The organism is Pseudomonas sp. yb_2 (genome assembly GCF_043103905.1).
In the GTDB taxonomy this organism is placed as follows: domain Bacteria; phylum Pseudomonadota; class Gammaproteobacteria; order Pseudomonadales; family Pseudomonadaceae; genus Aquipseudomonas; species Aquipseudomonas alloputida.
Genome location: NZ_JBICKH010000052.1, coordinates 113,201 through 169,157, shown reverse-complemented (window position 1 = coordinate 169,157; position 55,957 = coordinate 113,201). Strand labels below are relative to the sequence as shown.

General features: G+C 58.3%; 54 protein-coding genes and 1 pseudogene (2 of these 55 cut by a window edge). 22 read left to right on the top strand and 33 right to left on the bottom strand.

What is annotated here, in order from left to right:
• The 3 genes from gmtY to ACF8FB_RS12730 form a co-directional block, all read right to left on the bottom strand.
• Positions 1–1,321: the 5' portion of a gamma-mobile-trio recombinase GmtY gene (gene gmtY, locus ACF8FB_RS12740; protein WP_392511431.1), read on the bottom strand. It extends 38 nt beyond the left edge of the window; the window shows 1,321 of its 1,359 coding nt (coding positions 1–1,321); its start codon is at positions 1,319–1,321; the stop codon falls past the left edge of the window.
• 168 nt (positions 1,322–1,489) lie between these two features.
• On the bottom strand, positions 1,490–2,878 hold the full coding sequence (locus ACF8FB_RS12735; RefSeq protein ID WP_392511430.1) for a DEAD/DEAH box helicase: 1,389 nt from the start codon (positions 2,876–2,878) through the stop codon (positions 1,490–1,492).
• Positions 2,875–3,444, bottom strand: a complete 570-nt coding sequence (locus ACF8FB_RS12730) for a hypothetical protein (protein ID WP_392511428.1) — start codon at positions 3,442–3,444, stop codon at positions 2,875–2,877. Before ACF8FB_RS12730 ends, ACF8FB_RS12735 begins: the two co-directional genes overlap by 4 nt.
• 102 nt (positions 3,445–3,546) lie before the next feature.
• Here ACF8FB_RS12730 and ACF8FB_RS12725 point away from each other — a divergent pair, with 102 nt between their 5' ends.
• Both ACF8FB_RS12725 and ACF8FB_RS12720 read left to right on the top strand, forming a co-directional pair.
• Entirely contained in the window at positions 3,547–3,768 is a 222-nt protein-coding gene (locus ACF8FB_RS12725) for a helix-turn-helix domain-containing protein (protein ID WP_392511427.1), read from the top strand.
• Between the two features lie 176 nt (positions 3,769–3,944).
• Positions 3,945–4,211 (top strand): antitoxin Xre/MbcA/ParS toxin-binding domain-containing protein, encoded by a 267-nt coding sequence (locus ACF8FB_RS12720; RefSeq protein ID WP_213660376.1) that lies wholly within the window; start codon positions 3,945–3,947, stop codon positions 4,209–4,211.
• 557 nt (positions 4,212–4,768) lie between these two features.
• Here the strand turns inward: ACF8FB_RS12720 and ACF8FB_RS12715 are convergent.
• Positions 4,769–5,374: a hypothetical protein gene (locus tag ACF8FB_RS12715; protein ID WP_392511426.1), complete on the bottom strand. Its 606-nt coding sequence runs from the start codon at positions 5,372–5,374 to the stop codon at positions 4,769–4,771.
• A gap of 625 nt (positions 5,375–5,999) precedes the next feature.
• Positions 6,000–6,557, bottom strand: coding sequence for a hypothetical protein (locus ACF8FB_RS12710; RefSeq protein ID WP_392511425.1), 558 nt, complete (start codon positions 6,555–6,557; stop codon positions 6,000–6,002).
• 191 nt (positions 6,558–6,748) lie between these two features.
• On the opposite strand from ACF8FB_RS12710, the gene ACF8FB_RS12705 reads away from it, so the two are divergent.
• A complete protein-coding gene (locus ACF8FB_RS12705) occupies positions 6,749–7,153 on the top strand; it encodes a hypothetical protein (protein WP_213660379.1) in 405 nt (134 codons plus the stop codon).
• A gap of 154 nt (positions 7,154–7,307) precedes the next feature.
• On the opposite strand, the gene ACF8FB_RS12700 is transcribed toward ACF8FB_RS12705, so the two are convergent.
• The 6 genes from ACF8FB_RS12700 to ACF8FB_RS12675 form a co-directional block, all read right to left on the bottom strand.
• The gene (locus ACF8FB_RS12700; RefSeq protein ID WP_392511423.1) at positions 7,308–8,213 is read right to left on the bottom strand and encodes a hypothetical protein; all 906 of its coding nucleotides are present in this window, start codon (positions 8,211–8,213) and stop codon (positions 7,308–7,310) included.
• Between the two features lie 68 nt (positions 8,214–8,281).
• Positions 8,282–9,067 carry a DUF2971 domain-containing protein gene (locus ACF8FB_RS12695; protein ID WP_392511422.1) on the bottom strand — a complete coding sequence of 262 codons (786 nt, stop codon included), beginning with the start codon at positions 9,065–9,067 and terminating at the stop codon, positions 8,282–8,284.
• A gap of 122 nt (positions 9,068–9,189) precedes the next feature.
• Positions 9,190–10,005, bottom strand: coding sequence for a hypothetical protein (locus ACF8FB_RS12690; RefSeq protein WP_392511421.1), 816 nt, complete (start codon positions 10,003–10,005; stop codon positions 9,190–9,192).
• Positions 10,006–10,083: 78 nt separating this feature from the next.
• The gene (locus ACF8FB_RS12685) at positions 10,084–12,369 is read right to left on the bottom strand and encodes a helicase C-terminal domain-containing protein (protein WP_392511420.1); all 2,286 of its coding nucleotides are present in this window, start codon (positions 12,367–12,369) and stop codon (positions 10,084–10,086) included.
• Positions 12,332–12,604: a DEAD/DEAH box helicase family protein gene (locus tag ACF8FB_RS12680; RefSeq protein ID WP_392511419.1), complete on the bottom strand. Its 273-nt coding sequence runs from the start codon at positions 12,602–12,604 to the stop codon at positions 12,332–12,334. Before ACF8FB_RS12680 ends, ACF8FB_RS12685 begins: the two co-directional genes overlap by 38 nt.
• A 598-nt stretch (positions 12,605–13,202) precedes the next feature.
• A complete protein-coding gene (locus tag ACF8FB_RS12675; RefSeq protein WP_392511418.1) occupies positions 13,203–13,466 on the bottom strand; it encodes a hypothetical protein in 264 nt (87 codons plus the stop codon).
• A 298-nt stretch (positions 13,467–13,764) separates the two neighbouring features.
• Between ACF8FB_RS12675 and ACF8FB_RS12670 the strand changes: the two genes are divergently transcribed.
• On the top strand, positions 13,765–14,841 hold the full coding sequence (locus tag ACF8FB_RS12670) for an ArsO family NAD(P)H-dependent flavin-containing monooxygenase (protein ID WP_392511417.1): 1,077 nt from the start codon (positions 13,765–13,767) through the stop codon (positions 14,839–14,841).
• 23 nt (positions 14,842–14,864) lie between these two features.
• Here ACF8FB_RS12670 and arsJ read toward each other — a convergent pair whose 3' ends face one another.
• From arsJ to ACF8FB_RS12615, 11 genes are all read right to left on the bottom strand, one after another.
• Positions 14,865–16,097 (bottom strand): organoarsenical effux MFS transporter ArsJ, encoded by a 1,233-nt coding sequence (arsJ, locus tag ACF8FB_RS12665; RefSeq protein WP_392511416.1) that lies wholly within the window; start codon positions 16,095–16,097, stop codon positions 14,865–14,867.
• Positions 16,098–16,106: 9 nt separating this feature from the next.
• Positions 16,107–17,111, bottom strand: a complete 1,005-nt coding sequence (locus tag ACF8FB_RS12660) for an ArsJ-associated glyceraldehyde-3-phosphate dehydrogenase (protein WP_392511415.1) — start codon at positions 17,109–17,111, stop codon at positions 16,107–16,109.
• Between the two features lie 32 nt (positions 17,112–17,143).
• A complete protein-coding gene (locus tag ACF8FB_RS12655; RefSeq protein ID WP_392511414.1) occupies positions 17,144–17,647 on the bottom strand; it encodes a cyclin-dependent kinase inhibitor 3 family protein in 504 nt (167 codons plus the stop codon).
• A gap of 12 nt (positions 17,648–17,659) precedes the next feature.
• Positions 17,660–18,376: an arsenical resistance protein ArsH gene (gene arsH / locus ACF8FB_RS12650; RefSeq protein WP_392511413.1), complete on the bottom strand. Its 717-nt coding sequence runs from the start codon at positions 18,374–18,376 to the stop codon at positions 17,660–17,662.
• 3 nt (positions 18,377–18,379) lie between these two features.
• Positions 18,380–19,441, bottom strand: coding sequence for an ACR3 family arsenite efflux transporter (arsB, locus tag ACF8FB_RS12645; RefSeq protein WP_392511412.1), 1,062 nt, complete (start codon positions 19,439–19,441; stop codon positions 18,380–18,382).
• An 18-nt stretch (positions 19,442–19,459) separates the two neighbouring features.
• Complete coding sequence (locus tag ACF8FB_RS12640; RefSeq protein WP_392511411.1) at positions 19,460–19,930, bottom strand: arsenate reductase ArsC; 471 nt, start codon at positions 19,928–19,930, stop codon at positions 19,460–19,462.
• A gap of 19 nt (positions 19,931–19,949) precedes the next feature.
• Positions 19,950–20,306: a metalloregulator ArsR/SmtB family transcription factor gene (locus tag ACF8FB_RS12635; protein WP_392511410.1), complete on the bottom strand. Its 357-nt coding sequence runs from the start codon at positions 20,304–20,306 to the stop codon at positions 19,950–19,952.
• Positions 20,307–20,314: 8 nt separating this feature from the next.
• On the bottom strand, positions 20,315–20,728 hold the full coding sequence (locus ACF8FB_RS12630; protein ID WP_392511409.1) for an arsenate reductase ArsC: 414 nt from the start codon (positions 20,726–20,728) through the stop codon (positions 20,315–20,317).
• 195 nt (positions 20,729–20,923) lie between these two features.
• Positions 20,924–22,285, bottom strand: a complete 1,362-nt coding sequence (locus ACF8FB_RS12625) for an NAD(P)-binding domain-containing protein (protein ID WP_392511408.1) — start codon at positions 22,283–22,285, stop codon at positions 20,924–20,926.
• Complete coding sequence (locus ACF8FB_RS12620) at positions 22,282–22,797, bottom strand: arsinothricin resistance N-acetyltransferase ArsN1 family A (RefSeq protein WP_392511407.1); 516 nt, start codon at positions 22,795–22,797, stop codon at positions 22,282–22,284. The genes ACF8FB_RS12625 and ACF8FB_RS12620 overlap by 4 nt, the downstream gene beginning before the upstream one ends.
• Before the next feature lie 53 nt (positions 22,798–22,850).
• Entirely contained in the window at positions 22,851–23,348 is a 498-nt protein-coding gene (locus tag ACF8FB_RS12615; protein ID WP_392511406.1) for a MarR family winged helix-turn-helix transcriptional regulator, read from the bottom strand.
• A gap of 39 nt (positions 23,349–23,387) precedes the next feature.
• Here ACF8FB_RS12615 and ACF8FB_RS12610 point away from each other — a divergent pair, with 39 nt between their 5' ends.
• Entirely contained in the window at positions 23,388–24,680 is a 1,293-nt protein-coding gene (locus ACF8FB_RS12610) for an MFS transporter (protein ID WP_392511405.1), read from the top strand.
• Between the two features lie 176 nt (positions 24,681–24,856).
• Here ACF8FB_RS12610 and ACF8FB_RS12605 read toward each other — a convergent pair whose 3' ends face one another.
• Positions 24,857–25,237 (bottom strand): PadR family transcriptional regulator, encoded by a 381-nt coding sequence (locus ACF8FB_RS12605; protein WP_210146883.1) that lies wholly within the window; start codon positions 25,235–25,237, stop codon positions 24,857–24,859.
• Positions 25,238–25,422: 185 nt separating this feature from the next.
• Between ACF8FB_RS12605 and arsH (ACF8FB_RS12600) the strand changes: the two genes are divergently transcribed.
• From arsH (ACF8FB_RS12600) to greB, 3 genes and pseudogenes are all read left to right on the top strand, one after another.
• Positions 25,423–26,184 carry an arsenical resistance protein ArsH gene (arsH, locus tag ACF8FB_RS12600; protein WP_210146884.1) on the top strand — a complete coding sequence of 254 codons (762 nt, stop codon included), beginning with the start codon at positions 25,423–25,425 and terminating at the stop codon, positions 26,182–26,184.
• Positions 26,181–26,969, top strand: a complete 789-nt coding sequence (locus tag ACF8FB_RS12595; RefSeq protein ID WP_392511404.1) for a metallophosphoesterase — start codon at positions 26,181–26,183, stop codon at positions 26,967–26,969. Before arsH (ACF8FB_RS12600) ends, ACF8FB_RS12595 begins: the two co-directional genes overlap by 4 nt.
• A 388-nt stretch (positions 26,970–27,357) precedes the next feature.
• Positions 27,358–27,705 (top strand): annotated as a pseudogene (greB, locus tag ACF8FB_RS12590) (transcription elongation factor GreB); the annotation flags it as partial.
• Between the two features lie 63 nt (positions 27,706–27,768).
• Here the strand turns inward: greB and ACF8FB_RS12585 are convergent.
• Both ACF8FB_RS12585 and ACF8FB_RS12580 read right to left on the bottom strand, forming a co-directional pair.
• Positions 27,769–30,276, bottom strand: a complete 2,508-nt coding sequence (locus tag ACF8FB_RS12585) for an ABC transporter permease (RefSeq protein WP_392510358.1) — start codon at positions 30,274–30,276, stop codon at positions 27,769–27,771.
• Positions 30,273–30,959 carry an ABC transporter ATP-binding protein gene (locus ACF8FB_RS12580; protein ID WP_392510359.1) on the bottom strand — a complete coding sequence of 229 codons (687 nt, stop codon included), beginning with the start codon at positions 30,957–30,959 and terminating at the stop codon, positions 30,273–30,275. Before ACF8FB_RS12580 ends, ACF8FB_RS12585 begins: the two co-directional genes overlap by 4 nt.
• Before the next feature lie 10 nt (positions 30,960–30,969).
• Between ACF8FB_RS12580 and ACF8FB_RS12575 the strand changes: the two genes are divergently transcribed.
• From ACF8FB_RS12575 to ACF8FB_RS12565, 3 genes are all read left to right on the top strand, one after another.
• Entirely contained in the window at positions 30,970–31,575 is a 606-nt protein-coding gene (locus ACF8FB_RS12575) for an arylesterase (RefSeq protein ID WP_020192893.1), read from the top strand.
• 58 nt (positions 31,576–31,633) lie between these two features.
• Entirely contained in the window at positions 31,634–31,924 is a 291-nt protein-coding gene (locus ACF8FB_RS12570) for a hypothetical protein (RefSeq protein WP_014591666.1), read from the top strand.
• 113 nt (positions 31,925–32,037) lie between these two features.
• Positions 32,038–33,015, top strand: a complete 978-nt coding sequence (locus tag ACF8FB_RS12565; protein ID WP_019438671.1) for a L,D-transpeptidase family protein — start codon at positions 32,038–32,040, stop codon at positions 33,013–33,015.
• A 132-nt stretch (positions 33,016–33,147) separates the two neighbouring features.
• Here the strand turns inward: ACF8FB_RS12565 and ACF8FB_RS12560 are convergent, their stop codons facing one another.
• Complete coding sequence (locus ACF8FB_RS12560; RefSeq protein WP_003250288.1) at positions 33,148–33,399, bottom strand: Lpp/OprI family alanine-zipper lipoprotein; 252 nt, start codon at positions 33,397–33,399, stop codon at positions 33,148–33,150.
• Between the two features lie 507 nt (positions 33,400–33,906).
• Here ACF8FB_RS12560 and ACF8FB_RS12555 point away from each other — a divergent pair.
• A complete protein-coding gene (locus ACF8FB_RS12555; RefSeq protein WP_003250290.1) occupies positions 33,907–34,188 on the top strand; it encodes a GNAT family N-acetyltransferase in 282 nt (93 codons plus the stop codon).
• A 69-nt stretch (positions 34,189–34,257) separates the two neighbouring features.
• Here ACF8FB_RS12555 and ACF8FB_RS12550 read toward each other — a convergent pair whose 3' ends face one another.
• Positions 34,258–35,334: a 3-deoxy-7-phosphoheptulonate synthase gene (locus ACF8FB_RS12550; protein WP_014591663.1), complete on the bottom strand. Its 1,077-nt coding sequence runs from the start codon at positions 35,332–35,334 to the stop codon at positions 34,258–34,260.
• Positions 35,335–35,566: 232 nt separating this feature from the next.
• On the opposite strand from ACF8FB_RS12550, the gene ACF8FB_RS12545 reads away from it, so the two are divergent.
• The 3 genes from ACF8FB_RS12545 to cysB all read left to right on the top strand — a co-directional run bounded on the left by ACF8FB_RS12545 (position 35,567) and on the right by cysB (position 38,239).
• The gene (locus ACF8FB_RS12545) at positions 35,567–36,514 is read left to right on the top strand and encodes a putative 2-dehydropantoate 2-reductase (protein WP_350297629.1); all 948 of its coding nucleotides are present in this window, start codon (positions 35,567–35,569) and stop codon (positions 36,512–36,514) included.
• A gap of 124 nt (positions 36,515–36,638) precedes the next feature.
• Entirely contained in the window at positions 36,639–37,136 is a 498-nt protein-coding gene (locus ACF8FB_RS12540; RefSeq protein ID WP_003250295.1) for a universal stress protein, read from the top strand.
• A gap of 128 nt (positions 37,137–37,264) precedes the next feature.
• Complete coding sequence (cysB, locus tag ACF8FB_RS12535) at positions 37,265–38,239, top strand: HTH-type transcriptional regulator CysB (protein ID WP_392510360.1); 975 nt, start codon at positions 37,265–37,267, stop codon at positions 38,237–38,239.
• Positions 38,240–38,408: 169 nt separating this feature from the next.
• Here cysB and ACF8FB_RS12530 read toward each other — a convergent pair whose 3' ends face one another.
• The 5 genes from ACF8FB_RS12530 to ACF8FB_RS12510 all read right to left on the bottom strand — a co-directional run bounded on the left by ACF8FB_RS12530 (position 38,409) and on the right by ACF8FB_RS12510 (position 43,830).
• On the bottom strand, positions 38,409–39,143 hold the full coding sequence (locus ACF8FB_RS12530) for a phosphoadenylyl-sulfate reductase (protein WP_003250299.1): 735 nt from the start codon (positions 39,141–39,143) through the stop codon (positions 38,409–38,411).
• Between the two features lie 80 nt (positions 39,144–39,223).
• Positions 39,224–40,564 carry an aminodeoxychorismate synthase component I gene (gene pabB / locus ACF8FB_RS12525; protein WP_010953294.1) on the bottom strand — a complete coding sequence of 447 codons (1,341 nt, stop codon included), beginning with the start codon at positions 40,562–40,564 and terminating at the stop codon, positions 39,224–39,226.
• 208 nt (positions 40,565–40,772) lie between these two features.
• A complete protein-coding gene (locus ACF8FB_RS12520; protein WP_010953295.1) occupies positions 40,773–41,753 on the bottom strand; it encodes an alpha-L-glutamate ligase-like protein in 981 nt (326 codons plus the stop codon).
• Positions 41,753–43,288, bottom strand: coding sequence for an inactive transglutaminase family protein (locus ACF8FB_RS12515; RefSeq protein ID WP_180689594.1), 1,536 nt, complete (start codon positions 43,286–43,288; stop codon positions 41,753–41,755). The genes ACF8FB_RS12520 and ACF8FB_RS12515 overlap by 1 nt, the downstream gene beginning before the upstream one ends.
• Before the next feature lie 5 nt (positions 43,289–43,293).
• A complete protein-coding gene (locus ACF8FB_RS12510) occupies positions 43,294–43,830 on the bottom strand; it encodes an ATP-dependent zinc protease (protein WP_010953297.1) in 537 nt (178 codons plus the stop codon).
• A gap of 306 nt (positions 43,831–44,136) precedes the next feature.
• Between ACF8FB_RS12510 and ACF8FB_RS12505 the strand changes: the two genes are divergently transcribed.
• From ACF8FB_RS12505 to prpD, 6 genes are all read left to right on the top strand, one after another.
• Positions 44,137–44,853, top strand: a complete 717-nt coding sequence (locus tag ACF8FB_RS12505; protein WP_003250308.1) for a GntR family transcriptional regulator — start codon at positions 44,137–44,139, stop codon at positions 44,851–44,853.
• The gene (gene prpB / locus ACF8FB_RS12500; protein WP_012053054.1) at positions 44,850–45,740 is read left to right on the top strand and encodes a methylisocitrate lyase; all 891 of its coding nucleotides are present in this window, start codon (positions 44,850–44,852) and stop codon (positions 45,738–45,740) included. Before ACF8FB_RS12505 ends, prpB begins: the two co-directional genes overlap by 4 nt.
• A gap of 60 nt (positions 45,741–45,800) precedes the next feature.
• The gene (gene prpC, locus ACF8FB_RS12495; protein WP_003250313.1) at positions 45,801–46,928 is read left to right on the top strand and encodes a 2-methylcitrate synthase; all 1,128 of its coding nucleotides are present in this window, start codon (positions 45,801–45,803) and stop codon (positions 46,926–46,928) included.
• 162 nt (positions 46,929–47,090) lie between these two features.
• Positions 47,091–49,679 carry a Fe/S-dependent 2-methylisocitrate dehydratase AcnD gene (acnD, locus tag ACF8FB_RS12490; RefSeq protein ID WP_010953299.1) on the top strand — a complete coding sequence of 863 codons (2,589 nt, stop codon included), beginning with the start codon at positions 47,091–47,093 and terminating at the stop codon, positions 49,677–49,679.
• A gap of 65 nt (positions 49,680–49,744) precedes the next feature.
• Complete coding sequence (gene prpF / locus ACF8FB_RS12485; protein ID WP_104962135.1) at positions 49,745–50,935, top strand: 2-methylaconitate cis-trans isomerase PrpF; 1,191 nt, start codon at positions 49,745–49,747, stop codon at positions 50,933–50,935.
• A 166-nt stretch (positions 50,936–51,101) separates the two neighbouring features.
• On the top strand, positions 51,102–52,586 hold the full coding sequence (gene prpD / locus ACF8FB_RS12480; protein WP_392511403.1) for a 2-methylcitrate dehydratase: 1,485 nt from the start codon (positions 51,102–51,104) through the stop codon (positions 52,584–52,586).
• 74 nt (positions 52,587–52,660) lie between these two features.
• Here the strand turns inward: prpD and acnB are convergent, their stop codons facing one another.
• The gene (gene acnB, locus ACF8FB_RS12475) at positions 52,661–55,270 is read right to left on the bottom strand and encodes a bifunctional aconitate hydratase 2/2-methylisocitrate dehydratase (RefSeq protein ID WP_012053050.1); all 2,610 of its coding nucleotides are present in this window, start codon (positions 55,268–55,270) and stop codon (positions 52,661–52,663) included.
• Positions 55,271–55,675: 405 nt separating this feature from the next.
• On the opposite strand from acnB, the gene ACF8FB_RS12470 reads away from it, so the two are divergent.
• Positions 55,676–55,957: the 5' portion of a DUF1289 domain-containing protein gene (locus ACF8FB_RS12470; protein WP_162490568.1), read on the top strand. The gene runs 201 nt beyond the window's last position; only the first 282 of its 483 coding nucleotides appear in the window; its start codon is at positions 55,676–55,678; its stop codon lies off the right edge, out of view.

Sequence of the window (55,957 nt, the reverse complement as noted above, 5' to 3'; positions counted from 1 at the left end):
TTTCTCGTATTTCTTCATGTGTTGGTTGAATATACACCAAGCAAGAGTCTGGACTTTTATGGTGCATTGCTTTCTGGATTTCAATTTGATTAAATCCGTGTTCTCGTAACCTGTACCCATAGCTGTGTCGATGCCCGTGCTCACTTGTGCCAACTATTTTTCTGTGCAGTAAGCCAATTCGCTCGACAGCAGATTTGTGCAGGCGTTGAGCATTTTTTAGCGTTTCAGGCTCTCCCTGTGAGTTTGTGAATGCATATGGGTGGTCTTGGGCCGGATTTGGGTCAACGCGCTGATGTTTTAAGTATTTGATCCATATATCCAAGAATTCTGCCGCTTTATGGGTAGGGAAGAATTGAACAGAGAAGTAGCCATCCTTGTTGTCAAGTACTGGGTTCTTCCATCCCAAATGCAGTCGTTCTGATTTCAGGTATTCAGTTCGAGGCAATAGTCCGTAGTGTACTGCCAGAAATTGCTTTCTGTTAAGATATTGCTCGTCAGGTGACTTCCCACTGGATGGATGATAAACCCTTACAATGGCATCGTTATTTTTTGTGTCTAGAATAATATCTGACAAGTAAAGGTGCAGTGCTTCAGACTTACGTAACCCTCCATAGTGCATCAGCAGCGTTAAAGCCTGGCCCTTGTAGTCAGGGATCGGCATGTCGAAGTTTTTGGCGTTTGGAACAATAAATCCCTGCTTCAGCAAGAGATCAATTTTGTCTTCAGGAAATCTTTTTGCAGGTGCAATATTTTCAGGATGGCGCTGTGGTCCTTGTACTTCGCGAATGGTGCTTAACGCTTCGGCGTGTTTGACCGGATCCACAAGATGATTCAAAAAGATTCTATTTCGTTTGTGATGAAAGGCGCACCAGTTCATTCGCTGTTCCGTAGAGGTGGCTTGCCTGAAAGGATTTGCGGTTTTTATTTTGAAGTCGCTTTGGCGCGTAAGCCAATCCGTGTAGTCTGTAATTAGGAACAGGAGGTCTGAACAGTGTTCGCTAGATCTTGGTAGCCAAAAAAGGTGGGAGGGATCTTTTAGGGTTTTTGGATCTACTGTGCCTTCTACTAGCGCCCTTACAAATGATGCGAGAAGCTTTGTTGTTTTCCTGAATAAACCCTTGTTAGCATTAATGTACTCTATTAGTAGCTTGATGGCTTGCGTGGACTTCTCTTTCCAGGACGAACTCTTCTTGCTGTGATGAGCGAGGTAGCGAAGGTGTGATATTAATATTCCGCTTTCGGTCAATAATGCAGGGAGCTTTATGGTTCGGCCGGTTTGGTCGTTTTGGTAAAGTGCTTTAATTTTTATGACGTAAGCCATTGCAAATACCTGGCAACTATCGTTTGGGTGATGTGCAGGTTCGCTTCGCGGTTTTCTGAAACCAATTGAGAGCGAGTGTGCACACAGCAGTACTCATAGTCTAGTATAAGTCGTGGTATACGCAATTGAATCGGTTTGTTGGTTCTATAGGTTCGCTCTCGTCTATTTTTATAATATCTCTAATAGCTCTGATCGAAACTGTGACGATACGCCCAATTCGTATGTCGTGGGCGAGAGCAAGCGTGGAACTGTTACAAGGTAATCCACCTTGGACGGCAGATCATTATCGGATTTGAAAGTCGACCAATTATCGATGTTATTGTTTTTCCAGCCTATTAAAGCCTTTTGCTCCTCAAGTCGGGGTGCTGTCTTCCTGCTAACAACAGCTAAGTCTTGAGGCAGATCCTCGGAGATACGGCGCGAGTAATCTATAAGTGAAGGCTCAGCTATCACAAACAACCATGCTTGATCATCATTGATCCCCGTTCGCCTAAGAATTCTACCTAGGACCTGACGGTAATGCAGTTCAGTCCGAATGCGACTAAGATAACAGCATACTTGCAACCGTGGAATGTCAGTGCCTTCGCTAATCATGCCGACCGCAATAATCCAGCAGCCAATACCGGATCTGAACTCGTTAATGTTATCTTGCGCGCTACCAGTTTTTGTCGTAGCTACGCGGCAGTTTTCGCCACGGCTTAGGAGCTTGCTCTCGATTAACTTCGCGTGATTAGTGTCTGTTGCAACGATAAGCCCAGCAGCAGATGGGTTTCTTTTCCTCAGTTGGGCTAATTTTCTACAGCCTAGATCGAGCATGTGATCTATTATATCTTCATTCCAGAGGATGTCTTCGAAGCAAAGGGGTGAGCTGTCAAGCAAATGAGCAAAATTATCAAAATTAGATACTTGTCGATTTTGTTGTTTTTTTTGGATCAACTGCAGATTATGATTGTCAATCAAGGTTATTCTGGGGGATCTGCAAACACTGTCGACAATGGCTTGCTGAAGTCCATAGCGATAATCGCAGGTCAACGTTCTTGTCGGCGCTGAATACCGCCCTAGTGCAATAGCCTTATCATCTGTTCTCCAGGGCGTGCCTGAAAGTGACAAAGTGAATGTAGCTTGATTTTGTATTTTGGATATGATCGTCGATCCCCAGTTGTTGCTGGTTTTAAGATCATAACCTGCGCAGTGATGAATTTCGTCAAATATAGCAAGAACCCGATACTGTTGGAATAGTTCCCAAAACTCTTCACCTTTCGCATCCATGCCTTGGTAAGTACAAGCATCACCAATTGCTCCAACATATCCATCCATTCGACGCCCAAGTATTTTTGAGAGCGTATTCCGGAAGCCATCGACTACTTGGCAGGAAGGTGCGAAGCACAGCACGAGATCGATAGCGTTTTTGTTGAGCAGCTCTTTTGCCAACTCACCAGCCATCCTCGTCTTGCCTGCTCCTGGCGTTGCTTGGCAAAAGAAATGTTTATTTACCAGGAAGTGCCTTAGTGCTCTTTCGATACATAATTTCTGCCACTCTCTTAGAATGCTGCTCATTCAATTCCTAGTATTTTCAGGGTTTTTTCAACCGCTTTAAGATGACCTAGCAGGCGGGAGCTACGATCTCTCGCTTCCACATAATCGTTTTCCAGCTTCGAGTGAAGGTGTGGCAGGTCATCCAACAGTTGCTTGTATCTTTCCGCTTCGCCCATTGAGGTGAGGAAGTCCAAGCGAGTTTCTTTGACCATTGCCTGGAGTCGTCGAGCTGTGTGCTCGTTGGTCGACACACCTTTTTCGGTGTCGATCGCAGGTACTGCGGTGCGAGGGGCGACGGATTGATACCCCTCGTCAATCAAGCGGAGGGTGATTGACGCCGGCAGATTCTGGAGGTGATAGAGCTGGTCGCGGCCGCGCTTTTCTGGGTCTCGTACTACCCATTCGATCCTTTCGAGGCGGAGGATCTGCCTGAAAATATAGCGCCGGAGATCAGAGGTATGCTCGCGAGCTACGCCAAATGACTGGGCATAGGCGTCTCGAAGGCCGCGACAGGTGAAGCTGTCTAGCTCGCCACTTTGCAAGAGCTCGTAGACGTGCCTGTCGAGAGCGAATGAAGACGGTTTCATACAGGCACCTAGCTAGCAGAAATACCTCAAATGCGGATTATAATCCGTCGCCGATCAACTCGCAAACGCTGATAGTCCCGCCTTATGTACACCGAGGCGGATATGCAAAAGTTGGCGAGGGCTCTAGGACGCAAAGTCCGAGAGCAGAGAATGATGGTCGGCATTTCGCAAGACGCTTTAGCTTTCGCGTGCCAGATGGATCGGAGCTACATAGGGCGGATAGAGAGAGGGGAAGTGAATCTGACTATTGAGAAGCTCTACAGAATTGCGACTGAGCTGAAATGCTCCCCGCAATCGCTTCTGCCCACAGGCCTATGCGACTAGGTTGCATTCGGGTTGGGTGGAGTCGAGCGGCTGACGTCTTCCTCCATCTGCATGCCTCCTTGCCCGTTGAGAAACACCGTCAAGGTGACGCTCGCTCCAAGCTTCTGGGTCCGGTCCTATCTGAGTTAACATGCTGCTTCTAGGGCTTTTTAATCTGGCCTTGAGGAGCTTTGGCAATGATAACGACTCGACTCATCGGCCCTCGCGAGGATGCTCAATTCGGATGTTGGGGCGTAGGTCAGCGCTATTACGAATGGCGAAAAGCATGGATCTTGTCCGAGGCTCAACGAGTGCTTGGACGGCGAACGCTTGCGACGCGCTGGATGTGTGAAGAATCGTTGGGCCTTGGCCGGATTTCACCTTGTACGTTGCTTGTTAGTCCTTCCGGATTTGAGCAAGTACAAGATTTTTTACTGCGAATCGAATACGGCGTTTACTGCTAACTTTTTGTACTGTTTGGATAGCTTAGGTTGACAGGATTCAGCGATAATTTCGCTTGATGTTGAATGGAATTCAATCGACTTTCACCCTAGAGCGGAAGTCTAAAAAATATCAATTTTGACTGTATCGATATTCGTCGGGCGAGAATCGTCCATTAGGGCCGAATAGCAGATGAGTCGTAAGTTGCTCCAAATACGTTATGGCTTCCGCCCGAACACAGCGTTCGTAGTAGTGGCGCTTGGCAAGCGGGATTATCGCTCGATTCTTTAGGCACAGCTTCACAAGTTCCGACAGCAAATAGCCTCGTACGTCATACTGCGCATCAACTGCCCTGATCAATGTCGAGTAGCAATCGCGGAAGAGAGGTCGTTGGATGTTGGGGCTTGGGAGTGCATATTCACTTCTCATCTTATATTCCTTGAGGCGCCATTCGGCTGTTGCGTAGGGCTGCAGGCGTCGAACGTCTCGTACGCATATGGCGGAGCGCATTCAAAAATCCATTGGCCAGGGGCACCAGGTCTAGAATCGCCCTAAGTCCTTGCGCAGGATCTGGATACGATTATCTGCTGACACGATTCCGCCTAGGTTTTACCTTCGCTGCGGCCAGCACCTTGTCTTGTGCAGACGCTAGCAGTGCTTTCGGTGCGACACCGCCAAGATAGGGATTTTCGGACTGGAACCATGCTGCGATTGACCAGTCATTCATCCGAGCAGATAGCACCGACAACACATCGCAAAGCCCGTGAATCGGTTGGTATCCATTGCTACCGTCTAAGCCATATGTAGGGAAAAAATCAACCTTGCCCGGTCGCAGAGAAAAGATCTTCCCATTAGCCAGCAGCTCATCAGGGTCTATCTCGACGCCAGGGTTGGAAGACAAGGCCAGATGAATCCACTGCTTGGCTGATATCCAGTCTCCGCTTTGGAAAAGCCTAGAGCGGATTATGCCTGCAGAAACGCCTTCCGCCAAAATCGAATGGGGTACCGATTCTGCGGGGAGGAAGCAGTCGATAATGAGGTCTAGCGCTTTTTGGGGATACTCGCTCAGCCTCCACTCGAATAGGTCGTTGTACATCTGCAGCCCGCCGAGGTACGCGTCGATCGTCCTGTCTGAATTGGCCTCAATCGACAAGGTGGCAATCAAGCCCATCTTGTTTTCAGGCATGTCCGATCCAGCGGCAGGCTCGTACCTAGTTTGGATGCGCGCAAAGGGAGTACTCATAAGCACCTCCAGCTAAGGGGCTAAAGATCGCTGCATCAGAGGGCTGAAATCCACCGGGGATTCTCGCAGCGCAGATAGCAGTATGCGGCACTCAGCTTTTGAAGCTTGTTTTTCCGATCAATCGCGACTGCTTGGCTCGGTTGCGGTAGCGCAATGCCTCTATCGGCAGGTGAAGGTCTCACGAGCCCTCCCTGCGACGTTATCTAAGGTTTCGCTGGCTCGAATACGACAGCTGCTCTGTCAGGTGGGCACTGTGGTCAAGATAACGATGTAACCCAAATGCTAGTACTCAAGCTTGAGACGGATCACTCAGGTCCGCTCCATCTCCACTGGCCCATACCAGCCCTTGGCGGGCATGGTGACGCAGACGGTAAGTGACCGGCGGTGGCTGCTCGCTGACTCGTTTGCTATCCCACACCGTCACAGAAACAAAAGAGTCTTTCGGCCAAGCGCGCCAGTCGCCTTGGTCGGGACCATCGATCACTAGTAGGGGCTTGCTTAAATCGCGAGTGGTACTCAAGTTGTTCCTCCTGCCCTGGCGCATCACCATGGGGGCATCAAATGATGCTCAATGACGTGGAAAAAGCGTTCTTCCCAGCTTGGCTGCGGCCCCGACACCGTTCTGGGCCTCATTAAGAATGTCACGAGAGAAGTAGTCTGCGAGCCGTGCGCGGCTCTCTATCTCCTGCCGGATATCTTCTGGATCAATGTTTGGAAGATCCACACGATAGGCCGCGTGATGAACCAATGCGGCAGCCTGGAAAAGCGCGTCGGAAAGTCGGTATCGATCAAGTCCCAGTGCTGCGCATGCTTCGAGGATGGTCACCGCATCGCTTTCGGTTCCGCCAGTGATACGCTGGTCTGGCAAGGTGGAGTGTCTACGAAGATGCTCCACGTACTGACGTAGCGAAGGAATCGAGAGACCTATGGAGTAATGCTTAATGTACCAAGGACCGATAATGTCGATTTCGTCCTGAGTGATGGCCATTTCCTGGAAGTACCCGGCCCATGCTTCCCGCATGTCCTCATCTATACGCTCCTGACCAAGGCTGGCTAGATGTTCGTTGAGGCGTTTGACTAAGCGGAAATAGTCGAGTCGTACAGGCGGGTCGCGATACTCATCCATAATCAGCTCCAAGGTTGAAGTCGCCGATGAGTTTCCGCTGGTACGGTGATGGTGGTCAAGATCGCCATCAGGTGCGGCCTCCAGCACAGGCTGGCTGAGCAGCTAAAGGTCCGACCCTTTTCGATTTCACACCTACAATCCGTCAACTGTATGCGCTCAACCGATACCACTAAGCAAGGCGGTGTATTTCTATGGATTTGATGGCACTGATTCAGCAGGCGCTTGAGGCGTCAGGGAAGCTGCGAGACCTTTCGAAAAAGCTCGAAGATGCGGACTTCAAAATGATACTCGCAGATCTTCACAGCGCCTTGGCTGATGCGAAGCTTGAGTCTGGGGAATTGAAGATGAAATTAGCATTGGCGCAAGAGGAGATAGTCAGGCTCAAGCAGGTGATTGAGCAGCGAGACAAAGGTAAACCCACCTACAACTCTGAGGGGGTTTATACCTTTGAAGGCGAAGTCGGTCGCTTCTGCACTGCTTGCTGGGACAGCGATGAGCGCAAGATGCGCTTGACCGACCTGGCCAGCGAATTTCGATTTGTCGGTCAGTGGGAATGCCCCAAATGCCATGCAGGATATGGCGCAAAGGACGCATGAGGTCCCTGATCGGGCCAATCGTTCATCCGTTTTTTTGGCAAAGCTGTGCGTAATGAGCTAACGAGCGTCGAGGTCGACAGTCTTGGCGAGGACCTGCAGGGGCTGGATATCTGAGCGAGGTTGGCCAAGCGCTTTTCTGATTCTTCTGTGTTGGCTATTGGCTCTGCATCCATTGTGTGGGATCGACCAGGTGCCATGATTGTGCTTCACGATCAAAGTCCGTCCATATCTCCTGCAGCTTGGCACGGTCACCTTGAAAAAGAGGGCTGTCCAAATGAGCGAACTGATCGAACTCGGCGAAGGGCAAAACAGTGCCGGCGCCGCTGTAGCAGAACCAGGAGCCCACCACCTGAGCAATTTCTGCAATTTCACGCAAAGCTTGCTTGGCATCTGCCAGGCCCCATCGCTCTAACATGCGCCCTTGCCGACTAGCCTCAGTTGCAGCGTGTGCGATGTCCACGTTCACATGTTCAATGACGGAAGATAGCCGGCCTAGGCGGGACTCCAACATGTCGAATACCTCGATCCGTATCAGATCATCCGGTCTGGATGCACCTGCGCTCACCCCGCTTAGCCAGTCGAACTCCTCGTGCCGCTTAACCGCTAGCTCATAGTGGTATTTCGTGGGCACCCAGTACGATCGCTTCCCCTGCTGGAGTTGCTCACTGGCGAATTTGTCATAAGCGGCGTGTGTGCTGCGGTAATTGTAATTCAGCTCAGCGATATCCCTGACGTATACCAGGCGCGTGAGCTTTCCACGCGAGGCGCGGATGTCGGCGATTAAGCTACCTAATGAGCACACGCTCCTCGGGCCGCGAATAGGTTCGACCTCTACGAGTCTGCGGATACCCTGCATGGTTCCTGCCCAGAATCCGCTAGCTAGCATGTCCATGATCAAAATGTTCAGCTGTTTTTCGCCGCAGACCGTGGGAGCTTGGCGCACCATTTCTACGACACATGAATACGCCGCGATGTCCCACGCCATTTGATTCAACGCTTTAGTGATGGCGTTCTCTTCGGTCTCAAAAACTCGCTTCCATTCCGCGATTCGCTTACGCATTGATTTCACCCCTTGGTTCCCCGCGTACAACCCACTTAGTCGCAGTAGCTTCGAGGATTACGAACGCCTCAAAAAAATAACTGCTTTGGAGCAAGGTCCCATGAGGAGTCATCGACTTCGAGCTGATGAACCGGGCAGTTAAGAATTTGGAGTTCAAGACGTGCAACAGGGTCGCTGGCTAACGAATTTTTTGCACCTAAGTAAACGGCCTCGATGGGAACTTCTTGCCGATACAAGTGCAAGCCAAGGGGCAAGCCTTTACCTGAAACGTAAGCACGAAGTGGGTCTCCTAGAAAATCCTCGTTTTCCTCGAGCAGGTTGTCCGCGATCTTTACGACGCGTACTTCTTCCTCGTAAACCCAACTGGCATGCTTTGTCAGGAACAAACGCCGAGCCAGTGCTTGCTGCCCGTAGGTCTGGGTAGCCGGTGCTCCAAAGCCTTGCTGGTAGACGCGCTGCAGTGTATCCATGGTTTCGGGTGTCATTTTGAATGGCGATTTTGTGTGCGTGTAAATGACGTCTCCCGTATCCGCAGGGATTAGGTTGTACTCCTGCGAATTCAGGAACTGACCGCTAACGTCATAGGCGATGACCACGCCGGTATGTTCTTTGCCATAGTGAGCCCACATCAGGGGATTAAACGGGCTACGGGTCAAGCTGAGGATCACAATCTGGTTCTTCAATTGCTCAATCTGATCGCGCAAGGTGTGCATCTTCGATAGCGGCCCATCACCGTTGGATAGAGCGGTCAGTTCAAAAGGATCATTGAAGTTCGAAGGGGTACGAAATCCCAGCCTGCGGCTTTTCAACGCCTCGCGACCGCCGCGTGCATCGTAGTATTTATAAAGAATCATCGGTCTGTCTCCTCGAAAATTTCGAACAACATCTCACTACTAACCTGCTTTTGCTCTGATTGACCTGATAATTCAGGTTGGCGGCTTTGATTTTGTCAAGTTTGTATGTTAGTGGTGCAGTGCTAAGGTGCGCAGTTTAGTGCGGTTGCATCAATTCCTGCTCGTATTTTAGGGGATGACCAGTATGGCTTTAGCTCTAAGTTGGCAGATATGGCGTCTAGAGCGGTTGTTAGTTCAGGTATGGTTTCTTGCACGAAGCTGACCTTTGCTGGTGTCGTATCTTCGCCGTGTATGGCTGCGGAGCATATTGCATATATTTCCATTATTGGTGATACGAGCTCTTGGGGCAATATTCCAAGTCCGGCCAATTCTCGAATGATTCGGGTTATCGGTTCTTTGCGATTTGTAATGTTCTGAGCATACGGTCTGTAAATTTCCCTGATTCGACTTTCCAGTGCATATCTGCCAGCGAACAGGGTTTTAGCATCAGCGGGGATGTCTTCGTTGTCGCGAGAATGCTTTTCGGTTGGATTTTTCTTAGGGGGTTCTCCAGATTCTGACATGTATTCAGATACCGCCCGTTTAACCGCTTCACCTATATCGTGTAGCTTAGAATCTGGTGCGGGGGTCAAAGGGAATCCAATATTGGTTATCTGGCGTAGATCGTTGCTTTGCTGTATGGACGATTTAATAGACGCAATCTCTGCTGACATGTTTTCTTTTAATTGTGTTACTTCTTTTTTGAGTTTTACTCCTGGTAGCTCAATTTCAGAGTAAAAAGGCCCGATACTCAGTGCTACCCAGACCACGAAAGCAAGGGCGTCGAACCATGAGGGAGTCCCTGATTGGAGTTTGTCTAGCCGGCTGAATAAGTAGTAGCCGATTAGCGCTAGCAAGGCTAGCCACCACAGTGTCTTGAAATGCTTATGGATATCCATGTTGCCAGTACTCGAAAATACAAATTTGTGCGAGAAGCTAGGGCTACTTAAACTGTAGCCCTAGCTGACGCTGTCTGCTTAGTCTTTATGGTCCCGTACAGCTACGGTAAAGTCTTCAATGATTTTTGTGGCGGTAAGGCCATAGGCATTTAAGTTGTCATTAATTTGCCGTTCAGACAGGTCTTTAAAGTCCTGGTGCTCAAAAGTTTTAAAGAAGTTAGAGATCTGGGCCTTGAGTTTATTCAGCGGTTTTTCTTTCAGGACTACCACTTCATTTAGAAATGCACCTGCACTCTCAAGGTTGTTGCTTGGGTGGATTATGATGTTCAGGGACTTGCCGCCGTTATAATGCTTAGTGAACCAGGCGCAAGATCTGTTCATTTGTTCTGATTCGCGCTTGTCGATTTTCGCTTTGTTAGGAAGTGCATCGTTCTTGCACTCCCATAGCAAATAATCAGTATCGTTAATTGCCCAAAGGTTGTCGGGACCTTCTTTCCAAATCTTGTCGGGGCGCTCACCTTTGAAGCCTAATGCAAAGCTGAGTTTGTCTAGCGCATCTTCGAATTTGTCTGCTTTCTTACCAAAGCTTAATGTGTCCAAAATTTCTGTTAGGTGCAGGTTTAATTGCTCGTAGGAGCCAAAATTGGCAGTCCAGGACTTAATGCGCTCCAGCCTGCCTTGGCTTGACGTTGTGAGCTTGCTGAATGAGACTCCAGATATCGGTGCAAGTAATAAAGGATTTGAACGGTGAGCGACGACTTGGTACTTGTTCGATTGCTCACGCTGATGCAAATAGCTATACCGAGCCATGAGCTGGAGATACCAGCCCCGGTCTTCCTGTCCCAAATTATTGGAGTCAACGATCGCTTGGATGGCAGCAACGGCTTCGGTATGTTTACCTTGCTGGTAGAGGATCTCCGCGTCCAGCTCGTCTTTATAGATTTTGAGCAGCAGCTGGTTTGCGCCGCGTTCTTTTACTGACTGCATTCGTTGAATGTAATAATTTTTCCAGCCGCTATCTCTTTGTAAACTTTGACTGAGCATTCCAATAAATGCTTTTCGAGGGTCTGAAGCGCTGACATCCTCTCGAGCCATCATCGAAATTTCGATGCCGATTTCTAGTTGCGTAGCTACCTGAGACGAGAGGTATTTTCTAGAGTTTTTATCTCGGATGAGTCGTATTAGCTCGGGTCCAGTTAGGACTGCGGCAGCGTAATCTTTTTCCCCCCGTACACATCTACCGAGACCCTGCTCGACAGATCGTACCGCTCGCATCATTGTGGCCTCAGCATCTGGGCGACAATCTTCTTCGTACAAATCAACAAGGTTTTGGGAGTACGGCTTCCCGTCAAAAATCAAGATCCGACAGTCATTATCTGGTAGGTCGATTCCATCGTACCTATTGACTAGCACCAAGGCTTTCTCATAATTCTTATTTTTGAGCTCAGCCAATCGTAACTGGATGCTTTCCGCATCCGCAATTAATGCCCCGTAGCTACTCCAGTCTCTACTGTTATTAAAGCTGTTGACTAAAGCAACTCGGCCAAAGTCTGTCTTGGGCCAGGCATTGCCAAAATACTTCACCAGAGTCTCTCTATCCAAAGACTCGTCCATGAGGGACGGGATAAGGACCATTTTTTCCCCAGACCATTTTTCTTTGGCATAGGTTAGCGGTGATGTAATTGTCCCTGGAGTGAGCCTTAAACCCTTAACAAGAAAAGCGTCATCAGTAACTGTGGCCGACATGAAAATTCGGTGGTTGGCCTTCCAGTAGGATCCAAACATTTCGAGTGGTGCGATATATGGCTCAATTTCAATGCTGGAGCCGGAAATTATACACTGGCACTGATTTAGTCGGTCTTTAATAAGTGGCCAAGTATATCGAATACTTTTTTTATCCTGGTGCCGAGACAGTATTCTTGCGATTTCTTCAATGTTGTCTAACCATGCCCAATATGGAACGGGAAGGTATGAGCCGTACCTCTTGTTTTCGATGTCTGCAAAAGTCCCTTCCCCCTGTCTTGTTAAATGATGAGCGAATAAAGATAACAACTCGCTGTAAGCGTGCTCGTCTTGAGGTATTTTAAGAGAGCATGCACTTCGAATTCTATCGGCGCAGGCATGGGCATCATCCATTAAGATGGATTCAACTTTGAGGGATCTAGCTCCAAGTGAGAATTTTGTGACGCCATTGAAAAGCTTTTGGACAGATGTGACGTAAATTTTTTCGCCGCTTGTAAATTCGTCAGGTATGTCGTCGGAGTCATCGCATACTTTAATGCCGAATAACTTCGCTTGCTCTTTTGTCTGGCTTATAAGTAAGTTGTCAGGGCATATGTAGAGTGCGGGGCCTTTTTTTTTCATTTATCAAAGACTGCAGCATCAGCAGTCCTATTAATGTTTTGCCTTGGCCAGTATGCAGCTTAACAATTGTGTCTCGTTGAGTGCGATGGTTTGTGTGCCATTCGGTAAGAACTTCTTGCTGTGCCTCTCTCAGAGGACCTTTGTCGCTAGCTCTGTCCAACGTTTCATAAAGCTCGAGCGGGTCAATTTTGCTCTCTTGTGAGATATTCAAAAGCTTTGAATTGAAGTCGACCATCTGACAATTCCTGCTCCATGTGCGCTGCCTGCACGGTTGATGTAAAGCACGGTCGCCTTCAGCCTCAATAGACGTCCCTGCCTAATAGCAGCGTCAAGCTATCATTTCGAGTGGCACATGGCCATTGCTAGCTTTTTGCTTGTATTGCTCTCAGTGACGGCATTGTCAATAGTCAGCAGGGGCTGAGCGCTCAATGCCTCAATGCGAGGGCGGGATTCAGAAAACCGCCTTATGTCAGGCGATGCAAGCGGCCAGCATTGTCATGGATGGGCTAACATGGCTGGATCATTTCGGATGCTGAGCGGATGGAAGCTATGTAGATCGCGGGGGTGGAGGGTGCAAGTCACTCCCAAGCCACTCTCCCACTTTTCCAAAAAGTCGAATGCAGCGATTCCGCAGGCTTGGCAATGACATAGGTGATCGCTCGTTTGAGCGCGTGATGGCCCGGCCGCAACAATTTTGGTTCTCCTGATCAGCCACTAGCGTATCAATGCGCGGATGTTGACTCTGAAGCCCTACCCGGAAGAAATCCGAGGACCGTTTTAGGCGAGCTGGCTCCGCGTAGCCCCACAGGAGCAGTCATGCGGGGCTGTGTGTATCAATCCTCGCCTGGCCCTTTGGGTTCGCTATCGATCTTGCGCTTGATGATCCGCACTGCCTCATCGACCGATTTGCCCTCATCGATCAGTCGAACGAGGTCAGCGTGCAGGTCAGAGCGTAGTTTTGGAAGACGTTTGAGGGCTGCCGCGACATCCCGCTCCTTGGAGTCAAAAGAGAAGTTGGGGTTGATCACCGTCAACTCAGGCATCGGGAGCGAGTCGTCTTTCTTGTCAGGGGTGTTGCTTTCGTTGCTGGAGGACATCAGGTTTCTCCGTTGAGGGAACCCGTAGGCTACAAACTATCTTGCCCTGCCGGCAAGGCGCGTTGAGCGCTGCCGATTTACGCGAGCTGGCCACCTACATGCGGGAGGAGGGCCGGAGGGTAGTTGCGGTCATTTGACCATCTGTTTGCATTCGACTCGACCACCCAATTGCATTCGGCTTGATCAATCGGTTGCGATCAGTGCCACTTAGTGCGCCTGAGCTGGGTATGGCTTTGGTTATAATTCAGCTTCGCTTTCTGAAATGATGTGCTTCATCACTGTTTCGAAGGGGGGTTGAATGACGGCTTATGGAGAGCGGGTGTGGGATGTAGTCATCATTGGCGGGGGGCAAGCGGCTTTGGCAACCGCCTACTTCCTTCGCCGCACGGAGCTTTCGTTCATCATGCTCGATGCCGAGGAAGCAGCGGGCGGAGCTTGGCGACACGGCTGGAATTCCCTGCGGCTGTTCTCGCCGGCCACGTGGAGCTCCATTCCCGGGTGGATGATGCCACCTGTCCAGGATGGCTATCCGTCTCGCGAGCATGTCATCGACTACCTCACCCTGTATGAGGGGCGCTATCAGTTTCCGATCGAACGGCCGGTGCGTGTTACCTCAGTTGAGCGCGTTGCCGGCGCGTTACGTGTCCATTCCGAGTCTGGCCATTGGGATGCCAAAGCAGTGGTCAGTGCCACAGGCACTTGGAGCAATCCGAACATACCTGCCTACCCCGGCGCTGAGCTGTTCCGTGGCCAACAGCTGCATTCGGCTAACTACGTTGAACCTCAGGCCTTCTCTGGCAAGCGCGTGCTGGTCGTTGGCGGCGGCAACTCCGGCGCGCAGATTCTCGCAGAGGTTTCCAAAGTAGCGGATGCGACCTGGGTAACCCCCACTGATCCTCTCTTCCTACCCGATGATGTAGATGGCCGAGTGCTCTTCGAGCGGGCTACGGAGCGCTGGAAAGCGCAGACGGAGGGGCGTGTCATTGAGCAGCCGGTCGGCGGTTTGGGCGACGTGGTGATGGTCCCGCCTGTGGTGGAGGCGCGTGAGCGAGACGTTCTGCACGCGGTTAGACCCTTCGCTCGTTTCACCCCTGACGGTGTGGTCTGGGCAGACGGCTCGGAGACCGCAGTCGATGCGGTGATCTGGTGTACCGGGTTCAAACCCGCCTTGGGACACCTCGCCAGCCTTGGGGTTGTTACTGAGCAAGGACGTGTAGAAGTCGAAGGGACGCGATCTGTGAGTGAGCCCAGACTGTGGTTGGTGGGCTATGGCGAGTGGACAGGCTCTGCCTCGGCGACCTTGATCGGAGTGACCCGCACGGCCCGAAGTACCGCAGCAGAAATTGAGCAATTTGTGGTGAGAGCGGAGGCCTGATGGCCTCCGCTTTTTCTCGCGAATCAGTGCGTCTGCTGTGCCATTTCACTGTGCCTGGGAAGCGCAATCGAGATGAGTGCGGCGGCCAATACGAAGATGCTGGAGACCCACAAACAAGCCTCCAGCCCATAGGCCTGAAACACCCAACCTGACAGCAGTGTGCCGACCAAGCGACCCAGGGCGTTGGACATGTAGTAAAAGCCCACATCCAGTGAGACGCCGTCTTCCTTGGCATAACTGACGATGAGGTAGCTGTGCAGCGATGAGTTCACCGCGAACAGCACGCCGAACAGCATCAACCCACCGAGCAAGACTACCTGCGCCGACCAGCCCGCCGACAGGCCCACGGCAATGAGCGCAGGCAGCCCGGCCAAGGCGATTGCCCAAATGAAGGCTGCTCGGCCATCGGGTAGATGACCACGGCTCTTGCCGGTGATATGGGGGGCAAACGACTGGACAATGCCGTAGCCGATTACCCACGCGGCCAAGAAGCCTCCGACCAGCCAGAAATCCCAGCCAAACGCAGAGCTCAGGTACACCGGCAACGCCACGACGAACCAGACGTCCCGGGCACCAAACAAAAAAAGCCGTGCGGCGGAGAGGATGTTGATTGCCCGGCTCTTGGACAGCATGTCGCGGAACTTCGGCTTGGCCTTGGCTTTGCCCAAGTCTTTTTTCAGCAGGATCATACTGCCGATCCAGATCAGGGCCAGCACCGCCGCCATGGCCAGTACCGCCTGGGTGAAACCGAGCAGCACAAGCAGTGCTCCTCCGAGGAAGAAACCCACGCCTTTGAGCGCGTTTTTCGAGCCCGTCAGGATGGCCACCCATTTGTAGAGAGTGCCTTGCTGGCTGTCCGGCACTAGGAGCTTGATGGAGCTCTTGGCGCTCATCTTGTTCAGGTCCTTGGCGATGCCGGAGAGCGCCTGGGCGGCCATCACCCACGGCACCGTCAGCGAGGCTGCTGGTACCGTGAGCATCAGCAGGGCAACGACCTGCATACCAAGGCCGATGTTCATGGTGCGGTTTAGTCCCAGGCGGGCGCCGAGGTAGCCGCCCACCAGGTTGGTGATCACGCCGAACACTTCGTAGAACAGGAACAGCGCCGCAATCTGCAGCGGCGTGTAGCCCAGCGAATGGAAGTGCAGTACCACCAACATGCGCAATGCGCCGTCGGTGAGGGTGAAGGCCCAGTAATTGCCGGTAACCAGCAGGTACTGACGCACTTCCGCAGACAGGGCTGACAACGCCTTCATGATCGCCGTTTACTCCGCCATGCCGACCAGGCGTGCCAGTTCCGCAGCACGGTTGGCGTAGCCCCATTCGTTGTCGTACCAGGCGTAGATCTTCACCTGGGTGCCGCTGACTACCATGGTCGACAACGCATCGATGATCGAGGACCGCGGATCGGTGCGGTAGTCGATGGACACCAGAGGGCGTTCTTCGTAGCCCAGGATGTCCTTCAGCGGCCCTTCGGCAGCGGCTTTCAGCAGCGCGTTGACCTCTTCAGCCGTCGTCTCACGTTCCACCTCGAACACGCAATCGGTCAGGGAGGCATTGGCCAGCGGTACACGCACGGCGTGACCATTCAGCTTGCCGCGCAGCTCGGGGAAGATCTCGGCGATTGCAGTAGCCGAGCCCGTGGTGGTCGGGATCAGGCTCATGCCTGAGGCACGGGCACGACGCAAGTCCTTGTGCGGTGTATCGAGGATGCTCTGGGTATTGGTGAGGTCGTGAATGGTGGTGATCGAGCCGTGACGGATGCCCAGGTTCTCGTGGATCACCTTGACCACCGGGGCCAGGCAGTTGGTGGTGCAGGAGGCGGCGGTGACGATACGGTGCTGCGCCGGGTCGAACAGGTGCTGGTTGACGCCCATTACCACGTTCAGTGCGCCTTTCTCCTTCACTGGGGCGCAGACGACCACACGTTTGACGCCCTGATCCAGGTAGGCCTGGAGCACGGTTACCGACTTCATCTTGCCGCTGGCCTCGATGACCAGGTCGCAGCCCGACCAGTCGGTGTCCGCGATGGTCTTGTTCGCGGTGACCTTGATGCACTTGCCCTCGATCACTACCGCATCGCCTTCTGCGCGGGCTTCACGGTGCCAGCGTCCGTGGATCGAGTCGAAGTTGATCAGATGGGCATGGGTCTCGGCGTCACCGGCCGGGTCATTGATCTGTACAAACTCAAATTCCGGCCAGTCCCAGGACGCGCGAAGCGCCAAGCGACCAATACGACCAAACCCATTGATACCTACTTTGATAGCCATGTTCTTGTTCTCGAATCGCGATTAGCGAAAGGTCAGAGGGTGTCGCTGAACTGGTTGATGTACTCAACGTGTGCAGGGTTCTGAATCGCACGTGGGCGCAGGGCCTGGACCTGGGCAACAGCTTCCTGCACAGGAATGCCGCACTCGATCATCAGGCGGGCCGCAAACAAGCCGGTGCGTCCAGAGCCGCCCTTGCAGTGAATGGCGATCGTCTCACCGGTCTTCACCAGCTCTTTCAGGCGTTCCCGGTGAGTTTCCCAGGCAGCAGCAAACGGCTCACCGGGTGCTTCGTCGTCCTCGACTGGCAGGTGGAACCATTCGAGGCCGAGCAGTTGGCACTCCTCGGGAAGCAGATCGATCTCGTTCTGCAGCAGTTCTTCACTCGGCATCAGCGTTACCAGCACGCTCGCGCCGGCTTCGTGCAACGTTGCCAGAGCCTGAGATACCGATGTCTCCTTGGTACCTGGGCACGGAGTGAAGATCAGCTGGCCGACCAGTTCGGAGTTAGCCAACACGGAATACGGGTGCAATTGCATGCTCACAAAGCCTCAAATGGATCGTTGATTGACACGCTTGGATAATTCTTCAGCCGACTCTTTACGTTCGGAGTAGCGATCGACCAGGTAGTCGGAGCGATCACGAAGCAGCAGGGTGAACTTCACTAGCTCCTCCATCACGTCGACGACACGGTCGTAGTACGAAGAGGGCTTCATGCGGCCCGCCTCGTCGAATTCCAGATAGGCCTTCGGCACGGACGACTGGTTAGGGATGGTGAACATGCGCATCCAGCGACCGAGGACGCGCAGCTGGTTGACCACGTTGAACGACTGCGAGCCACCGCAGACCTGCATCACCGCAAGGGTTTTGCCTTGGGTCGGGCGCACGGCGCCCATGCTCAGTGGAATCCAGTCGATCTGCGACTTGAACACACCGGTCATTGCACCGTGGCGTTCCGGCGAGCACCAGACCATGCCTTCGGACCACAGCACCAGATCGCGCAGTTCCTTGACCATGGGGTGGTCATCAGGCACGTCATCCGCCAGTGGCAGCCCGGTCGGATTGAAGATGCGCGTCTCGGCACCGAAGTGCTCCAGCAGGCGCGCCGCTTCTTCCGTCAGCAGGCGGCTGAACGAGCGTTCGCGGGTCGATCCGTACAGCAGTAGGATGCGAGGCTTGTGGGTGGACTTTTGCTCGACTGCCAGTTTGTCTTCTGTCGGCAGGTCGACCAGATCGTTGTCGATATTTGGGATGTGGTGTTCGGCCATGATTTACTCCTGAGACAAGGCGCCAGATGGCTGATCGAACCAGCGGCGCTTGAGCCACATGGCCACGCCCACCAGGGAGATAAGTACCGGCACTTCCACCAAGGGCCCGATGACGGTGGCAAACGCGACCGGCGAGGCAAGACCGAAGGTGGCGATGGCCACGGCAATGGCCAGTTCGAAGTTGTTGCTCGCTGCGGTGAACGCCAGCGCAGTGGTACGTGGATAGTCAGCTTCCAGCAGCTTGCCCATCCAGAAGCTGATGAAGAACATCACCACGAAGTAGATGGTCAGCGGGATAGCGATGCGCAGCACATCTAGCGGCAGTTGCAGCACCATGTCGCCTTTCAGGCTGAACATGGCGACGATGGTCAGCAGCAACGCTACGAGGGTCAGCGGGCTGATCTTCGGAATGAATCGCTCCTGATACCAGGTCTCGCCCTTGCTGCTGATTATGATCTTGCGGGTCAGGAAACCGGCCAGGAACGGGATACCCAAATAGATCAGTACCGATTGGGCGATTTCGAGGAAGCTGGTCTCGATGACGCTACCCTCAAGGCCAAACAGTGGCGGCAGCAGGCCCAGGAAGATCCAGGCGTACACACTGAAGAACAGGATCTGGAAAATGCTGTTGAAGGCGACCAGACCGGCCACGTACTGGTTGTTGCCACCAGCGATCTGGTTCCACACCAGCACCATGGCGATGCAGCGCGCCAGGCCGATGAGGATCAGGCCGGTCATGTACTCAGGCTTGTCGGAAAGGAAGACAACGGCCAGCCCGAACATCAGGACCGGGCCGATCACCCAGTTCTGGATCAGCGACAGGGCAAGGATGCGCTTGTCCTTGAAGACCTGCGGCAACTCCTCGTATTTCACCTTCGCCAGCGGTGGGTACATCATGACGATGAGGCCAATGGCGATGGGGATGTTTGTCGAGCCCACCGACAGACTGTTCAGCCACGCTGGCAACCCCTGGAACAGGCTGCCCAGCCCTATGCCCAGGCCCATGGCCAGAAAGATCCAGACCGTCAGGTAGCGGTCTAGGAATGAAAGTCGGCTCTTGCTCATGGTGGATCTCCCTAAACGTCAGAGCGTTCCGATGCGGGCCAGCTCGACCTTGAGCTGGGCGGCATCCATTTGGTCGAAAGGCAGCGCGATGAATGCCTTGAGGCGTCGCTTGATCTGCTCAAGCGTGTTGTCGAACGCCGCGTCCAGCTCGGCGGCGCTACCGTGCAAATCCGAAGGGTCAGAAAGTCCCCAGTGCGCTTTCACTGATGGTCCGAAGAACACGGGGCAGGCTTCGCCAGCGGCCTTGTCGCAGACGGTGATGACAAAGTCCGGTGCCAGCTCGGCATGCGCGTCACTGGACTTGCTACTGAGGCCTTCGGTGGAGATACCGGCACGCTGCAGCGCGGTGATGGACAGCGGGTGTACCTCACCCTTTGGCTGGCTGCCGGCGCTGTAAGCCTTCATGCCGGCCGGAGCCAGGTGGTTGAAAACGGCCTCGGAGAGAATGCTGCGGCAGCTATTGGCGGTGCAGAGGAACAGAACTTTCATCGGTTTTTCTCGGCAAGGTTTAGCAGCAGGTGGCGACGCGTTGTGGGCGATCACCCATGGTGTCCAGTCGTTTGGTGCTCGTACTTAGCCATTCGCGGTTGGCCTCAAGCGTCGTTGCCAGGACCTCACGTACCCAGGCGGGAAGCGATGGATGCAGCCGGTAATAAACCCACTGGCCCTGGCGGCGGTCTTCCAGCAGGTCGCACGTGCGCAGCTGCGCCAGGTGGCGGGAAACCTTGGGCTGGCTTTCTTCCAGCGCGCAGGTCAGTTCACAGACGCAGAGTTCTTCCTCGCGAGCGATCAGCAGCATCATCCGAATGCGGTTTTCGTCGGCGAGGCATTTGAAGACTTTGGTGGGGGTAAGCGAGTCAGTCATAGCGATTCTCAGTGTTTGGTTTTCACGAGGACGAACATCTTGATGCGCTCATGAATCTCGTGAAGCGTGTGTCGGAAGGCGTCGTGATGGTCACTGGTGACAGGGTCTTCGAAGTTCCACGACAGTACCTCGTCGAAGGCAGGCAACGCATGGCACTCATGGGCTGCCTTGTCACAGAGCGTAATCACGTAGTCGAACTGTTCCCCTGCGAACTCGTCGATGGACTTGCTGCGTAGAGCCTTGGTATCGATATCGAGATATTCGAGGGCCTCATAGGTGCGCGGGTCGACTTGGCCAGGTTGGGTACCTGCGCTGAAGGCTTCGAAGTGCACGGAGTCCGTATGCCGTAGGAGAGCTTCGGCGAGCTGGGAGCGAGCAGCGTTTGCAGTACAAACAAACAGGACGCGGATCTTGCCGGTCATCACTAGGCACTCTGTATATGCGTTTTCTCGAATATACGCTTTTTCGAATGTATCGCAAGCACTTGATGATCGGTGGCTGGATTTCTGGCTGCAGTGGAATACCGGATGACGAATCTGTAGGAGGCGTTCGTCCGCCCGCTTCACCCGCTAGGATTTACGTCCAGCAGGTCGAAGGGGCAGGAGCGGAGGGGGGACTCAGGTGCGGCTTGCTGGAGTGCAACAGCTCGATTTCGGGACTGGCTTGGTCAGAGGCTCCGGTGAACTGCAGCAACTGGCCTGAGTAACGGGCTTGGGCGTGCAGCAGCTTGAAGCTTCATCTTGCTCCTCAAACTGAAGGCTGCAGACACCGGTTTCAGGCAGTTCGAGTTCGACACGCCGTGCCGCTTCCCAGTCGCCCGCGAGCCCGGCCACGATTGAGCGGACCTGCTCATAACCGGTGATCATCAGGAACGTCGGAGCACGACCGTAGCTCTTCATGCCTACGATAAAGATGCCTGCGTCGGGATGAGATAGCTCATCGATACCATGGGGGCGAACGGTACCGCAGCTGTGCTCATTCGGGTCGATCAACGGGGCCAACTGAACAGGGCTCTGTGTAGCGGGGTCGATGGCCAGTCGTAGCTCGCCCAGAAGCTGCAGATTTGGGCGGAAACCTGTGGCGACGATGATCTCATTCACCTCTGACAGTCGTTGGCCATTGCTGTGCACGACCAGCCCCTGTTCGGTCGTGTCGACCTGGCTGATGGCGATGTCCTGGTGCAGCGAGATCTTTCCCTGTTCGAGCAATGCACGGATTCGCAGACCCAGGCTGCCGCGTTCGGCCAATTTGTCATTGGCACCACCGCCCAGAATTTTATCTAGCGAGTGTCCGCGAATAGCCCACGAAACCTGGGTGCCGGGCAATTGGACCAGATCCTGAAGAGCGTTGAATGCCGAGTGTCCACCCCCTACAACCAGTACTCGGCGCCCGAGATAACGATCACGCGCATTGCCGCTGACATCGGGAAGCCCGTAGGCAATATGCGCTTTGGCGTTCAACTCCCCCAATGCCGGAATGCCGGATGCGCCCATCCAGTTTGGGGTCTCGTACGTGCCCGAGGCATCGATGACTGCGCGAGCTTGGATGTCTTGCTCACCCTTTGGCCCTTTGACACGCACCAGGAACGCGGCAGATTCGCGGCCTTTGGTTTTCTGCACATCAGCGCCGACTTTCGTCACAGCAGTGACGCGAGAGTTCAGATGAAGTCGTTCCTTGATGACTGGTAGCTCAGCTAGCGGGAGCAAGTAGTGATCCAGCAGTTCACGACCTGTGGGGTACGTGTCGGAATCAGGCGCTTGCCAGCCCGTTGCCGACAGTAACTTTGCAGCCTCCTTGTCTACGTTGTATTCCCACGGCGAGAACATGCTGACGTGGCCCCATTGGCTGATGCTTTCTCCAGCCTGGGCGCCTGCTTCAAAAATGAGTGGGTTCATACCCCGGGCCAGTGCGTGCGCAGCCGCCGCCAGCCCCACGGGGCCGGCGCCGATGATTACGATGGGAAGATCAGATTGGCTCATGCTCGTTCTCCTGTGTCAGGTTGGTTGGAGGGGAAGACTCGTTCAACGATGGCGCAATCAAGCCAGCGTCCTTCAAGGCATGCGTGTTTTTCATAGACGCCGACCTTTCTGAAACCGCAGGACTGGCAGAGCGCGAGGCTCGCTTCGTTGAGGGTGAAAATGCGGGAAAGGACTTTCCAGAAGCCCCGTGCTTCTGCTTCGTTCAACAATGCGTTCAGCAGTGCTTTTCCGATGCCACGCCCACGGACATCACGCCGCAGGTAAATCGAGAAATCAGCGATGCCGGCATAGCAGGAGCGCGACCGGTAGCTGCTTAGGTTTGCCCATGCCACTACTGCGCCGTTCAGCTCGACGACCAGCACCGGGAAGCGAGACATATCGGCAACCCAGGGCTGTACATCCATAGCGGTTCGAGGCTGGGTCTCAAACGTGGAGCTGCGGTCTTCGATCCCTTCGTTGTAAATCGCGGCGATGACTTGAAGATCGCTGAGATGGGCTAGGCGGATATGCATTTGGCCTCTTATTTTGGTTGGCACTGACAACAATTTGCGTAAAAAAAGGCCCATCACTCCTTCAGGGCCAGAACCGAGTAAGGTTCGTCGATCAAGCCGCAACGGACCTCTGTGGCGCGGGTTAGTTGCCGCAGAAGCGTTAGCGCTCCTTGGCGTACTTCCGGAGTCATGCCACTGATCATTTCTTTCTCTTCAGCAATCAAATCGGTGCGGATGCGCTCGTACAGATTGATGCCGGCTTCGGTGACCTGGACGCGTACGGCGCGACGATCTTCGGGATCGTCAATACGTGTGACGTAGCCCTTGCGCTCCAGCGTGTCGACCACGCGGCTGGCTGTACTCTTGTCTAAAAACATCTCTTCGGCCAATGCCTGCAGACGTAGCGGACCCTGCTTTACTAGCGTTTCAACGGCGTAGCACTGAGTAACGGAAACGTCGTAGCAGCAGATGCGGTCACGATCCCTGAACTGGTGAACCCGCACTAGCTGGTTTAAGGCCTCATACAGAGCTTCGGCGTCCTGACTCAGGTCGTCGTTACATTCGTGCGGCATATCATTTCCAATTGGTTGTTACTTACAACGATAGGTGGGATGAGCATAGTCGTCAACTCGCCAGTCACCGGATTGACGGGTGGGGGATCGGTCGACTATCTTGGTTGTCACTACCAACTAAATAGGCAAGCTGCCGTGACACGACACGAAGCGCACCTGCCAGTCAGCGAGAACCGTTATCGGTTGGTGCTCACTTTGGGCGTAACTCAAATCTTGGCTTGGGGGTCGACGTTTTACCTACCTGCTGTCCTCGCCGGCCCAATCACCCGAGATACGGGGTGGTCGCTATCGTCTGTCGTAGGTGGATTATCCTGGGGCATGTTGGTAGCCGGTCTATGCGCACCACTTGCTGGGAGAATGATTGATCGGCGTGGCGGACGTTCTGTACTTGCCTTCAGCTCGTTTATGCTAGGCGCTGGGCTTCTAGTGATGTCTGTGGCGAGCAATTTGTGGCAATACTACCTGGCTTGGTCGCTACTGGGCGTGGCCATGGCCTCCGGCTTGTACGATGCGGCATTTGCTACGCTGGGCACGCTCTTAGGTGAGCGCGCACGGGGAGCAATTACTGGGCTTACTCTGATAGGCGGTTTCGCCAGCACAGCCGGATGGCCTGCGATCGCTGCGCTGGAGTCGTCGATCGGCTGGCGGGAAACCTGTTTGATACTTGTCGCGGTGCATGTGCTAGTTGGTCTACCGATTCACTGGTTGGCTGTGCCCAAGCCGACAAATCACGGAAAGCAATCCGCTCCTGGAGCTTCGATCCCTCTTACACTTGATGAAGGTAGTCGCCGACTATTTTGGCTCGTTGCAGGGCTGTTGACGGTGATTGCCTTCGTCATGGCCACTCTTTCCGTGCACCTGCTCACCGCGCTCAAGCAACTGGGGCTACCGGCAGTAACGGTATTGGCGGTTGGTATGGTAATTGGACCGGCCCAAGTGGTGGCTAGGGTACTGGAGTTCTCCATCGCTCCGCATCTTCATCCGAGCTGGTCCGCCCGTATCGGTGTGCTGGTGAGTTTGATTGGCATCTGTCTGTTTATTCCCGGCGTGCCTTGGTTGGCATTTGCCGCAGCAGCGCTTTACGGTGCCGGCATGGGCATTCTCACTATCGCGAGAGGTACATTGCCATTGGTGCTGTTTGGGGCGGAGGGGTACGGCACAAGAATGGGAGCACTGGCGCGGCCCATGCTCCTGGCACAGGCCGCAGGCCCATTAGCTGCGGCCCTAGTGTTAGGCGCACAGGGCGCCTCGGTGATGCTCCTGCTAACGGCGATGCTGATCGCTGTGGCGTTGCATTGCAGCTTTCGTCTGCCTATTCGATCGTCGAGTTAATACACCTCTAGGAGTGCGTCACGGGCCGCCGAAGCTGGGGTCAGTTAGCAGGATTTCGTTCTAGTAGGGCGCTAGTGCACGGTTCTCGCGGCAGTTTTGCTACCGGTCCGTTGCTCCCTGAAAAGTCGCCGATGATTCAGAGCAAGACGGGATCATTCAAGAGTGGCCCAGCACGACTAATTACGCTTCTTTATGTAAGCAGCCACCTCCATCCATGCGTCGGCAGCTACGGCGGAAGCCTCGCGACCTTTGTCGGTCAGCGTGTAAACCTTTCGGCCTCGACCGGCGACCGTCTCGCTTTGGACTGTAACGTAACCGCCTTGCTCAAACTCGCGGAGGACGGGGTAAATCGTGCCTTCGGTAGGGGCGCAGCATCCGTGAGTAGTCCCTTCGACTTCACGAGCGATTTCGTAACCGTGCATGGGGCGCTCGTGCAACACGCTCAGAATGAAGAACTTGGAAAGGCTCATTTTGATGATGCCGTTCCAGTACATTCGATCGGTGTAATCAATCACAGGTTTGGATGCCTTCGTGGGTTCTGTTGTTGATTTGGTCATGGTTGAAATTCTATCCAATGGCTTTCAGTGAGCCAGAAAATCCGCTGTCCAGGCACGACATTTCGTCGGCAACGGATAAAAATACCCGGCTATACCTTGATGGGCAATGTATCTGCTTGTACTATGCATTGACCATCAATGCATAGGCCGATTGGGCCTCTTGCAATTCAGTGAGGCATCATTTCATGAGTAACTCGACGACTGACATTTCGACCCTACAAGCCCCTAATTTGAAGGAAGAGGCGTTTGATTCTTCGATTGCTGACAAGCTTGAAGCTCGTCAGCCGATGAGTCACCCACCTCGAATTCTAATGCTTTACGGATCCTTGCGAGAACGCTCCTACAGCCGCTTAGTGACTGAGGAGGGTGCTCGGATACTGCGCAAGCTTGGGGCTGAAGTACGTATCTTTGATCCGGCAGGCCTGCCGCAGCCTGACACGGCTTCTCCTGATCACCCTAAGGTCAAAGAGCTGCGAGAGTTGTCCTTGTGGTCTGAGGGACAGGTTTGGTGCAGCCCTGAACGTCACGGCAACATGACTGGGATTTTTAAAACCCAGATCGACTGGCTGCCTCTTTCCGAAGGAGCTGTACGTCCTTCTCAGGGCAGAACATTGGCCGTGATGCAGGTCAGCGGTGGGGCTCAATCCTTTAACACCGTAAATGCTCTACGGGTTCTGGGACGATGGATGCGTATGGTCACGATCCCGAATCAGTCGTCCGTGCCTCGCGCCCATCAAGAATTCGATGATGCAGGGCGTATGAAGCCGTCGCCTTACTATGACCGCATCGTCGATGTCATGGAGGAGCTGTTCAAATTTACGTTGCTGGTACGTGAACGCTCCGATTATCTGGTGGACAGATATTCTGAACGTGTGGAGCAAGCAGAAGAGCACCAGGCAGCGATTGCTAAAAACCTCGCTGACGCGATGTCAGGAGAGCGCAAATGAAAATTGCCTGGTTGTCTGATCTTCACTTAGTCGTCCCCGGAGGTGACCCCCCTCGGGGGGTTGATCCTGCCTTTAGAGCAAAGCTGTGCCTCGATGATGTACGTGCACACCATGCGGATGCGGACCGCTTGGTCATTACCGGTGACCTCATTCAGCTCCGCCATACAGGTGCATATGGGCTTTTGAAGGAGCTACTGGAGGAAATGCCGATGCCAGCCAGGCTTTTGGTGGGCAATCATGACGATAGGGCCGCGTTCCTCGAGGCCTTTCCAGATATGCCCAACGAGTTTGGATATGTGCAAAGCAGTGAGATGGTCGACGGTCACCAGCTGATTTACCTGGATACAGTCGCCGCGGGTGGCAAGCATCATGGGCAGTTGGACAGTGTACGATTGCAGTGGCTTGATCGAGCACTGGGTCACTGTGACTGCCCGGCCTTACTTTTTATGCATCATCCCCCGACTATGATAGGCATTCCTGCGCTGGATAAAATGCGGCTGAACGAAGGCGATGCGGGGCTACTGGAAATCCTGCACCGCCACTCACATCGGTTGATTCACCTGTTCTGTGGCCATGTGCACCGTAGCATCTCAGGTACGTGGGGTGGCTTTCCCTATGCAGTGATGACGACACCACATGTCGGGTTTGAGTTGGACATGCAACAGCACAAACTCCTACCCGTGGATGAGGCACCGGGCTATGGTGTGATCCAGCGTCTTGATAGCAGCATCATTGTTCATACACAGGTCATCAATGTGGCTGGCTCATCATCGTTTGGTCGGTGAGTGGCAGGTTGGTGGGAGCGCGCGCTATCCTCCGCCGGCGCTCGCTCACCGCATTGGCATGACTGTGTACCCACGTAAACTCATGGGCGGGGCCACAACCACCATGCAATCCGCGCTTTTGCGGGCTAAGACAGTTTTAGTCCTCTAGCGCGATCGCGTGGAGCTGCATCTTCACCCTTTGCGACAGATTCGCGTTTTCTCAGCAGGTGAGCGGAAACCGGCGTATCCGCACCCGCAGAAGCGACCAGACCGAAGCAGCGCATTTCCTGCGTTGACCTGTGTAGTAGAACCGATCCCAGGATGATCTTGCGCGTTGGCAACGCCGGGGCGCTCTGAACTGAGGTAGAGTCACGTCTTGTGAATAGTATGTTTTTATCTGGGGCCCTAATACCAGTACAACAAGAAGCTGCTGCGCGAAATCGACCGCAGGGTGCGATACCTGCGCAAGCGGCTTGAAGATGTGAAAGTGGTGGCGTACTCGCCCGAGCAGGAAGGCAAAGTGTTTTTCGGTGCCTGGGTTGAGATCGAGAACGACGAGGGCGAGACCATGAAGTTTCGCATTGTCGGCTACGACGAGATCTACGGGCGCAACGATTACATCTCGATCGATTCGCCCATGGCCCGTGCCTTGCTGAAGAAGGAGGAGGGTGATGAGGTGGTGGTGCATACACCTACCGGTGAAGCGACCTGGTATGTGAGCAGCATCCGTTACGGCCAGGGCGTCTCGACGGACTGACTGGCCCGTCTTGCGTCAGCTTGAGGCATGTGCTGTCCCGGCAGAAGCGCTGACAGCCAGGTCTCAAGCCTCGCGCAACACCGCCAGCGGGCTGGCATTCAACGCCCGCCGTGTTCCCAGCACCCCAGCACCACCCACCAGCAGTGCCCCCGTCAGCGGCAACACCAGCAGCCACGGGTGCGGGCTCCACTGCAAATCGAAGGCATAGCGGTACAGCACCCAGGTAATCAGTTCGCAGCCCACGGCCGCCAATAGCCCGCTGGCCGCACCCAGCAGGCCGAACTCGATTCGCCGGGCCTTGACCAGCAACGGCCGCGCCGCGCCCAGTGCGCGCAACAGTGCGCCTTGGCGAATGCGTTCGTCCAGCGTGGCCTGCAAGCCGGCGAACAGCACTGCCAGCCCGGCGGCCAGCACGAACAGCAACACATACTCCACCGCCAGGGTTACCTGGGCGAGAATGCTGCGCAGCTGGTCGAGCAAGGCATCCACCTGCAGGATGGTCACCGCCGGAAATGCCCGTGACAGCGCGACGACATCCAGGTCATGCCCCGGTGCCAGGTAGAAGCTGGTCAGGTAAGTGGTCGGCAGCCCCTGCAGCGTGCCAGGCTGGAAGATCATGTAGAAGTTCGGCTGGAAGCTGTCCCAATGCACGTTGCGCAGGCTGCTGACGCGGGCCTGGCGCTGCTGGCCGCCAATATCGAACGTCAGCAGGTCGCCCATCTGCAGTTTCAGGCTGCTGGCCAGTTCCGCCTCCACCGAAACCCCGGGGATATCGTTGTCGGCTGGCAAGGCTGGCCACCAACTGCCTGCGGTCAGCACGTTGCCTTCGGGCAACTCGGCGGCCCAGGTCAGGCTGAGGTCGCGCTGCACGGCGCGCTCGCCTGCCGAGTCCTTGCTGACCACCTGCTGTACCGGTTTTTCGTTGATTTGCACCAGGCGCCCGGGCGTCACCGGGTACAGCGGCGCTGAGGCGGCATTGACCTGGTGCAGGTGTTGAATGAACGGCTCACGGTCATCTGGCAGGATGTTCAGGGCGAAGTGGTTAGGCGCATCCTTGGGTAGCTGTGCTTGCCAGGTATCGAGCAGCTCTGCGCGCAGCAGGGCGACCAAGGCCATGGCCAGCAGTATCAGGCCGAATGCCAGGGCCTGGCCTGCTGCCGCCGTGGGGTGGCGCAATAGCTGGCCCAGCCCCAGGCGCCAGGTGAGTGGCGCACCGGCCAGCAGCTGGCGCAGGCTGCGTAAACCGAGCAACAGCAGGCCGCCGAGCAGAAGTGCAGCGACCAGGCCGCCACCGAGCAGGGCGAAGGTGAGCAGCAGATCGAGGCTCAGGCGCCACATGATCAGGCCCAGGGCGAGCAGGGCGGCGCCGTACACCAGCCAACTGCTCGCAGGTATCGGCAGCAGGTCACGGCGCAGCACGCGCAGTGGCGGCACCTGGCCCAGCGCTGCAATCGGCGGCAGGGCAAAGCCAGCCAGTGCCACCAGCCCGGTACCGATACCTGCCAGCGCAGGAACGATGCCGCCAGCGGGCACCACGCTCGGCAGCAAGCCGTGCAGCAGGCGGAACAGGCCCTGCTGAGCCAGCCAGCCGAGCAAGGCGCCGGCCAGGGCAGCGACCAGGCCGAGCATGGCCAGTTGCAGGCAATACAGGCCCAATGCCTGGTGGCGCGACAGGCCCAGGCAGCGCAGCAGGGCACTGGCGTCCAGCCGGCGTGCAGCATAGCGACTGGCCGACAGTGCCACGGCTACGCCTGCCAGCAATACAGCCACCAGGCTGGCCATGTTCAGGTAGCGTTCGGCTTTGCCCAGCGCGCCGCCGATCTGTTGGTTGCCATCACGGGTGTCACGCAGGCGCTGGTTGGCGGCCAGGTCTTTTTCCACGGCCTGACGATACTGCGCCAGCGCCTCGGCATCGCCGCGCCACAGGTCGCGATAGGTGACCCGGCTGCCGGGCTGGATCACGCCGGTGGCTTCCAGGTCGGCCAGGTTCATCATCACGCGTGGGGTAAGGCTGTAGAAGTTGTTGGCGCGGTCCGGTTCGTAGGTAAGCACGCGGCTCATGCGCAGGTTTTTCATGCCCACGTCGATGCTGTCGCCGATCGCCAGCCCCAGTGCCGCCAACAGGCGCGGTTCGACCCACACTTCGCCAGGGGCAGGGCCGCCGCCGGGTGTTTCTTCGGCATAGGGTGCCAGAGCGCTGCGTACTTGCCCGCGCAACGGGTAGGCGCCGTCGGCAGCCTTTACGCTGGACAGCTGGATGCCATTGTCGCCGCCGACCACGCTGGTGAACTCGACCACGCGTGCATGGCGCAAGCCCAGTGCCTTGCCGGCATCGAGCTGTTGCTCGCGGGCCGGGGCGCTGCCCTGCAGTACCAGATCGGCGCCCAGGAACTCGCTGGCGCGCAGCTGCATGGCGCCGTTGAGGCGGGCGCCGAAATAGCCGATGGCGGTGCTGGCGGCTACCGCCACCAACAGGGCAAAGAACAGCACGCGCACTTCGCTGGCGCGAACATCGCGCAGCAACTGGCGCAGTGCCAGGCCACACAGGCGGGACAGCGGCATACGGCTCACCAGACCTCCATCGGCGCCACAAGGCGGCCCGCGTCCAGGCGGATCTGGCGCCGGCAGCGGCGGGCCAGGCGTTCGTCATGGGTGACCAGCACCAAGGTAGTGCCGCGCTCCTTGTTCAGCTCGAACAACAAGTCGCTGATGCGTTCGCCGGTGTGGCTGTCGAGGTTGCCGGTGGGCTCATCGGCGAACAGCACCGCAGGCTGCGCGGCGAAGGCGCGGGCGATTGCCACGCGCTGCTGCTCGCCGCCCGACAGCTGCCGAGGTGTGTGGCTCAGGCGTTTGCCCAGGCCGACCCGCTCCAGCAAAGTGCGAGCCTGTTCGCGGGCATCGCGGCGGCCGTCCAGCTCCAGTGGCAGCATGACGTTTTCCAGTGCATTGAGGCTGTCGAGCAGCTGGAACGACTGGAACACGAAACCCACATGTTCGGCGCGCACACGGGCGCGTTGGTCTTCATCCAGTGGCCCCAGGTCGTGGCCGGCGAGCACGACATTGCCAGCGCTGGGGCGGTCGAGGCCGGCGAGCAAGCCGAGCAGGGTCGACTTGCCAGAGCCCGAGGCGCCGACGATGGCCAGGCTGTCGCCTTGGGCCAGGTCGAGAGACAGTGCGTGGAGGATGGTAAGGTCACCTTCCGCGCTGGGGACCACTTTGCTAAGGTTCTGCGCAACGAGAATGCTGGGGCTCATGGAGAATCCGATGCGAGTGTGGTGGTTGAGTGCCGGTCTGGCCCTGTATTGCCTGGCCCAGAGCGCAGCGGCAGGAACACTGCTGGTTGTTGGCGATAGTATCAGCGCCGGTTTTGGCCTGGATAGCCGTCAGGGCTGGGTGTCTCTCTTGCAGGCCCGCCTCAGGGACGAAGGTTTTGACGACAAAGTGGTCAATGCTTCGATCAGTGGCGACACCAGCGCAGGTGGCCAGGCGCGGCTGCCGGCGCTGCTTGCAGCACATAAACCGAGCCTGGTGGTGCTGGAGCTGGGCGGCAACGATGGCCTGCGCGGGCAGTCGCCTGCACAATTGCAACAAAATCTTGCCTCGATGATCGAGCATTCGCGTCAGGCAGGGGCCAAGGTGCTGCTATTGGGCATGCGCCTGCCGCCCAATTATGGTGTGCGTTACACCACCGCCTTTGCCAAGGTGTATGAACAGCTGGCAGCGGACAAACAGGTTCCTTTGGTGCCGTTTTTCCTCGAAGGGGTAGGGGGCGTACCTGAACTGATGCAGGCTGATGGCATCCATCCGGCCCAGGGGGCTCAGCAGCGCCTGCTGGAAAATGCCTGGCCAGCGATAAAACCCTTGCTGTGAAGCTTTAAACGGGGGCGCCTTTGGGCTAATGTTGCGCCCCCCGTTTCGAGTGCTCCAAATGCCGCGCCCTGCCTGGTCCCTGTATGCCTATCAACTGATCGAGCCCGACGAGCAGCTCGACCTGTTCGCCTGCCAGGAAAGCCGCGTCCACCTCGTGGCCCGCCAGCTCGAGCTGGGCGTGCCGGTCGACCGTACTTTGTGTGGCGGCCTGCTGCCAGCCCAGCCGCGTTGGTCGGGGGTGCCGCGATCGATCTACCGCGATGGTCGCCTGTGTGAGCTGTGCCGTGCCATCCTCGATGCCCAGCGACGTGGCATGCGTCCGGTGTGGCCAGAGCTGCACGGCAGCTGAACGAAAAGCACCTTTCATCATCTGAAACGCTTGCAACGTGCCAATGCCTCCCGCTTGCATCGGCGCGGGTGTACAATCGATCCTCTTGACCCACCTTTCGAAGGATTTACCGGATGTTGCCGCGCTTTCCTGCCGTCACCCGTAGCCTGTCCCTGGCCGCCCTGCTGGTAGCGGGCCCCGCTGCTGCGCTGGAGCTGCCACTGCCACCGCCCGGTGAAGACATCGTCGGCCAGGTGCATGTGATCAAGGCAAAGTACGAGGACACGTTCGCCGATATCGGCACCGCAAACGACCTCGGCTACCTGGAAATGATTGCCGCCAACCCCGGCGTGGACCCTTGGCTGCCGGGCGCCGGCACCGAGATCATCCTGCCGACCCGTTTCGTCCTGCCGCCGGGCCCGCGCGAAGGCATCGTCATCAACCTGGCCGAGTACCGCATGTACTACTTCCCCAAGGGGGAGAGCGTGGTGTACACCTTCCCGCTGGGCATTGGTCGCGAGGGGTGGGGGTCGCCGATCGCCAACACCAGGATCACCGCCAAGACGCCCAACCCGACCTGGACGCCGCCCGCTTCGATTCGCAAAGAGCACGCCGAGGACGGTGACATCCTGCCGACTGTGGTGCCGGCTGGCCCGGACAACCCGCTGGGGCCGTTCAAGTTCACCTTGGGCGTACCGGGCTACCTGATCCATGGTTCGAACAAGAAGTTCGGCATTGGCATGCGCACCAGTCACGGTTGCTTCCGCATGTTCAACAACAACGTGCTTGAACTGTCGAAGATGGTGCCGGTGGGGACTCCGGTGCGCATCATCAACGAGCCTTACAAGTTCGGTATCAGCGCTGGCAAGGTCTATCTTGAGGCACACACGCCACTGGATGACCAGGGTAACCCGTCGGTTGTCGACAAACACACCGCAGTTATCAATGCCTTGCTCAAGCGTGAAGACCTGGCCAATAACCTACGCATGAACTGGGACATGGTACGTGACGTGGTGGCTGCAGAAGATGGCATGCCGGTAGAAATTGCCGTGCCGGTGGAAAACCAAGGGGCCGCACCGATGGTGTCGAGCATTCCGCCCGAACTGCAGTAAGGTGATTTCGACACACCCAGGCCTGCCTTAGTGCAGGCCTTTTTGTACCTGCTGGCCGCGTTTGTCGGATTCAAAGGCAATAAAAAAGCCGACCCACAAGTGGGTCGGCTTCTTAACAATCCGTGAGGATTATTACTTGCGGCTGGCTTTGTCCAGCATACGCAGAGCGCGCTCGTTGGCTTCGTCAGCGGTCTGCTGAGCCTTCTGAGCGGCTGCCATTGCGTCGTCAGCCTTACGGTAGGCTTCGTCAGCACGAGCTTGAGCGCGAGCTGCTGCGTCTTCAGTCGCAGTCAGACGAGCTTCGGTTTCTTTGGATACGCTGCTGCAACCGGTAGCCAGAACTGCGGCCAGAGCCAGAGCAGAGAATTTCAGAACGTTGTTCATCGTGTTCCCCTTCAAGGACTTTCTATTAAATAGCCATCTCTCAGGAAAGAGAAACTGGCCGGCGTACATAGTACCCATTACTTGTAGTAAGTAAACTGACAGAGCGCAAGAACTGCAAAAAAAATGTTGCTTGACTCCGCGCCGACAAGATTTGCGACGTGTCTGTGAAAAAAATCTGCAGGGTTCGCAAGCGGTTGTGGTACAGGAACTTTTTTGTTGAACTAAGGGTGACTTTAACTGTCGATCAGCGTCTTAAGCCCTAGTACATCCGGTGGCTGTTGGGCGGGCTTGGGAAAGTCGCCTAGGCGGCGGTTTAGCCTTTTTTAACCGCCAGCACCTTGAGCAATCCCGCTTGCGGTGCCTACTATCTTGTCAGTGCCAGACGATCCGAACGATTACAATCGTCCAATGGTCGAAGCGGCAACAGGTGGCGTAGAGGATTCTGTGCCGGATAAACCACCATCGGTTAAGGTAAGGGTCTGCCGAGAAGACCTGCGAGGAGTAGTGATGAGCGAAGCGCTGACCATCCACCATGACCAGGCCGGTCATCAGTTCGAGACCAACGTGGACGGTCATCGTGCCTACTTGACGTACATGGATCTGGGCAAGCAGACGCTGGACATCTATCGCACCTTCGTGCCCAACGCCCTGCGCGGCCGTGGGATCGCTGCCGCCCTGACCGAGCGGGCTCTGGAGTACGCCGAGCAGATGGGGTACACGGTGATCCCGTCTTGCTCATATGTGGAGCGTTACATGGAGCGCCAGCAGCGGCATTCGAGCAAGGCCTGAGCTGACGACAGGCACCAGACACAACAAAAAACGCCGGGCAGTGCCCGGCGTTTTTCATTCCCGCAATGTTCAGCCGCGCTTACGCTGCGGCAGCACATCCTTGAGCTTGGCATGCATGCTGCGCAGGGTTTTCTCGGTAGCCGACCAGTCGATGCAGGCGTCCGTGATCGACACGCCATACTGCAAATCGTCCAGGTTTTTCGGAATGGACTGACAGCCCCAGTTCAGGTGGCTTTCGACCATCAGGCCGATGATCGACTGGTTGCCTTCGAGGATCTGGTTGGCGACGTTCTCCATCACCAGCGGTTGCAGGGCCGGGTCCTTGTTGGAGTTGGCATGGCTGCAGTCGACCATGATGTTGGCCTTGATCTTGGCCTTGGCCAGGTCCTGTTCGCACAGGGCGACGCTGACCGAGTCGTAGTTCGGCTTGCCATTGCCGCCGCGCAGTACCACGTGGCCGTATGGGTTGCCCTTGGTGGTGACGATCGACACGCCGCCTTCCTGGTTGATGCCCAGGAAGCGGTGCGGCTTGGACACCGACTGCAGGGCATTGATGGCAACGGTCAGGCCGCCGTCGGTACCGTTCTTGAAACCCACCGCCGAGGACAGGCCCGAGGCCATCTCGCGGTGTGTTTGCGATTCGGTGGTGCGGGCACCGATGGCCGACCAGCTGATCAGGTCTTGCAGGTACTGCGGCGAAATCGGGTCGAGCGCTTCGGTGGCGGTCGGCAGGCCCATTTCGGCCAGGTCCAGCAGCAACTTGCGGCCGATGTGCAGGCCGTCCTGGATCTTGAACGAGTCATCCAGGTACGGATCGTTGATCAGGCCTTTCCAGCCGACGGTGGTGCGCGGCTTTTCGAAGTACACGCGCATGACCAGGTACAGCGTATCGGACACTTCTTCGGCCAGCACTTTCAGGCGCTCGGCGTATTCGTGGGCTGCCTTGATGTCGTGGATGGAGCAAGGGCCGACCACGACGAACAGGCGATGGTCCTTGCCGTCGAGAATATTGCGCACCACTTCACGGCCGGCAGTCACGGTCTGCAGGGCCTTGGCGCTGAGGGGGATTTCCTTCTTGAGCTGATCAGGGGTGATCAGGGTCTCGTTGGAGGCAACGTTCAAGTCATCGATCGGTAAATCAGCCATCGTGTTACTCGTCAGGTCACGGGTGCCGGCCGCCAACTATCCCCGTGCGGCCCAGCAGCAAGAATAATCGCAGCGGGGAGCCGAACCTTAGCGCGTTACAGATGGCACGACAATGGGCTGAACCCAGTCATTGTGGGGTTTTTACCTGAGCGAGGGTGTTGCGCGCTAATGGGCTGCCCAGCGCGACGTAACCTGTGTAAAAAGAGTGCTGACCCTTTACCTGGAGATTGGCATGCATTCGCACCCCCCTCGCATCGGCATCATCGGCAGTGGCGCCATCGGCGGCTTTTATGGGTTGATGCTGGCCCGGGCCGGTTTCGATGTGCATTTTCTGTTGCGCAGCGAGTACCAGGCCGTTTGTGAGCGCGGGCTGAGCCTGGACAGTGCCGTGCATGGCGCACTGCACATGCGGGTGCAGGCTTACGTCAGTGCCGCTGACATGCCGCCCTGTGACTGGCTCCTGATCGGGGCCAAGGCCACCAGCAACGAGCAGTTGGCACCGTTGATCGTCCAGGCTGCTGCGCCCGGCGCCAAGGTGGTGCTGTTGCAGAACGGCCTGGGTGTCGAGGAGCAGTTGCGTCCGGCCTTGCGCAGCGACATGCACCTGCTCGGCGGCCTGTGCTTCATCTGTGTCAACCGCCAGGCTCCAGGTGTAATCCGCCACCAGGCGCTGGGGGCGGTCAACCTGGGGTATCACAGTGGGCCGGCCTCCGATTGCGGTGTCGCGCTGGTGAATGAAGGCGCCGGGTTGTTCCAGGCTGCGGGGATCGACTCGCAGGCCATGCCGAACCTGGCCTTGGCGCGCTGGCAGAAGCTGGTGTGGAACGTGCCTTACAACGGGCTGTCGGTGCTGCTGGGGGCCAGCACTTCGCCACTGATGGCCGACAGCAATAGTCGCGAGCTGATACAGGCCTTGATGGCCGAGGTGGTGCAGGGGGCGGCAGCCTGTGGCCATGTACTGCCCGCGGGCTATGCCGAGCACTTGTTCCAGGTGACCGAGCGCATGCCCGACTACTGGCCGAGCATGTATCACGACCATGTCCACAAACGCCCGTTGGAGCTGGAGGCCATTTACGCCGAGCCGCTGGCACGCGCACGGGCGGCAGGCTGCAGCATGCCGCGCACTGAAATGCTGTACCAAGCGCTGAGTTTCATCGACTGCAGCGACCGGCCGGCCTGAGGGTGGCCGAGGCTTCGGCGGGGCCCTCCAGCCCACGGCAGCAGCGCGCCGGACGGCAAAGCGAGCGTCCGGCGCGCTGCTAAGCTGAAGCTTGCTCTGCCGCTGCGGCAGTCGAGGAGGTCGAATGATCCGCTCCATGCTGTACGCCACCGACCTCGGTGTCTACGCCCCTTTCGTGATGCAACATGCGCTGGCCCTGGCGCGCACGTTCGGTGCCGAGTTGTATGTGATCCACGCGGTCGAGCCGATGGGCCAGTTCGCCGAATCCCTCCTGCAAAGCTACCTCGATGAGCAGACGCTCGATCAATTGCACAGCCAGGGGGTGAACACGGTGATGGCGAACATAGAGCAGCGTGTACTGGAAAACTTTCGCGACGAGTTGGGCGAAGAGGCTGACCTGGCGGTGATCAAGGCCGTGCGTGTGCGGCAGGGCGACCCGGCGCAGGTGATTCTCGACCAGGCCCAGCGGCTAAGCGTCGACCTGTTGATATTTGGTAGCCACAGTGCCGGTGCCGGGGTGGATGTACCGCTGGGGCGCACGGCGGTGCGGCTGCTGCAGCTGTCGCCGGTGCCGGTGTACATGGTGCCCTTGGCGCAGCATCTGGGGCGTAGGAAAACGTGAAGATAGGTGCAGTCCATTTCCGCGGGCATGTAACAAAATAGTTCTAGATTTATTTCCAGAACCACTAATATAGTTATATATCGTCGCTGCCTGCTGCCGCGGACTCACCGCTGAACCGAGGGAAACCTATGAAGCTTCAACAACTGCGCTACATCTGGGAAGTGGCGCACCATGACCTCAACGTCTCCGCGACGGCGCAGAGCCTGTATACCTCCCAGCCAGGTATCAGCAAGCAGATCCGCCTGCTCGAAGACGAATTGGGTGTTGAAGTCTTTGCCCGCAGCGGCAAGCATCTGACCCGCGTTACCCCGGCCGGTGAGCGCATCATCAATACCGCAGGCGAAATCCTGCGCAAGGTCGAGAGCATCAAGCAGATTGCCCAGGAGTTCTCCAACGAGAAGAAGGGCACGCTGTCCATCGCCACCACCCACACCCAGGCGCGCTATGCGTTGCCGCCGGTTATCAGCAGCTTCATCAAGCAGTATCCGGAGGTGTCCCTGCACATGCATCAGGGTTCGCCCATGCAGATTGCCGAGATGGCTGCGGACGGTACGGTCGATTTCGCCATCGCCACCGAGGCGCTGGAGCTGTTCGGCGACCTGATCATGATGCCGTGCTACAAGTGGAACCGTTGCGTTGTGGTGCCGCAGGGGCACCCGCTGGCCAAGCTGCCGAAACTGACCCTGGAAGCCGTCGCCGAGTACCCGATCGTCACCTACGTGTTCGGTTTCACCGGGCGCTCAAAGCTGGATGAAGCTTTCAATCACCGTGGCCTCACGCCAAAAGTGGTCTTCACCGCGGCTGACGCCGACGTGATCAAGACGTATGTGCGCCTGGGGTTGGGCGTGGGTATCGTTGCCGGCATGGCTGTGGACGCCAAGCTCGACAGTGACTTGGTGGCGCTGGATGCCAGTGAGCTGTTTGAAGCCAGCATCACCAAGATCGGCTTCCGTCGTGGCACCTTCCTGCGCGGCTTCATGTGCGACTTCATCGAGAAGTTTGCCCCGCACCTGAGCCGTGAAGTGATGGCCAAGGCCATTCAGTGCCATAACAAGCAAGAGCTGGAAGAATTGTTCGAAGGCGTCGAACTGCCGGTGCACTGATTCGGGGGTGATGGGGCCGCTGTGGGAGTAACGGCCCTTGCTCAATGTCTAAAAGCTGGCGCGATCCCTGTGGGAGCGGGCTTGCCCGCGAACACGGGCGAAGCCCGTGCCATCCACCGCGGTGTCTTCTTCGCGGGTAAACCCGCTCCTACAGGCCGCCCTAGCTATCTCAAGCCTTGCTGATCAGGTTGCCCGCATGCAACCCGCATTCCTTCTGCGTCGACTCTTCCCACCACCAGCGCCCTTCACGCTCATGCTGGTTTGGCAGCACCGGGCGGGTGCATGGCTCGCAGCCAATGCTGATGAAGCCACGCTCGTGCAGGCTGTTGTACGGCAGCTCGAGCATGCGGATATAACCCCATACCTCTTCACTGCTCATCTGCGCCAGTGGGTTGAACTTGTACAGCGTGCGCTCAGGCGTGGAAAAGGCGCTGTCGATTTCCAGTGCCGCCACCTGGCTGCGGGTGCCCGGGCTTTGGTCGCGGCGCTGGCCGGTGGCCCAGGCGCTGACGGTGGCCAGCTTGCGTCGCAGCGGCTCGATCTTGCGAATGCCGCAGCACTCGCCATGGCCGTCCTTGTAGAAGCTGAACAGGCCCTTTTCCTTGACGAACGGGTCGAGCTTGGCGCGGTCGGGGCTGAGGATCTCGATGGGCAGGTTGTACTGTTCGCGTACCTGGTCGATGAACCGGTAGGTCTCCGGGTGCAGGCGCCCAGTGTCGAGGCTGAATACCTTTACCTGCTTGTTCAGCTTCCAGGCCATGTCGACCAGCACCACATCCTCGGCGCCGCTGAAGGAGATCCACAGGTCATCACCGAAGTGCTCGAAGGCAAGCTTGAGGATGTCCTGCGGGGACTTGTTGGCATAGGTCGCGGCCAGGGCGGCGACGTCGAAGGGTTGGCTCATCAGGCGGTTTCCATCTTGGCTGTGGCGCTGTGCGCTCGTAGTAGGGGGATGGTAACAAAAAAATCGTGGTCTAGATGGGCTCACAAGCCCTGCAGGGTCTGCATCAGCACCCGCACTTTGGCGATCGACTCTTCATACTCGGCCTGCCACTGCGAGTCGGCTACCACCGCGCCGCCGCCCCAGCAACTGACCTGGCCATCTTTGATCAGCAAGCTGCGAATGGCGATCGAACTGTCCATTTCGCCGCGCACATCCACATACAGCAGCGAGCCGCAGTACAGCGCGCGGCGCGCGGGCTCCAGTTCGTCGATGATCTGCATGGCGCGGATCTTCGGTGCGCCGGTGATCGAGCCGCCAGGGAAGCTGTCGCCGATCAGGTCCAGCGCATCCTTGTCGCTGGCCAGCTGGCCGGTGATGCTGCTGACCAGATGGTGCACGTTGGGGTAACTCTCCAGGCTGAACAGTTCCGGTACCTTCACTGAGCCAATCTCGCACGTGCGCCCCAGGTCGTTGCGCAGCAGGTCGACGATCATCAGGTTTTCCGAGCGGTCCTTCGGGCTGTGCAGCAGCTCCTGGGCATTACGCTGGTCTTGCGCCGGGTCACTGGCGCGTGGGCGGGTGCCCTTGATCGGCCGGGTTTCCACCTGGCCCTGGCTGACGCGGATGAAGCGCTCGGGCGAAAAGCTCAGCAGGGTACTGCCGTCGGCCAGTTGCTGGTAGCCGGAGAAGGGGGTCGGGCAGGCCTGGCGCAGGGCCTGGTAGGCCCGCCATGGATCGCCTTGGCAGGGTGCGCGAAAGCGTTGGGTGAGGTTGATCTGGTAGCAGTCACCGGCCTGGATGTAGCGTTGTACCTGGTCGAAAGCGGTTTTGTATTGCTCCGGCTCCAGGTCGCCGGCCATCGGCGCGAGCAGCCGGAAGTCGCCGGTGGTGGCGCTGGTGTCCTGGAACAGGCTGATCAGGCGTTCGCGCTCGTCGCCGGCCAGGCTAGGGTGGAACACCAGCTGGCTGGTGCCGAGCAAGTGATCGCTGACCAGTGCCCAGGCATACAGGCCCAGTTGTGCGTCTGGCAGGCCCAGGTCGTCCACGGCCAGGCTTGGCAGGTGTTCCAGGCGGCGGCCGAAGTCGTAGCTCAGGTAGCCGATCAGGCCCCCGGCGAAGGGCAACTCTACACCGTTGGGCAAGTCGGCGTGGCCCAGTTGTGCCAGGCCAGCGCGCAGGCGCTGGAGGAAGACGCGGCCATCTTCATCGGGCTGCGCCTGCAGTTGTTGCAGCGGCCAGGCGCTGAGCAGGTCGAAACGCCCGCGTTCGGCGCCGGGGCGAGCGCTGTCGAGCAGGATCGCACCGGGGGCCTGGCGCAGGTGGGCGAAATAGGCGGCAGGGTCGGGCTGGTAGGGCAGGGGGTGTAGCGTGCAGGTCGGCATCAGTATGGACGGCGATGTAAAAGCGAGGAGGGCGATTGTAGACCTGTGCAGGAAAAGCGCCTAGCGCTGGGTACGACATTCAACATTGTGTTTGGCCAATACGCAGCACAAGGCAGTTCCTGCAGGTCGAGCGAAGCGCTTGAATCAACTGCAGTGCTTGCAAGAGCAACCTTGTGCTGCGAATGGGCTGCAAGGCAGCCCCTGTATTTCAGCGGTTGGGCACATGCCCGAACAGACCCTGTGCTACCCGTACCCGCTGCTCGGCGTCTTCGGTCACACCCTCCTTGGCCAGTGCTTCGATGTGCGCCTCGATGGCATGGGTGCGCTGAGTCAGGCCGCAGTCGTTGGCAATCTGGATGTTCAGCCCCGGGCGGGCGTTGAGCTCCAGAATCAGCGGGCCCTTGTCCTGGTCAAGCACCATGTCCACGCCGATATAGCCCAGGCCGCACAGTTCATAGCAGCCAGCGGCCAGCTTCATGAAACCGTCCCAGTTCGGCAGTTGTACGCCGTCCACCGCGTTGGTGGTGTCCGGGTGCTTGCTGATGATGTTGTTCAGCCAGGTGCCGCGCAGGGTCACGCCGGTGGCCAGGTCGACACCCACACCGATGGCGCCCTGGTGCAGGTTGGCCTTGCCGCCGGACTGGCGAGTCGGCAGGCGCAGCATGGCCATCACCGGGTAGCCCATCAGCACGATGATGCGGATGTCCGGTACACCTTCGTAGCTGATGCTCTTGAATATCTGGTCCGGGGTCACGCGGTACTCGATCAGCGCGCGGTCGCGGTGCCCGCCGAGGGAGTACAGCCCAGTGAGGATGCTGGAAATCTGGTGCTCGATTTCCTCATGGCTGATGATCTTGCCCGACACTGTGCGGTAGCGATCCTCGAAGCGGTCGGCGATTACCAGGATGCCGTCACCGCCGGCGCCTTGCGCCGGCTTGATGACGAAATCGCTGCGACCGCCGATGATCTGGTCGAGCTTCTCGATCTCTTTTTCGGTCTCGATGATGCCGTACATTTCCGGCACATGGATGCCGGCCGCCAGTGCGCGCTCCTTGGTGATGATCTTGTCGTCGACGATCGGGTACAGGTTGCGCTTGTTGTACTTCAGCACATAGTCCGCGTTACGCCGGTTGATCCCCATGATGCCCCGGGCCTCCAGGGCTTTCCACGTCTTGATGAGGCCAAACATCAGGTGTCTGCCTTGTTCAGGAAGGCTTTGAAGCGCACGAGCTCGGTCAGGCGGTAGCCGCGATAACGGCCCATCGCCAGCATGAAGCCCACCAGGATCAGCAGCACCGCCGGGAAGGTGAACACGAAGTACACCAGCTCCGGCACCATCATCAGCAGGTGTGCCAGGGAGGCGGCGAACAGGGTGCCGATGGCCACTTTCATGGCATGGCCGCCACCACGCTCCTCCCAGGTGATCGACAGGCGTTCGATGGTCATGGTCAGGATCACCATCGGGAACAGCGCTACCGACAGCCCGCGTTCAAGGCCCAGCTTGTGGCTGAACAGGCTGATGGCGGCAATCAGCACCACGACGAAGGTCAATACCACCGACAGGCGTGGCAGCATCTGCAGCTTGAGGTGTTCCAGGTACGAGCGCAGCGACAGGCCCAGTGCTGTGATCACCGTGAACAGCATGATACCGAAGCCCAGCTGGGTTTCGCGGAACGCCAGGGCGATCAGCACCGGGGTGAATGTGCCCAGGGTCTGGATGCCGATCAGGTTGCGCAGCACCAGGATCACCAGCACGCCGATCGGGATCATGACCATGATCATGAAGGTTTGCTGGGTTTGCAGTGGCAGGCCGTACAGCGAGTATTCGAGGAAGTCGGCGTCGGTGTTCTCGTCGGTCAGCTTGGCCAGGCGGATGGCGTTCATCTCGCTGTTGTTCATGCTGAAGGTGACGGTGGCCTTCTTGCCGCCATCGACGGTGATCAGGTTGTCGTCACCGGTCCACCACAGCAGGCGGTCGCTCGGCAGGCCTTGCTCACCGGTGTCCGGGTTGAAGTACAGCCAGTCGTCGCCGTTGAAGCTGCGCAGCCACAGCTCCGGGGTTTGCGGGGTGTCGGCCAGCAGGCGGATGGTGTGCACCTTTTCCATCGGCACGTGGGCGATCGACAGCAGCAGGTCGATGACCTGGGCCTTCTTCATCGCCGAAGTGTCGCCAGCCAGCAGCAGCTTGACGTTGTCGTCGTTGAGGTTGTTGACCCGCTTGATGGTCTCGCTGACAAAGGTCTCGACGTCGGCCGAGTGCTGGCGTATAGGCGCCATCAGCGCTTCAGCGGCGATCTTCTCGGGGCCTTCGACGGCCAGGCTGTCACGGAAGGTCGGGCCTTTGATCTTGGTCTTCTCGTTGCTGTAGCGCTTGGTCAGTACCAGGCGGTAGTAGAGGGTCTGGTTGCCACTGGCGCGACGTGCCGACCAGGTAACCTTGCGGTTGCCGTCGGCACGGTTGATGCTGACCCCGTAGTTGTTGGAGATGAAGCTCTCGTTGAGGCTGACGTAGTCGCGGTTCAGCGGTGGCACGAACATCTGCACCTTGACCGGGTCCTTGCTGCTGGCCACGAACTCGACCTTGGCGTCGATGTTCCACAGGTCGTCGGTTTCATCCTCGGTCACCGGGATGCCGAGCACGAAGATCTGATAAGCCGTGACCGCCACGCCCAATAGCACCAGCACGGTGATCAGGACTTTCAGATGGAGGGTGAGAGAGCGCATCGGGATTACTCTGCTTTGGGAGCGTCGGTGGCACAGGCAGGTTTGCCGGCCGCATATTTAAGGCTTGGGTCAACCAGTGCGTCGAAGTGTTTGAGTGCCTCGGAACCGATCAGCAGCGGGAACTGGAACGCGCTGCGGTCGGTGAGGTTGACTTCGATGGTGCGCCTGGTCTGGCCCATGCAGATTTCGAGTTCGATGACCGGGCGGGCCGTGTAGGCCTTGCCCGATTCGGCATCATAGTCGCCGGCCCGGCGCTTGATCTTGCTGACGCGTGCCAGTGGGCGTTCGATCGGGTGCGAATGGGCCGCATCGATGGCGAGGTAGAAGCGTACCCAGCTTTCGCCATTGCGCTTGAACCTCTTGATGTCGCGGGCGCTGAGCGACGCGGTCTTGGCACCGGTGTCGAGCTTGGCGGCCACTTCCAGGTCCAGGTCGCCCAGATGTGCGTATTCGTTGAGACCATACACGGTCTTGCCCGCAGCCTGGCCAAGGGCCGGCAGCAGGGTGAGGCATAGCAGCAATAAAACGGGTGTAAGTCTCATATTCCTGGCGCGGTGCATTGCAAGGTTCTAGGCAAGGTTCAGGTCAAGGTGACTGGCAATTACTGCGCAAGCTTCCTCGTTTATCTGTCAACAGGCACGAATGCATGACAGACAGGCTATCCATACCCCATCGGAGGCGCGGCATTCTATCACGCCGACGTCTTGACGCCAGCGGTGCGCGATCTGACAGCGTTGAAGTGGTGATAGTTCGCGATTAGTCGATTGTCGACAATGTTCATTTTGTCTTTGACTTGCAGGTCTTGTTTCGCTAGTTTCTGACCAAGATTTTTAAAAGGTGTCGACAATATGCAGGACCTTTCCACCCCCGGCCCGGTGCTGACAGACGAAACGGAAACCCTCTCCGAAAACGTCTTCCGACGCATCCAGGCGGCCATTGTCAAGGGTGATATCGCCCCCGGCAGCAAGATTTCCGAGCCGGAGTTGGCGCGCACCTATGGCATCAGCCGCGGGCCGCTACGCGAGGCTATCCACCGCCTTGAAGGCCAGCGCCTGCTGGTGCGCGTGCCGCATGTGGGCGCGCGGGTGGTATCGCTCAACCACGCCGAGCTGATCGAGCTGTACGAAATCCGCGAGTCGCTGGAAGGCATGGCCTGCCGCCTGGCCGCCGAACGCATGAGCCAGGCCGACATCGACGAACTGCGCCGGGTGCTCGACACCCATGAGCGCGATGCCGCGTTCCAGGCCGGCCTGGGCTACTACCAGCAGGAAGGCGACTACGACTTCCATTACCGGATTATTCAGGGTAGCGGCAACCAGACCCTGGTCAAGATGCTCTGCGGCGAGCTGTACCAGCTGGTGCGCATGTACCGTATCCAGTTCTCTGCCACGCCTAACCGGCCACGCCAGGCCTTTGCCGAACACCATCGCATTCTTGATGCCATCGCCGACCGTGACGGCGAACTGGCCGAACTCCTGATGCGCCGCCACATCGGCGCGTCCAAGCGCAATATCGAGCGTCACTACCTGGACGCCCACAACAACAGCACACGAGGTGAGAAATGACAGTCAAGAGCACCCCCGGTCAGCGTTTCCGTGACGCCGTTGCCGCTGAGCATCCGCTGCAGGTGGTTGGCGCCATCAACGCCAACCATGCCCTGCTGGCCAAGCGCGCCGGCTTCAAGGCCATCTACCTGTCAGGTGGCGGCGTGGCTGCCGGCTCCCTGGGCCTGCCAGACCTGGGCATCACTGGCCTGGACGACGTGCTCACCGACGTGCGTCGCATCACCGACGTGTGCGACCTGCCGCTGCTGGTGGATGTCGACACCGGCTTCGGCGCTTCGGCTTTCAACGTTGCCCGTACCGTGCGCTCGATGAGCAAGTTCGGCGCTGCCGCCATCCATATCGAGGACCAGGTTGGCGCCAAGCGTTGTGGCCACCGCCCCAACAAGGAAATTGTCAGCCAGCAGGAAATGGTCGACCGTATCAAAGCTGCCGTCGACGCCCGCAGCGATGACAGCTTCGTGATCATGGCGCGTACCGATGCGCTGGCCGTCGAAGGCCTGAACGCCGCCCTGGACCGTGCCGAGGCGTGTGTCGAAGCGGGCGCCGACATGATCTTCCCGGAAGCCATCACCGAACTGCAGATGTACAAGACTTTCGCTGATCGGGTGAAGGCACCGATCCTGGCCAACATCACCGAGTTCGGTGCCACGCCGCTGTACACAACCGAAGAGCTGGCCTCGGTCGACGTGTCGTTGGTGCTGTACCCGCTGTCGGCGTTCCGCGCCATGAACAAAGCAGCCGAGAACGTGTATACCGCGCTGCGCCGTGACGGCACGCAAAAGAATGTGATCGACACCATGCAGACCCGCATGGAGCTTTACGATGCCATTGGTTATCACGCCTTCGAGCAGAGCCTCGATGCACTGTTTGCCCAGAAGAAGGGCTAAGCGCTAGCGTCCGAATTAGCCAGAAAGCATCCATAACAAATTCAAGAAAGGAGAAACACCATGGCCGAAGCAAAAGTACTCAGTGGCGCAGGCCTGCGTGGCCAGGTGGCCGGCCAGACTGCACTGTCGACTGTGGGCCAGGCCGGTGCCGGGCTGACCTACCGTGGTTATGATGTGCGTGACCTGGCCGCCGGTGCCGAGTTCGAAGAAGTCGCCTACCTGCTGCTGTACGGCGAGCTGCCAACCCAGGCCGAACTGGCCGACTACAAGCGCAAGCTCAAGGGCCTGCGTGACCTGCCGCAAGCCTTGAAGGAAGTGCTTGAGCGCATCCCGCGCGATGCCCACCCGATGGACGTCATGCGCACCGGATGCTCGGTACTGGGCACCCTCGAACCAGAACTGACCTTCGAAGCCCAGCGCGACAAGACCGACCGCCTGCTGGCGCTGTTCCCGGCCGTGATGTGCTACTGGTACCGCTTCACCCACCATGGCGTACGCATCGACTGCACCACTGATGAAGACACCTTGGGTGGCCACTTCCTGCACCTGCTGCACGGCAAGAAGCCGAGCGAGCTGCACGTCAAGGTCATGAACGTGTCGCTGATTCTCTACGCTGAACACGAATTCAACGCCTCGACCTTCACTGCCCGCGTCTGCGCCTCGACCCTGTCTGACTTGTACTCCTGCGTTACCGCAGCCATCGGCTCGCTGCGTGGCCCGCTGCACGGCGGTGCCAACGAGGCTGCGATGGAACTGATCGAACGCTTCCAGAGCCCGCAGGAAGCCACCGCCGAACTCCTGCGCATGCTCGAGCGCAAAGACAAGATCATGGGCTTTGGCCATGCCATCTACAAAGAGTCCGACCCGCGCAACGAGGTGATCAAGGGCTGGTCGAAGCAGCTGGCTGACGAAGTGGGTGACAAGGTGCTGTACCCGGTGTCCGAAGCCATCGACAAGACCATGTGGGAGCAGAAGCGCCTGTTCCCCAACGCCGACTTCTACCATGCCTCGGCGTACCACTTCATGGGCATTCCGACCAAGCTGTTCACCCCGATCTTCGTCTGCTCGCGGCTGACCGGCTGGGCGGCGCACGTCTTCGAGCAGCGCGCCAACAACCGCATCATCCGCCCGAGCGCCGAGTATGTCGGCGTCGAACAGCGCCAGTTCGTGCCGATCGAGCAGCGCTGAATAGCTATAGAGAGGCAACCCGTTTCCCTTGAGGGAGCGGGCGTGCCCGCGAATGCACCCGGCCTTGCAACCACTGTGCACCTGCTGACGCATTCGCGGGCACGCCCGCTCCCACAGGTACGGTGAAACCTTCCGAATCCTGTGACCGAGCCTGATTCCATGATGAACACTGCATACCGCAAGCACCTGCCAGGCACCGACCTGGACTACTTCGATGCCCGCGCGGCGGTCGAGGCGATCAAGCCCGGCGCCTACGACGGCTTGCCTTACACGTCCCGCGTGCTCGCCGAGAACCTGGTGCGCCGCTGCGACCCTGCTACGCTCGACGCCTCGCTGAGCCAGCTGATCGAACGCAAGCGCGACCTCGACTTCCCGTGGTTCCCGGCCCGCGTGGTGTGCCATGACATCCTTGGCCAGACTGCGCTGGTCGACCTTGCCGGCCTGCGTGACGCCATTGCCGACAAAGGCGGCGACCCGGCCCAGGTCAACCCGGTGGTGCCGGTGCAACTGATCGTCGACCACTCGCTGGCCGTCGAGTGCGGTGGTTTCGACCCGCAGGCCTTCGAAAAGAACCGCGCCATCGAAGATCGCCGCAACGAAGACCGCTTCCACTTCATCAACTGGACCAAGAAGGCGTTCAAGAACGTCGACGTGATCCAGCCGGGCAACGGCATCATGCACCAGATCAACCTGGAGAAGATGTCACCGGTGGTCCACAGCGACCGCGGTGTCGCCTACCCGGACACCTGCGTCGGCACCGACAGCCACACGCCGCATGTCGATGCACTGGGTGTGATCGCCATCGGCGTAGGCGGCCTGGAAGCCGAAAACGTGATGCTCGGCCGCGCCTCCTGGATGCGTCTGCCGGAAATCGTCGGCGTCGAGCTGACTGGCAAGCTGGCCCCGAACATCACTGCCACCGACCTGGTACTGGCCTTGACCGAATTCCTGCGCAAGCAGAAAGTGGTCGGCGCTTACCTGGAGTTCCATGGCGAGGGTGCCCGCGCCCTGACCTTGGGCGACCGCGCCACCATTTCCAACATGGCCCCGGAATACGGCGCCACGGCGGCGATGTTCGCCATCGACCAGCAGACCATCGACTACCTGCGCCTGACCGGCCGTGAAGAGCAGCAGGTCAAGCTTGTGGAAACCTACGCCAAGGCCACCGGCCTGTGGGCTGACAGCCTGGGCGGCGCGGTCTACGAGCGTACCCTGAGCTTCGACCTGTCGAGCGTGGTACGCAACATGGCCGGCCCGTCCAACCCGCATGCCCGCGTCGCCACCAGCGACCTGGCGGCCAAAGGCATCGCCGGCAGCTGGGAAGAGGTGCCGGGGCAGATGCCGGACGGTGCGGTGATCATCGCTGCCATCACCAGTTGCACCAACACCAGCAACCCGCGCAACGTGATTGCCGCAGGCCTGATTGCGCGCAATGCCAACAAGCTGGGCCTGACCCGCAAGCCGTGGGTCAAGTCGTCGCTGGCTCCCGGCTCCAAGGCCGTGCAGCTGTACCTGGAGGAAGCAGGGCTGGAGAAGGAGTTGGAGCAACTTGGCTTTGGCATCGTCGCCTTTGCCTGCACCACCTGCAACGGTATGTCCGGCGCCCTGGACCCGGTGATCCAGCAAGAAATCATCGACCGCGACCTGTACGCCACTGCCGTGTTGTCGGGTAACCGCAACTTCGACGGGCGTATCCACCCGTACGCCAAGCAGGCCTTCCTGGCCTCGCCACCGCTGGTGGTGGCGTATGCCATTGCCGGTACCATTCGTTTCGACATCGAGAAGGATGTGCTGGGCGTGGTCGATGGCAAGGAAATCCGCCTCAAGGACATCTGGCCCAGCGACGAAGAAATCGATGCGGTGGTGCGTGCAGCGGTCAAGCCGGAGCAGTTCCGCAAGGTCTACATCCCGATGTTCGCCATCGAGGAAGACCGCGGGCCGAAAGTTGCGCCGCTGTATGATTGGCGCCCGATGAGCACCTACATCCGCCGCCCTCCCTACTGGGAAGGTGCCCTGGCCGGCGAGCGCACCCTGCGCGGCATGCGTCCCCTGGCGGTGCTGCCGGACAACATCACCACCGACCACCTGTCGCCGTCCAACGCCATCATGCTCGACAGCGCTGCGGGTGAGTACCTGGCGAAAATGGGCCTGCCGGAAGAAGACTTCAACTCCTACGCCACTCACCGGGGTGACCACCTGACGGCCCAGCGCGCCACCTTCGCCAACCCCAAGCTGTTCAACGAAATGGTGCGCAACGACGATGGCAGCGTGAAACAGGGCTCGCTGGCGCGTATCGAGCCGGAAGGCAAGGTTACCCGCATGTGGGAGGCGATCGAGACCTACATGCAGCGCAAGCAGCCGCTGATCATTGTCGCCGGTGCCGACTACGGTCAGGGTTCGTCCCGTGACTGGGCGGCCAAGGGCGTGCGTCTGGCCGGTGTCGAGGCGATCGTGGCCGAAGGCTTCGAGCGTATTCACCGCACCAACCTGGTAGGCATGGGCGTGCTGCCGCTGGAGTTCAAGCCGGGCACCGACCGCAAGACCCTGGGCCTGGATGGCAGCGAAACCTATGACGTGCTGGGTGCGCGTACGCCACGGGCGACCCTGACCCTGGTGGTTACCCGTGCCAATGGCGAGTGCCTGGAAGTACCGGTGACCTGCCGTCTGGACACCGCCGAGGAAGTGTCGATCTACGAAGCGGGCGGGGTGCTGCAGCGCTTTGCCCAGGACTTCCTCGAAGCGACCGCCTGAGCATGAATCGGGGGCCGCAAAGCGGCCCCAGGGTATTTCACCGGACTATCAGGATGCCCAAGAAAATGGCACATGTACCCCAGATCAAAATCCCCGCCACCTACATCCGCGGCGGCACCAGCAAAGGCGTGTTCTTCCGCCTGCAAGACCTGCCCGAGCAGGCGCAAATTCCAGGTCCCGCCCGCGATGCGCTGCTGCTGCGGGTAATCGGCAGCCCCGACCCTTACGGCAAGCAGATCGACGGCATGGGCGGCGCCACGTCGAGCACCAGCAAGACCGTGATCCTGTCGCAAAGCATCAAGCCCGAGCACGATGTCGACTACCTGTTCGGCCAGGTCAGCATCGACAAGGCCTTCGTCGACTGGAGCGGCAACTGCGGCAACCTGTCCGCTGCGGTCGGTTCGTTTGCCATCAGCAGTGGCCTGGTCGACCCGGCGCGTATTCCGCGCAACGGTATCGCCACCGTGCGTATCTGGCAGGCAAATATCGGCAAGACCATCATCGCCCACGTCCCGATCACTGAAGGTGAAGTGCAGGAAACCGGCGACTTCGAGCTGGACGGGGTCACCTTCCCGGCGGCCGAGGTGCAGCTGGAGTTTCTTGACCCTGCAGCCGATGAAGACGGCGGTGGCGGTGCCATGTTCCCCACCGGCAATCTGGTCGATGACCTGGAAGTGCCGGGGGTCGGTACGTTCAAGGCGACCTTGATCAATGCCGGTATCCCGACCATTTTTGTCAATGCTGCCGATATCGGCTACACCGGTACCGAACTGCAGGACGCCATCAACGGCGATCCGCAGGCGCTGCTGCGCTTCGAGACCATTCGCGCCTATGGCGCCGTGCGCATGGGGCTTATCGACAACGTCGACCAGGCTGCCGGGCGTCAGCACACGCCGAAAGTGGCGTTCGTCGCGCCGCCGAGCACCTACACTGCCTCCAGTGGCAAGGCGGTGCCGGCCGGTGAGATCGACCTGCTGGTGCGGGCCTTGTCGATGGGCAAGCTGCACCATGCCATGATGGGTACGGCTGCGGTGGCAATTGGCACTGCGGCGGCCATTCCGGGCACGCTGGTCAACCTCGCCGCTGGCGGAGGCGAGCGCAGCGCTGTGCGTTTCGGTCATCCTTCGGGCACCCTGCGGGTCGGGGCCGAAGCACGCCAGGTGAATGGTGAGTGGACGGTAACCAAGGCAATCATGAGCCGTAGTGCTCGCGTGCTGATGGAGGGCTGGGTTCGCGTGCCTGGCGATAGCTTCTAAAGCACCACTGGCGCTCGGCTTCAAGAGGGGCCGCTTTGCGGCCCTTCGCGGGCTTGCCCGCTCCCACAGGTAATCACAGGGTTTGAATGCTGTGATATCCCTGTGGGAGCGGGCAAGCCCGCGAAGGGCTGCACAGCAGCCCCGGCAATTCTGAAGGGAGCTGGATATGAGCGCCAACGTAGACCTCAACGATCGCCCGGATTACGACCGGGTGCTACAAACCCTGGCCGATTACGCCCTCGGCTACCGGGTCGATTCCCGCGAGGCCCTGGACACCGCGCGCAACTGCCTGATGGACACCCTCGGTTGCGGCCTTCTCGCCTTGCGCTTCCCTGAGTGCACCAAGCTCCTTGGCCCCCAGGTGGAAGGCACGCTGGTCCCCAATGGTGCTCGCGTCCCCGGCACCTCCTATCGCCTCGACCCGGTCAAGGCTGCCTGGGACATTGGCTGCACGGTGCGCTGGCTGGACTACAACGACACCTGGCTGGCCGCCGAATGGGCTCATCCCTCGGACAACCTTGGCGGCATCCTGGCAGTGGCTGACCACCTGTCACAGAAACGGGTTGCCGCGGGTGAAAAGCCACTGCTGATGCGTGATGTGCTCGAGGCCATGGTCATGGGGCATGAGATTCAGGGCGTGCTGGCGCTGGAAAACGCCTTCAACCGTGTCGGCCTCGATCACGTGATTCTGGTGAAGGTCGCGTCGACCGCCGTGTGCGCCAGGCTGATGGGGGCCAATCGTGAGCAGATGCTCTCGGCCTTGTCCCACGCCTTCGTCGACGGCCAGGCCCTTCGTACCTATCGCCATGCGCCCAACGCCGGTTCGCGCAAGTCCTGGGCTGCGGGTGACGCCTCCAGCCGAGGTGTGCGCCTGGCCGACATCGCCTTGCGTGGGGAAATGGGCGTGCCGGGCGTGCTCACGGCGTCGCAGTGGGGGTTCTACGATGTTTCGTTCAGCCATACCAACAAAGACCTGGCGCTCAAGCCCGCTGGGCAGTACGAGCTGCGCCTGCCCCAGGCGTTGGGCAGCTATGTGATGGAGAACGTGCTGTTCAAGGTCAGTTTCCCTGCCGAGTTCCACGCCCAGACCGCCTGTGAGGCAGCAGTAACCCTGCATCCACTTGTGCGTAACCGTCTGCATGAAGTCGACCGCATCGTCATCACCACCCAGGAATCAGCGATCCGCATCATCTCCAAGAGCGGCCCACTGGCCAATGCCGCCGACCGTGACCACTGTCTGCAGTACATGGTGGCCGTGCCGCTGATCTTTGGTCATCTGGTGGCGGAGCATTATGAGGACGCCTTCCATGCCAACCACCCCAGTATCGACCGCCTGCGCGAGAAGATGGAGGTGGTGGAAGACCCGCGCTTCAGTCGCGAGTACCTGGAGCCGGACAAGCGTTCGATCGCCAACGCGCTGCAGGTGTTCTTCAAGGATGGCAGCAGCACCGAGCAAGTGGTGGTGGAGTACCCGATCGGGCATCGTCGGCGGCGCGGGGAGGGGATACCGTTGCTGGAGGCCAAGTTCAGGGCCAACCTGGCGACCCGCTTTGCCCGGCAGCGGTGTCAGCAGGTTTTCGAACTGTGCAAGGACCAGCAGAAGCTGGAAGGCACGGCTGTGCACAGGTTCGTGGACTTGTTTGTGATATGAAGCGGCCGGCACAGGCCCAAACAACAAAGCCCCGGCATCGCTGCCGGGGCTTTGTTTACAACCTGTAACTCAGCTTACGCCTGAACCACCGGGATCTTGGCGTTGGCTGCCGCTTCGCGGAACTCGGCGATCTGGTCGAAGCTCAGGTAGCGGTAAACGTCGGCAGCCATGCTGTCGATGTCTTTCGCGTACTGCATGTACTCTTCGACGGTCGGCAGTTTGCCGATGATCGAAGCGACAGCGGCCAGCTCGGCCGATGCCAGGTACACGTTGGTCGCGTCGCCCAGACGGTTCGGGAAGTTACGGGTCGAGGTGGAGACCACGGTCGAACCGGTCTGCACGCGTGCCTGGTTGCCCATGCACAGCGAGCAGCCTGGCATTTCCATACGTGCACCGGCCTTGCCGTAGATGCCGTAGTAGCCTTCTTCGGTCAGCTGGTGAGCGTCCATCTTGGTTGGCGGAGCCAGCCACAGACGGGTCGGAATGCCACCCTTGACCTTCTCCAGCAGCTTGCCGGCAGCGCGGAAGTGACCGATGTTGGTCATGCACGAACCGATGAACACTTCGTCGATCTTCTCGCCTTGTACCGAGGACAGCAGGCGGGCATCGTCCGGGTCGTTCGGCGCGCAGAGCACAGGCTCTTTGACGTCGGCCAGGTCGATTTCGATGATTTCGGCGTATTCGGCATCGGCGTCGGCCGACAGCAGCTCAGGCTTGGCCAGCCAGGCTTCCATGGCCTGGGCACGGCGCTCCAGGGTGCGGGCATCGCCGTAGCCTTCGCCGATCATCCAGCGCAGCAGGGTGATGTTGGACTGCAGGTACTCGGCGATGGCCTTCTCCGGCAGCTTGATGGTGCAACCGGCAGCGGAACGCTCGGCCGAGGCGTCGGACAGCTCGAAGGCTTGCTCGACGGTCAGTTCGTCCAGGCCTTCGATTTCCAGGATGCGGCCGGAGAAGGCGTTTTTCTTGCCTTTCTTCTCGACGGTCAGCAGGCCCTTCTGGATGGCGTAGTAAGGGATGGCATGCACCAGGTCACGCAGGGTGATGCCTGGCTGCAGTTTGCCCTTGAAGCGCACCAGGATCGATTCTGGCATGTCCAGTGGCATGACGCCGGTGGCGGCAGCGAAGGCCACCAGGCCGGAACCGGCTGGGAACGAGATGCCGATCGGGAAGCGGGTGTGCGAGTCGCCACCGGTACCTACGGTGTCAGGCATCAGCATGCGGTTCAGCCAGCTGTGGATGATGCCGTCGCCTGGGCGCAGCGACACGCCGCCACGGGTGCGGATGAAGTCTGGCAGGGTGTGGTGGGTGGTGACGTCGATCGGCTTCGGATAGGCCGCGGTGTGGCAGAACGACTGCATGACCAGGTCAGCAGAGAAGCCCAGGCATGCCAGGTCTTTCAGCTCGTCGCGCGTCATCGGGCCCGTGGTGTCCTGGGAGCCGACGGTGGTCATTTTTGGCTCGCAGTAGGCGCCTGGGCGCACGCCCTGGCCTTCTGGCAGGCCACAGGCACGGCCGACCATTTTCTGCGCCAGGGTGAAGCCCTTGCCGGAATCGGCAGGCTGCTCTGGTTTCTTGAACAGGTCGGAAGCACCCAGGCCCAGCTCGGCACGGGCTTTTTCGGTCAGGCCGCGGCCGACGATCAGCGGGATACGGCCGCCAGCGCGGACTTCGTCCAGCAGCACTTCGGTTTTCAGCTCGAAGGTGGTGACCAGCTCGTCGCTGTCGTGACGGCGTACTTCACCTTTGTATGGGTAAACGTCGATGACGTCGCCCATGCCCAGGTTGGTGCAGTCGAATTCGATCGGCAGGGCGCCGGCGTCTTCCATGGTGTTGTAGAAGATCGGGGCGATCTTGGTGCCGAAGCAGAAGCCACCGGCGCGCTTGTTCGGCACGTAAGGAATGTCGTCGCCGAAGAACCACAGTACCGAGTTGGTAGCGGATTTACGCGAGGAACCGGTACCGACCACGTCGCCGACATAGGCAACCGGGAAGCCCTTGGCCTTGACGGCTTCGATCTGGGCCAGCGGGCCGACCGAACCAGGCTGCTGCGGTTCGATGCCGTCGCGGGCCATTTTCAGCATGGCCAGGGCGTGCAGCGGAATGTCAGGGCGCGACCAGGCGTCCGGGGCAGGCGACAGGTCGTCGGTGTTGGTTTCGCCAGGCACCTTGAACACGGTCAGGGTGTACTTGTCGGCGATGGCCGGACGCGAGGTGAACCACTCGCCGGCAGCCCAGGATTCCAGGACGGCCTTGGCGTGCGTGTTGCCGGCCTTGGCTTTTTCGGCCACGTCGTGGAAGGCATCGAACATCAGCAGGGTGTGCTTGAGCTGTTCGGCCGCGACGGCGCCCAGTTCGGCGTCATCCAGCAGTGCGACCAGCGTTTCGATGTTGTAGCCGCCCTGCATGGTGCCCAGCAGTTCGGTGGCGTGCTTGCGGTCGATCAGTGGCGACTTGGCTTCGCCCTTGGCGACGGCGGAGAGGAAAGCGGCCTTGACGTAGGCAGCTTCGTCGACCCCTGGCGGTACGCGGTTGGTGATCAGGTCTACGAGGAAGGCTTCTTCGCCGGCCGGCGGGTTTTTCAGCAGCTCGACCAGGCCTGCAGTTTGTTCGGCGTTCAGCGGCTGGGGAACGATACCCAGGGCGGCGCGCTCTTCGATGTGTTTGCGGTAGGCTTCAAGCACAGTTATTTCCCTCATCAGTGGTCCCTAAAGGGGGTCCGGGACGCTTATCCAGCATTCAATGCACCCATGCGCTGCCGCGGCTTTGTGGGCCGCCCAACCAGGGTCGCAAGGAATCCTTACAGAAGCTGCTTTCAAAGTTTTACGCCTGCAGAACGGGGACTGATGAGGGCTGGCGCGGGCATGCGAGGGATGCATGGCCCGGGCCAACGCCGTTCTACCGGATCAACTGTGCTCGTGACGCTTTGAAAACAGCTTCCAACGGACATTGTTGCCTTTGAAAAGGCCGGGTGATTCTACGGTAAAAAAAGCCTGAAGGTAAGGCGGTGTTCATGACTTTAACGAGTGACCCTGGTTAGACAAAGGGCTAACATGGGCCTGTGTTCCATCGCCAAGCTGTTGTTTTTCATGTCCAACAAGTCCATCAAAACCCCTTGCGTCGGCCTGTGCTCCACGGTGTACGGAGACACGGTGTGCCGTGGCTGCAAGCGTTTTCACCACGAAGTGATCAACTGGAACGGCTACGACGACACGCAGAAGCGCGCCGTGTGGTTGCGCCTTGAGCAACTGCTGGTGCAGGTGATGATGGCCAAGCTTGAGGTGTTCGACAAAGGCCTGCTGCGCCAGCAACTGGAGCAGCGCTCCATCCGCTTTGTCGAGCAGCAGTCGGCGTATTGCTGGGCTTACCAG

Bases quoted from the DNA above. Each gene is read 5' to 3' on its own strand.
- ACF8FB_RS12735 (WP_392511430.1), bottom strand. From the start codon at position 2,878: ATGAGCAGCATTCTAAGAGAGTGGCAGAAATTATGTATCGAAAGAGCA.
- ACF8FB_RS12730 (WP_392511428.1), bottom strand. From the start codon at position 3,444: ATGAAACCGTCTTCATTCGCTCTCGACAGGCACGTCTACGAGCTCTTG.
- ACF8FB_RS12725 (WP_392511427.1), top strand. From the start codon at position 3,547: ATGCAAAAGTTGGCGAGGGCTCTAGGACGCAAAGTCCGAGAGCAGAGA.
- ACF8FB_RS12720 (WP_213660376.1), top strand. From the start codon at position 3,945: ATGATAACGACTCGACTCATCGGCCCTCGCGAGGATGCTCAATTCGGA.
- ACF8FB_RS12715 (WP_392511426.1), bottom strand. From the start codon at position 5,374: ATGCCTGAAAACAAGATGGGCTTGATTGCCACCTTGTCGATTGAGGCC.
- ACF8FB_RS12710 (WP_392511425.1), bottom strand. From the start codon at position 6,557: ATGGATGAGTATCGCGACCCGCCTGTACGACTCGACTATTTCCGCTTA.
- ACF8FB_RS12705 (WP_213660379.1), top strand. From the start codon at position 6,749: ATGGATTTGATGGCACTGATTCAGCAGGCGCTTGAGGCGTCAGGGAAG.
- ACF8FB_RS12700 (WP_392511423.1), bottom strand. From the start codon at position 8,213: ATGCGTAAGCGAATCGCGGAATGGAAGCGAGTTTTTGAGACCGAAGAG.
- ACF8FB_RS12695 (WP_392511422.1), bottom strand. From the start codon at position 9,067: ATGATTCTTTATAAATACTACGATGCACGCGGCGGTCGCGAGGCGTTG.
- ACF8FB_RS12690 (WP_392511421.1), bottom strand. From the start codon at position 10,005: ATGGATATCCATAAGCATTTCAAGACACTGTGGTGGCTAGCCTTGCTA.
- ACF8FB_RS12685 (WP_392511420.1), bottom strand. From the start codon at position 12,369: ATGAAAAAAAAAGGCCCCGCACTCTACATATGCCCTGACAACTTACTT.
- ACF8FB_RS12680 (WP_392511419.1), bottom strand. From the start codon at position 12,604: ATGGTCGACTTCAATTCAAAGCTTTTGAATATCTCACAAGAGAGCAAA.
- ACF8FB_RS12675 (WP_392511418.1), bottom strand. From the start codon at position 13,466: ATGTCCTCCAGCAACGAAAGCAACACCCCTGACAAGAAAGACGACTCG.
- ACF8FB_RS12670 (WP_392511417.1), top strand. From the start codon at position 13,765: ATGACGGCTTATGGAGAGCGGGTGTGGGATGTAGTCATCATTGGCGGG.
- arsJ (WP_392511416.1), bottom strand. From the start codon at position 16,097: ATGAAGGCGTTGTCAGCCCTGTCTGCGGAAGTGCGTCAGTACCTGCTG.
- ACF8FB_RS12660 (WP_392511415.1), bottom strand. From the start codon at position 17,111: ATGGCTATCAAAGTAGGTATCAATGGGTTTGGTCGTATTGGTCGCTTG.
- ACF8FB_RS12655 (WP_392511414.1), bottom strand. From the start codon at position 17,647: ATGCAATTGCACCCGTATTCCGTGTTGGCTAACTCCGAACTGGTCGGC.
- arsH (WP_392511413.1), bottom strand. From the start codon at position 18,376: ATGGCCGAACACCACATCCCAAATATCGACAACGATCTGGTCGACCTG.
- arsB (WP_392511412.1), bottom strand. From the start codon at position 19,441: ATGAGCAAGAGCCGACTTTCATTCCTAGACCGCTACCTGACGGTCTGG.
- ACF8FB_RS12640 (WP_392511411.1), bottom strand. From the start codon at position 19,930: ATGAAAGTTCTGTTCCTCTGCACCGCCAATAGCTGCCGCAGCATTCTC.
- ACF8FB_RS12635 (WP_392511410.1), bottom strand. From the start codon at position 20,306: ATGACTGACTCGCTTACCCCCACCAAAGTCTTCAAATGCCTCGCCGAC.
- ACF8FB_RS12630 (WP_392511409.1), bottom strand. From the start codon at position 20,728: ATGACCGGCAAGATCCGCGTCCTGTTTGTTTGTACTGCAAACGCTGCT.
- ACF8FB_RS12625 (WP_392511408.1), bottom strand. From the start codon at position 22,285: ATGAGCCAATCTGATCTTCCCATCGTAATCATCGGCGCCGGCCCCGTG.
- ACF8FB_RS12620 (WP_392511407.1), bottom strand. From the start codon at position 22,797: ATGCATATCCGCCTAGCCCATCTCAGCGATCTTCAAGTCATCGCCGCG.
- ACF8FB_RS12615 (WP_392511406.1), bottom strand. From the start codon at position 23,348: ATGCCGCACGAATGTAACGACGACCTGAGTCAGGACGCCGAAGCTCTG.
- ACF8FB_RS12610 (WP_392511405.1), top strand. From the start codon at position 23,388: ATGAGCATAGTCGTCAACTCGCCAGTCACCGGATTGACGGGTGGGGGA.
- ACF8FB_RS12605 (WP_210146883.1), bottom strand. From the start codon at position 25,237: ATGACCAAATCAACAACAGAACCCACGAAGGCATCCAAACCTGTGATT.
- arsH (WP_210146884.1), top strand. From the start codon at position 25,423: ATGAGTAACTCGACGACTGACATTTCGACCCTACAAGCCCCTAATTTG.
- ACF8FB_RS12595 (WP_392511404.1), top strand. From the start codon at position 26,181: ATGAAAATTGCCTGGTTGTCTGATCTTCACTTAGTCGTCCCCGGAGGT.
- ACF8FB_RS12580 (WP_392510359.1), bottom strand. From the start codon at position 30,959: ATGAGCCCCAGCATTCTCGTTGCGCAGAACCTTAGCAAAGTGGTCCCC.
- ACF8FB_RS12575 (WP_020192893.1), top strand. From the start codon at position 30,970: ATGCGAGTGTGGTGGTTGAGTGCCGGTCTGGCCCTGTATTGCCTGGCC.
- ACF8FB_RS12570 (WP_014591666.1), top strand. From the start codon at position 31,634: ATGCCGCGCCCTGCCTGGTCCCTGTATGCCTATCAACTGATCGAGCCC.
- ACF8FB_RS12565 (WP_019438671.1), top strand. From the start codon at position 32,038: ATGTTGCCGCGCTTTCCTGCCGTCACCCGTAGCCTGTCCCTGGCCGCC.
- ACF8FB_RS12560 (WP_003250288.1), bottom strand. From the start codon at position 33,399: ATGAACAACGTTCTGAAATTCTCTGCTCTGGCTCTGGCCGCAGTTCTG.
- ACF8FB_RS12555 (WP_003250290.1), top strand. From the start codon at position 33,907: ATGAGCGAAGCGCTGACCATCCACCATGACCAGGCCGGTCATCAGTTC.
- ACF8FB_RS12550 (WP_014591663.1), bottom strand. From the start codon at position 35,334: ATGGCTGATTTACCGATCGATGACTTGAACGTTGCCTCCAACGAGACC.
- ACF8FB_RS12545 (WP_350297629.1), top strand. From the start codon at position 35,567: ATGCATTCGCACCCCCCTCGCATCGGCATCATCGGCAGTGGCGCCATC.
- ACF8FB_RS12540 (WP_003250295.1), top strand. From the start codon at position 36,639: ATGATCCGCTCCATGCTGTACGCCACCGACCTCGGTGTCTACGCCCCT.
- cysB (WP_392510360.1), top strand. From the start codon at position 37,265: ATGAAGCTTCAACAACTGCGCTACATCTGGGAAGTGGCGCACCATGAC.
- ACF8FB_RS12530 (WP_003250299.1), bottom strand. From the start codon at position 39,143: ATGAGCCAACCCTTCGACGTCGCCGCCCTGGCCGCGACCTATGCCAAC.
- pabB (WP_010953294.1), bottom strand. From the start codon at position 40,564: ATGCCGACCTGCACGCTACACCCCCTGCCCTACCAGCCCGACCCTGCC.
- ACF8FB_RS12520 (WP_010953295.1), bottom strand. From the start codon at position 41,753: ATGTTTGGCCTCATCAAGACGTGGAAAGCCCTGGAGGCCCGGGGCATC.
- ACF8FB_RS12515 (WP_180689594.1), bottom strand. From the start codon at position 43,288: ATGCGCTCTCTCACCCTCCATCTGAAAGTCCTGATCACCGTGCTGGTG.
- ACF8FB_RS12510 (WP_010953297.1), bottom strand. From the start codon at position 43,830: ATGAGACTTACACCCGTTTTATTGCTGCTATGCCTCACCCTGCTGCCG.
- ACF8FB_RS12505 (WP_003250308.1), top strand. From the start codon at position 44,137: ATGCAGGACCTTTCCACCCCCGGCCCGGTGCTGACAGACGAAACGGAA.
- prpB (WP_012053054.1), top strand. From the start codon at position 44,850: ATGACAGTCAAGAGCACCCCCGGTCAGCGTTTCCGTGACGCCGTTGCC.
- prpC (WP_003250313.1), top strand. From the start codon at position 45,801: ATGGCCGAAGCAAAAGTACTCAGTGGCGCAGGCCTGCGTGGCCAGGTG.
- acnD (WP_010953299.1), top strand. From the start codon at position 47,091: ATGAACACTGCATACCGCAAGCACCTGCCAGGCACCGACCTGGACTAC.
- prpF (WP_104962135.1), top strand. From the start codon at position 49,745: ATGGCACATGTACCCCAGATCAAAATCCCCGCCACCTACATCCGCGGC.
- prpD (WP_392511403.1), top strand. From the start codon at position 51,102: ATGAGCGCCAACGTAGACCTCAACGATCGCCCGGATTACGACCGGGTG.